Origin of the sequence: Mannheimia kashgarensis (assembly GCF_041807705.1) — a bacterium.
Classification (GTDB): domain Bacteria; phylum Pseudomonadota; class Gammaproteobacteria; order Enterobacterales; family Pasteurellaceae; genus Mannheimia.
Window position 1 is genome coordinate 1 of record NZ_JBGTYY010000006.1, and the last position, 57,671, is coordinate 57,671.

Genomic DNA, 57,671 nt, shown 5'->3' on the forward strand with positions numbered 1-57,671 from the left:
TTGAGCTATATTTGAAAGAATGCGAATGGCGTTTTAATCACAGTGACTTAAAATCTCAAATATTCCTTTTAAAACAATTGGTTAAAGGGGGTTTAGGTTAGTTATCTAGGACAGCCCCAAAAATTTACTAATTTCAACCGCTTGCAGCTAGCTTGATTATCGTCTATTTTGCTTCTGCTTTAATAGAAATAATGCAAGCAACCCTAATGCAGAATAACCCACTCCTTTGGTTTTCAAGAATTTTTTCAGCATAAACTCTAACACAGCTGTTGTTGCAACGGGAGATGAAATAAGTGATAAACCCGTGTTTCTCGCTTGTTTAAAGGGTTGAATAATATCATTTCTGGTTTTATTCGTTTCCGCTTTAAAACGCATTCTCAGGGCGTTGCCTTTCATAATCAAAAGCTCTTTTTCTGATAGTTTTAAATCTTCCATTTATTACTTCCCACTATTATCCTTAAAATTATCTTTAAAGGTTAATGCATTTTTAAATGCAGCAATATCTAATTTCAGCTCATCTAAGGTACTTTGCATAAAAGTCGTTTGTTTCTTCAATGAAGCTAAAATACCCCAAACAAAGAGTAATACTAATATTAAGCTTATTCCTGAAATAGCAAAAAATACAACCACTCTATATTCAGGTAATAAATAATTATCTAGAGCAAATAATAAGCTCATAAATGAAAATAATAAAAATATAAAGGCTAATAATGCTAAAACTAAAACAGAAACCAATTGATTTTTTTGTTCGTTAATCTCCAGCCTTGCCATTTCACCACGAACTTGTATTATTTCTAATAAAGTAACAAGGCTATTTCTAAATCCAGATTTAATATTATCTAACATACCACATTCCTTGTATTAAACAATAAGCCACACCTAATAGGCGTGGCTTAATTATCTAATTAAAATATTTTAATTAATTTAAAGAAATTATTATCTTCTAGCAACTAAAACACCTAATAATAATCCAACCACACCAGCTACAGTAATTGCTTTATATGGGTTATCGTGTACTAGGGTATCTGTTTGTTTTGCAACTTGTTTAGCACTATCAATAGTATCATCTTTTAAATTAGCAAAACGGTATTTTACATCATCAAACTGTTCAGATAATCTGTGTTTTAGTTTTTTATATTCTTCTGTAGATGAATCTGATGTTTCGTTAAATAATTCTTCTGCATTTTTTAAAATTTCACGAATTTCATTCGTTAATTCTTCACGTTTTGCATCTAAGCTCTTAGCCATAATTACTCTCCTTATATTTAGTGAATATGACATAAAACATAATTCATTTATGCTTCACTTAATAAAATACAGACCCTATACACATATGTCAATCTTTATTTTTCAACTTTATTTAATTTAATTTGGAAATTAAATAAACAACAAGTAATCACAAAAAGCATTGCTTTTTATGCATTGGTCTTGCCAGTGACAACGAAGCTGTGAACAATCTTTGCAAGGATTGTGAATGATATTTTGCAAATTTTTTACCAGATATGACCGCTTGTAAAATCAGTTAATGCTGTTAAATCATTGTCTTCAGAGCCTCTGTCAGCTTTTGATAACGCTGATATTTTGCCTGATATGCTGCATAGTTTTCTGCATTTGGCTCGAATACTTGCATTTCTGCGTTGAGGGCTTGTACTTGGCTAATATCTACCCCAACACCTTGCATTGCCATTAATGCAGCACCTAAGCAGCCTGTTTCTTCCACTTGTGGTACTTCTAGCCTCATTCCTGTTAGATCTGCCAACATTTGCATCCAGACTTTCGATTTCACAGGTCCGCCTGTCACTCGTAACACATTCGTTTGTGGGAAGCGAATAAACATACGGTTTAAGTGTGTCATTAAGCTAAACAACACCCCTTCATAAATCGCCTGTAGCAAGTGCATTTGGGTGTGGTAAGACTGCATTCCGTAGAAGCTCGCCTGCATTCCTAAACCTGCATTTGAACCATAGAGGAACGGCACAAACAGTACCGAACTTTGAGCTGGTGGCAATGCCGCAATACCTTCGTTGATCTCTTGGTAGCTTAAATTACTCCACTGCTTCACAAACCACTCTAAATTACCTGCCGAAGTCGGGCTTGCTTCGTGGACAATAAATTTACCTGCCTCCGCATAACGCCCGTAAACAAAGGGGAGTTCTTGGTTCGGATCAAGATAATCCGTAATGCCACTTACCACCGACCAAGTGCCTAACACGACATTGAGTTTGGTTTCATCATCTAAACCTGCACAGCGAGCGGTTGAAACCACATCAAACAAGCCGCCAACAACAGGCGTACCTACAGCTAAACCGGTTAGTTTTGCCGCATCCTCAGTAACATAACCTGCTACTTTATTAGGCTCAATCACAGGCGGTAACTTTTCCAATACATCAGGCATATCGAGCAAATCCGCTAAATCTTGATCGTACTCTCCCTTCGCCATATTGTAGAGATTGCTTTCGGAGATATTCGTTTCTTCACAATACAGCTCTCCAGTTAAGCAAAAACGTAGATAATCGTGCGACATCAACACCGCTCCGATTTGTGCATAACGCTCAGGCTCATTTTGCTGTAACCATTTCAAAATCGAAACAGGGTGACCTGTCCAAAGCGTTTGACGAGTAATCGGGTAAAGTTTTTGCGGAATACCTTCTGCTTGCCACTGTTTGACAATTTCCAGCGAACGTTGGTCTGAAGATAAAATTGCTCGCCCTAACGGCTGATTTTGTTTATCTAAGAAAAATGCGCCTTTGCCTTGAGCGGAAATACCAACACATTTAATATTTGTTGGATTTACGCCACTTTTTTCAACTGTTAAACGCACCACTTCCGCACAGACTGCCCACAACTGTGACATATCTCTTTCCGCATAACCTGCTGTGTCACTAATTACCGAGACACTTTCTCGATGAAGTGCTTGAATATTGCCGTGGTTGTCAAAAAGTGCGGCTTTGATAAAAGTACCGCCGCAATCAATGCCGAGAGTGTATTGCATAAAATTATTCCATTGCTGTAGGGACGCACTGAGTGTGTCCTTTATATGTAAAATATATTGAAAAAGAAACCGCTTGTCATATTAAAACGGACGCACGCAGTGCGTCCCTACGGTTTGCATATTACTTCGCTAATTCATCAATCGCTTTCACCAGCTCATCGCCGTTTTTCTCGATAAACGCTTTGCGTGTTTCTGCCGATACTGCTTCTTTAAATGGCGTAGTATCTAGGTTATCCACAAATTCAATGCCTTCTTTCTTGAGTGAGTCGATAATTTTCTCCTCATTTTCAAGGTTAAGTTGGCGTTGATATTTTCCTGCTTCTTGTGCGGCTTCAATTAACGCAGTTTGTTGTTCAGCAGGGAGTGCCTCAAATTTCGCTTTGTTAATGGCAACAATCAGTGGTGTGTAGCCGTGATTAGTGAAGCTGAAATATTTTTGTACTTCATATAATTTTGCAGACCAGAAAATGCCGATCGGGTGTTCTTGAGCATCTACCGCTTTGGTTTCTAATGCGGTGTAAAGCTCAGAAAGCGGCATTGGTACAGGGTTCGCTCCTAAAATAGAGAAGGCTTGAATATACATCGGGTTTTGGTTGGTGCGGATTTTTAACCCTTTGATGTCTTCCGGTTTGTTAATTGGGTGTTTAGAGTTAGAGAAAGCACGGAAACCCACTTCCCAAAACGCTAAGCCTTTTAAGCCTTGTGCTTCAAGGGATTTCAATAAGTCTTGCCCGATTTCGCCGTCTAACGCCTTATAAGCGTGTTCACGATCTTTAAAGATGAACGGAATATCAATCACATTTAGCTGTGGCACTAAGCCTGTGAAGTTGGACGAGCTAGACATCGCAATATCAATAGTTCCGCCACGCACTCCGCTGATTGCGGTTTGTGCATTGCCTAGTGTGCTATCTGGGAAAAGCGTTAATTTCAGCTCTTTTTTCGATTTTTCTTGGAGCAAATCGTTAAATTTCTTTGCTGCAATGTGTTGTGTGTCGGAACGAGGGGCTTCATAAGCAAAGCGGAAAGAAGTTTCAGCTTGTGCGGTTGAGAAAATAGATAATCCTGCAACAAGGGCTGCAAGAGTTTTGAGATTGAAAAGTTTCATTGTTTTTCTCCTACAAAATGTAGAGTCTATACAACAACTCCCCCCGTTAGGAGGGAGTTTTAGACTTATTAAATTAAGTCAAATTAGTTCGCTAACGCATCCACTTTTTTCAATAATTCATCGCCGTGTTTTTCGATGAATGCTTTACGCACTTCGGCTTCAATCGCCGCTTTAAACGGTGCGTTATCCACTTGTTCGATCACTTCAATGCCTTTTTTGCGTAATTTTTCGATGATCTCTTTTTCGTTTTTCACATTGAGATCACGTTGGAATTGACCCGCTTCTCTCGCAGCTTCAACTAATGCAGTTTGAAGTTCCGGGCTTAAGCCATCGAATTTCGCTTTGTTCATTACCACGATTAACGGAGTGTAGCCGTGATTGGTTAAACTTAGGTGTTTTTGTACTTCAAATAATTTTGCTGACCAGAAAATACCGATTGGGTGTTCTTGAGCATCAACCGCTTTGGTTTCTAATGCAGTGTAAAGCTCAGATAATGGCATTGGCACCGGGTTACCGCCTAATAAGTTAAACGCTTGAATGTACATTGGGTTTTGGTTGGTACGCACTTTTAACCCTTTGATATCTTCAGGTTTGTTTACAGCGTGTTTAGAGTTAGAGAATGCACGGAAACCAACGTCCCAGAATGCCAAGCCTTTTAAGCCTTGTGCTTCTAAATCTTTTAATAAACCTTGACCGATTTCACCGTCTAACACTTTGTAAACGTGCTCACGATCTTTGAAGATAAACGGAATATCGATCACGTTTAATTTTGGCTCTAAACCGGTGAAGTTTGGCGAACCTGACATTTCGATATCAATGGTACCGCCACGCACACTGCTGATCATCGTTTGTGCGTTACCTAAGGTGCTGTCCGGGAATAATTTTAATTTGATTTCGCCTTTGGTTTTTTCTTTAAGGAGATCATCAAATTTTTTCGCTGCGATATGTTGGCTGTCGGAGCGTGGAGCTTCATAACCGAAACGTAATGAGACTTCCGCCATTGCTGATGAGCTCATTACCGCCACACCTGCTACTAACGCTGCCAAAGTTTTTAAGTTAAAAAGTTTCATAGGGTTCTCCTGTGATAAACAAATAGTGAGGTGCAAGCGGTCAGCTTTGCAACTTTTTTGCCATTTTTAACCACTTGCAAGGTTAAATTTAATTACTGCATCCATTCCAACGGCACTAAAATCAGTGACGGGAAGAATACAAATAAGAGTAACAAGAAAATCATCATCATCAAGTAAGGGAATACACCCTTAGCGGCTTGGTCAAACGGTAATTTTGACACGCCTGTGATCACGTTTAACACGTTGCCCACCGGTGGGGTAATTAAGCCGATTGACGTATTTAAGATGAACAACACACCGAAGTAAACCGGGTCGATACTGGCTTCTTCCACTAACGGCATCAATACCGGCGTTAAGATCAATACGGTTGGGGTTAAGTCCATCACCATACCGATAATAAATACCGCAAGTATAATCACCAATAACAGGGTGGTTGGGCTTTCAATTAACGGCTCTAACAGCTCGGTCAGCATCATTGGTAACTCTGCCACCGTAATTAACCAGCCTGTTACATTTGCGGCTGCCACTAAGAACATTACTACTGCGGTGGTTTTGGCGGCTGCTAATACCACTTTGTATAAATCTTTGAATTTCATTTCACGATAAACAAAGAGTGAAACAATTAACGCATAAGCTGTTGCCACCGCACCTGCTTCGGTTGGGGTAAACATACCAGAGCGGAATCCGCCGATAATGATTACAGGCAATAACAACGCCCAAATACTGTTTTTAAATGAAATACAAAGTTCTTCTTTGGTTGCTTTTGAGAAGGTCATTAAATCTAAGCGTTTTGCCTGCCACCACCAAAGTGCTGCTAAACAAATACCCATCATAATGCCCGGGAAAATCCCTGCTAAGAAGAGCTTGGTAATCGATACACCACTTGCCACACCAAACACGATAAATGGAATGCTCGGTGGAATAATTGGGGCAATAATCCCTGCTGTACCAATCAAACCTGCGGATTTATCAATCGGATAGCCTGTGGTTTTCATCATTGGCAATAACATTGCGGCAACTGCTGCGGTATCTGCCACCGCTGAACCTGAAAGGCTTGCCATAATCATTGCCGCAAGAATCGCCACAAAACCTAAACCGCCTCGTTTATGACCGACTAATTTCATCGGTAAGTCGATAATGCGTTTAGATAATCCACCCTCATTCATTATTTCACCTGCAAGAATGAAGAACGGAATTGCCATTAGCGAGAAACTGTCTGCACCGCTGACAATTTGTTGAGCCAAAATTTGAGCATCAAACAGATCTAAGTGGAACATTAACGCTACACCACACACCAACAGGGCGAATGCAACAGGAATGCCTAATAAAATCGAGCCTAGTAATACGGAAAGAAAGATTACAACTGTCATTTACTTTCTCCTTTCGCAATTACACCAATGGTTGCAATAATGCGTGCAATAATTAAGATACCGATCAATACGCCTGCCACCGTGCTGGCAAGGAAAGTAATGCCTTGCGGTAAGCCTGAAATTGGGGCAAGGTTATTGAGGTTAAGATTAAATTGAATCCAGCTGCCATCTACAATTAAGTAGCAGCAGAACAACATCGCCAAATCTGTGAATACACTTAAAATGCTTCTGCCAACGGGCGATAATTTGTCTGTCAGCATTGTGACTCTAACATGTTGGTTTTCGCTAAACGCCAACACCGCTCCTAAGAACGCCAGCCAAACAAACATATAACGAGAAACTTCTTCGGTTACATTAATACTGCTGTTAAAACCGTAACGCAACACCACATTGAGGAAAACCAAAATCGACATTGCGGATAAAATAATGACCACTAATGCCTCTAAGGCTTTTCCAACTAATTGAGCAAAGGCTTTCATACACTACCTCAAATTTCACTCATTTTAATTTTTACTACCACTTTGCGGATTTTCGCTTCGCCTGCAAAAATCGCCGTACGGTGGGTATCTTCGGGGAAGAATACGGCAAAATTTCCTGCTTCACAGCGGAACTCGTTTTCGTTTTGCACCGCTGAGTAGAATTTAATATCTCGTTCAGGGTTATATTCCACCGCCACAGGGTTATTGCCGGTATCAATAGATGCTGCCATCAACTCCACACCTTTATGCAAATACTGCACATCTAAATAATTTTCGTGAACTTCCGGCTGAAACGCAGATTTCTCTTTGGTATCAAGATCAAGCACTTGAACATAAATATCACGCTCTTTTAGCTCGTACACACCTGCTTCCATCGCATCAAAATCGGTATTTTTTAAATACTCCAAAGCAAACTGAATGGCTTTTGGATACTGCTTAGGGTTGTAATTTGAAATATGACCGAAAAACATTTTTTGCTCCGTTTTTGCAAAAATTTGGGGAAATTTAACCGCTTGTATTGTTTTAAAATGATGGCGCAAGCGTCTTCGCTTGTGCCAAATTCTTAGCACCAACGTGGACGCTGGCGCTATCAACAATACCTATAACGCCTGCAATTTCGCCCAAACTGTGTCGTCCACAGGAATGCCGTTAGCTTTATTGTCGGCAAGAATTTGTGTGAACTCGTGTCCCGGTAAACGCACCGCCACATCTGGGTCTGCACGCTCCGCGGTTTTCACATAATCAATGATACGGTTCAGTTTTTCGTCTTTAGTTTTGCCATCAATTAAGCGATCCACTTCAATCGCAATATAAACTTGCGATACACAGTATTCATCATCTTTATCTTCGGTTACTGCTGCGGTTGATTCACCGTTAGAAAGCAGGGTTGCAATCATATCTAACACGATAGATAAACCTGAACCTTTCCAGAAGCCCATTGGCATTAAGCGGCGGTTTTTCTCCACAGTTGCTGGATCACGAGTTGGGTTGCCGTCATCATCAAAACCCGCATCAACAAAGGTTTGGCGACCAGCTAAGCGGTGAACTTCCAACATACCGTAAGAGTACATTGAGCAAGACATATCCACCATTGTGATTGGGTTAGTTGGCACGGCAATAATTAACGGGTTCGTCCCGATACGGCACTCTTTCGCCCCCCAAGGTGGCATAACCGCTAAGGCGTTTGTCCAGCAGATACCGATATAGCCTTTCTCCGCCGCTTGCCAGCCGTAAGAACCGCCACGCATCCAGTGGTTTGCATTACGCAGAGCCACCACACCGATACCGTTTTGGGAAGCTAGCTCCATTGCTCTATCCATCATTTTTTTCGCCGTTAAGTTACCGATGGCCTGATGAGCGTCCCACTGTTCAATCGCCCCTAATGAAAGCACTTTGGTTGGCACGGCTTCTGGCACAATGTCGCCATTCTCTAATTGTTGAATAAAGCGAGGGAAGCGGTTTACCCCGTGTGAATAAGCACCTGCTTGGGTTGTATCTGCAAACACCGTTGCACACTCTTCTGCGATCTCTTCACGCACATTGCGAGCAAGTAATACACGTTTAAATTGGGCTTTTAAGTCATCATAGGAAACTCGAATAGTCATTTTGAATACCTCAAGATTTAAGATTTAAAATTTCAAATAGTAAAATTACGTTTCATAAGGTACTCCTAAGACACTTCAAAGTCAATGAAAGCAAAAAGATAAAAATCATTAATAATCAATAGGTTATAAAAAATTTTGTAAATTTGAGAGGTAGATCACACTTTTAAGGAGATAAACAAGCGGCTATTTTTTTGTAAATTTTTACTAAAAAATAGCCGCTTGTATCTCAATGAACTTAATAACCCTTGTAATTTATAGAGGGAAAAGCATCGGAATCACAAACACCGAAACTAGCATTACTAATACCGTAAATGGCACGCCGACTTTGACGAAATCCACAAATTTATAGCCTGCTGGGGCAAGCACCATTGTGTTTACTGGCGAGGAAACAGGGGTTATAAAGGCGGCTGAGGCAGAAACTGCCACAATCATCGCAAATGGTGCGGCTGAGTAGCCTAATTGGTTGGCGATAGCAATCGCAATAGGCATCACCAAAATTGCTGTAGCGGTGTTAGAAATAAAAGCACTTAGAATTGCCGTAAATACAAATAATACGATCAAGACAAAATGCACGTCTAAGCCTTGCATCACATCAAGTAAAAGGCGAACAGTTAAATCCACCCCGCCTGTTTTTTGTAGGGCGATAGAAAACGGCATCATACCGACAATTAAAATAATGCTTGGCATATGAATGGAATCATAGGCGCTCTTCATATCCACACAGCGGAATTTTCCTAACATCAAACAAGCAATCAATGCCGCCATTACATTCGGCACAATGCCTGTAATCATCAGCACCACCATTGTGAATACAGAAAAGAGAGCGTGAGGTGCTTGGCTTAACGCAGGCGGTGCTTTTTTGCTTTCTTCTGGCGAACGTAACAGGAAGAAATCTCGGTTATCGTTATCCATTTGGCGAATTTGCTGCCAAACGCCCATCACGAGCAGAATATCCCCAAATTTTAATGGAGTATCAATCAAATCTTGTTGAATAATCTCATCGCCTCGCTTTAGCCCCACGATACTTAAATGATATTTTGAGCGGAATTTTAGCTCTTTAATCGTTTTACCAATACACTCCGCCTCAGGCATTACCGAGATTTCCGCCATTCCCACTGATTTAGAATGAGAAGAAAAATATTCACCTTTTAAGGTAATCGGGCGAAGTCCAAGTTCTTCACAGCGTTGTTGGTAAAATTCATTATCTAAAGCCGTATCCAACAATAAAATATCTTTTGCTTGAAACACCTCATTTACGGAAGCACTTACGGTAATTTTTCTGAAATGTTTATTACGCTGAATTGCAACAATATTTAAACCGTGTTCAACCCGCAAGTTAAGCTGACCAATAGTTTTACCCACGCAGATAGAATCAGGCTCAACCAAAAGCATTTTTGCTCTGCCCTGTAGCTGATATTCTTCTATTAAGTGTGTCATTGAAAACTTTTGGGGCGAAATTTGGGAAGTATTTTGCTCGCTATTATCTAGCCAACGGCGAGCAACTAGCATATAACCGATTCCCATCACAAGAATAATCAAACCAATCGGCGTAAAGCTAAAGAAATTAAAGCCTTCAAAACCTGCTTTTACTAATTCGGAATGAGCTACAAGGTTTGGAGGTGTGGCAATTAAGGTCATCATACCGCTGATCAAGCCTGCAACGCTCAATGGCATCATTAAACGGCGGGGGGAAATGCCCATTCCGGAGCAAATGGCTAATACCACAGGAATAAAAATCGCCACAATGCCGGTGGAACTCATAAAAGAGCCAAGCCCTGTAATCGAAAGCATTAATAGCACTAAGACTTTGGTTTCACTCGCTCCTGATACACGCATTAGCCAATCACTGACTTGATTTGCTACCCCTGTCCGCACTAAACCTTCGCCCACAATAAAAAGCAGAGCAATCAGTACCACGTTTGGATCGCTTAACCCTGCCAGCACTTCTTTTACCGATAAAATACCCGTTAAGCTAAAAAAGAGCATCACGATTAGGGCGACAACGTCCATACGCAGCTTGTTTTGAATAAATTGCCAAATAGCAAACACCAATAACGCCATTACCCAAAAGAGCGGCTGCTGTAGAAAATCAAGCACAAAAGCAAGAAGCGATTGCATAGTCATATCCTCCAAAATAGTTAGAGATAGATTACACCGCTTTAGGGAAATAAAAAAGCTGAGAAGATCAAAAAGAGAGAAATTCGTTAACAATTGCAACTATGTTACCACAATGAAAACCAACTTAATTTTAGGCAATTTTTTATATTACTCTTTAAAATGTGATATAGATCACATTTTAAAATAACGCCAAAAAAAATTAATGTGATCTAGTTCACATTTCTGAGAGAAACATTTTTGTAACTTTTTAAAATGGTGCTATTTTGCACAGGATTTTATTCAACCCTTATTTTCTCTCCTTTTCGAGGTTCTTATGTCTAATTTAAAAGTGAAAGTCCAAGGTTTTGGGCGTTTCTTATCAAATATGGTGATGCCGAATATTGGTGCCTTCATTGCGTGGGGCTTTATTACGGCTCTGTTTATTCCAACCGGTTGGTTGCCGAACGAGACTTTTGCCAAGCTGGTCGGCCCGATGATTACTTACTTGCTGCCACTGTTAATCGGTTACAGCGGTGGTAAATTAGTCGGTGGCGAGCGTGGTGCAGTTGTGGGGGCAATTACCACAATGGGTATCATCGTGGGTTCTGAAATCCCGATGTTCTTAGGTGCGATGATTGTCGGCCCTCTTGGTGGCTGGGCGATCAAAACGTTCGATAAAGCGATTGACGGCAAAGTAAAAAGCGGTTTTGAGATGTTGGTAAACAACTTCTCGGTCGGGATCATCGGTATGATTTTGGCAATGCTTTCATTTGCCTTCATCGGCGGTATCGTCACCCAAATTTCTGCGGCATTAGGTGCAGGCGTGGGAGCATTAGTTGAAGCAGGTCTTCTGCCATTAACTTCAATTATTGTTGAGCCGGCGAAAATTCTGTTCTTAAACAACGCCATCAACCACGGTGTATTCACGCCACTTGGTACAGCACAAGCACAAGAAGTGGGCAAATCTATCTTATTCTTGATTGAAGCAAACCCGGGCCCGGGCTTTGGTATCTTGCTTGCCTATATGTTCTTTGGTCGTGGCACCGCAAAACAAACCGCAGGTAGTGCGTCAATCATTCACTTCTTAGGTGGTATTCACGAAATCTACTTCCCGTATGTGTTAATGAGCCCACGTTTAATTTTGGCTGTTATCGCAGGTGGTGCGGCAGGTGTTTTAACTAACTCGCTATTAGGTGGTGGCTTAATTGCACCGGCTTCTCCGGGTTCTATCTTCGCCATTCTTGCGATGACAGCACCGGGTGCACATTTTGCGGTAATTGCTTCTGTCGTGGTTTCTTGTGCGGTAACCTTTGCGATTGCTTCAGTATTACTTAAAACACAAAAAACCGATGCTTCATTAGAAGATGCCCAAGCTCAAACTCAAGCAATGAAAGCAGAGAGCAAAGGTGTGGCAACGGCTGCAGTGAATGGTAACATCAATAAAATCTATGTTGCTTGTGATGCAGGTATGGGTTCAAGTGCGATGGGTGCAAGTATGCTGCGTAAAAAAGTCCAATCGGCAGGTTTAAATATTGAAGTGCAAAACTTAGCGATTAACGATTTACCACAAGATGCACAGTTAGTGATTACCCACAAAGACTTAACGCCTCGTGCTCAACAGCGTGTGGCAACGGCTCAGCACTTATCATTAACGAACTTCTTAGACAGCGCATTCTATGACAGCTTAGTAGCAAAATTAGGAAATGACGTTGCTCCGCAAGCGGTTCAAAATGCACAAAATGTTGCAAATTCGGTTGTAGTTGAAGAAGCACAAGAAGAAGGCTTAAAATTACAGGCTTCGCAAGTGTTCTTAGGTTTAACAGCAAATAGCAAAGAAGAAGCTATCCGTTTTGCGGGTGAACAATTAGTGAAAGCTGGCTTTGTACAACCAAGCTATGTTGATGCAATGTTCGCCCGTGAAGAGTTAGTTTCCACTTACTTAGGCGAAGGCTTGGCGGTTCCGCACGGCACAAGTGATGCGAAAGACAGCGTGCTGAAAACCGGTATCGTAGTCTGCCAATATCCGAACGGCGTTCGTTTCACCGATGAAGAAGACGGCGTAGCGAAATTAGTCGTAGGTATTGCAGCCAAAGGCAACGACCACATTCAGATTTTAAGTGCGATTACCAATGCACTGGATGATGAAGAGGCGATGAAGACCTTAACACAAACCACCAATGTGGAAGAAGTGTTGGCGTTGTTGAGCAAATAGTCTCCTTATTTGTAGGGGCGGGTCCTGTGCCCGCCCTGAATTTTCATTAAACAAACGGGCGGGCACAGGACCCGCCCCTACGATTTTNAAGTGTTGGCGTTGTTGAGCAAATAGTCTCCTTATTTGTAGGGGCGGGTCCTGTGCCCGCCCTGAATTTTCATTAAACAAACGGGCGGGCACAGGACCCGCCCCTACGATTTTCTATAAAGGAAAGTAATTATGAACGCACTCCATTTCGGTGCAGGCAATATCGGACGTGGTTTTATCGGCAAATTATTGGCAGATAGTGGCGTGTTCGTGACTTTTGCCGACATTAACCAAACTCAAATTGACCAAATCAACCAAAACAAACAATATGGCGTGAAAATTGTCGGCGATGCTAGCCGTGTTGAGATTGTGAAAAATATCGCCGCCATCAACTCAAAAGACGAAAATGCGGTGATCGAGCAGGTGAAAACCACCGACCTTATCACGACTGCCGTTGGACCGAATGTGCTAGGCTTTATCGCCCCGTTATTCGCTAAAGCCTTAGTGGCTCGTGTCGAAAGTGGCAATACTCAGCCGTTAAATATCATCGCCTGTGAAAATATGGTGCGTGGCACAACCTTCTTTAAAGGCAAAATTTTTGAAAACCTGACTGCCGAGCAACAAGCTGAAATTGAAAAAACGGTCGGCTTTGTGGACTCTGCTGTAGATAGAATTGTGCCACCTGCAGAGCTAAACGAGAACGATCCGCTTGAAGTAACGGTTGAAGAATTTAGTGAATGGATTGTGGATAAAACCCAGTTCAAAGGCTCAATTCCTGACATCAAAGGAATGGAATTAACCGATAACTTGATGGCGTTTGTGGAACGCAAACTATTCACCCTGAACACCGGTCATTTAATCTGTGCCTACTTAGGCAAACAAGCAGGCGTGCAGTGGATTAAAGAAGCGATTGCGATTGACGAAATAAAATCAGCCGTAAAAGCGACAATGGAAGAAAGCGGTGCTGTGTTAATTCAACGTTATGGCTTTGACGAACAAGCTCACGCCGCTTATATCGAGAAAATCCTCAAACGCTTTGCCAACCCGTATTTAAACGATGATGTAAACCGTGTTGGCCGTGAGCCAATTCGCAAGCTCAGCCCGAATGATCGTTTAATCAAGCCGCTTTCAGGCACATTGGAGTATGGATTACCGCACACTCATTTAGTTAATGGTGTGGTAATGGCGTTGCAATATCGTAATGAAGAAGACCCACAAGCGGTCGAATTGAGCCAATTTATTGCAAATCACGGTGTAGCTGCTGCAGTTGAGAAATACACTGGTTTAACCAACCAAGCGGTGATTGAGAAGATTGTTGAACTGTATCAGTAAATCTGGCAAACATCGTGGACTACATAGACCAACTCAGTGAGGAAGCCACGTTACGAGGCTTTTTCACTACCGTAAATCAACTGTTTGCCAATGGGGTGGAACAGCTGATTGAGCGTGTGTTTCGCAAAACGGATTTTGCATTAAAATCGGTGGTGGATTCCTTGTTTGAACATCAAGGTCCACTAGCCGATCTCTCTGTTCGCTTAAAAGTTTTACTCGGTTTAGGGGTAATTTCGCCGAAAGTGTTTGAAGATATTTCGCTTTTTCTTGAGGTAAAATCCCATTTAAGCGATGAGGACGATGATTTCCCTTTCTCTCACCCTGCGGTGGTACAATTTGCCAAAGATTTAAACCACGTGGATTTTTTGCCGATTAATGAATTGCTGAATGTAAAGGCTACAAAGGGCGATAAAGATTCAATGCTGTTCCAAATGCAGCAAATGCGGTTAGAAAAAATGGTGCGTTCCAGCCTTATTTTGGCGGTAACTGAAATTGATGAACAGCTGAATGTGGAAAGCCCGTTGTAGGTACGGTTGTTTGCACCTATTTACAAGCGGCCGTTTTATTAAAAAGCAATTAGGGAGAAAATTAACAATTTCATAAAATATAACCTTTTGCTTATTCCAAAAAAGCATATCACTTTCCTTTCTTTTATTTCATCGCAATAAAAAAGCACTTTAAGATAGCCTCAGTTAAACAATAATATAATGTCTGTTCTTTCCGCATCTTTTGTTGAGTGGTTGCAAGCACACGCTGAGAGCTTAGATCAGTCTAACGATCACGCAGATTTATTAATCCGTAAGATTGCGGAGGAAAATATATTCAAAATTGGCGTGCCGACTGAATTAGGTGGCATTGGTGGCACTATAGTTGATGCGATTAAAGCGATTACGGAATTAGGCAAATATTCAATGGCGGCTGCTTTTGTTTCGTGGGGGCATCGTACCTTTATCGAGCATATTATCGCCTCAAAAAATCCTATTCCCCGCCAAAGCTATTTGGCGGATCTGCTAAATGGCAATTTAACCGCAGGAACAGGTTTATCGAATGCAATGAAATTTCTCTCCGGCATTGAAGAGTTGAATGTGAATATTCGTGAAGAAAACGGTAAACGCTATTTAAATGGCCGCCTGCCTTGGGTAACAAATTTACGTTCAGACCGCTTTGTTGCCAGTTTTGTTGCCGGCTTCCAAGATGAACGCAAACCGCTGGTGATTGCCGTTCCCTCAACTGCCGAAGGCTTAACCCGCACTAAAGAGCTGGAATTTATCTCGTTACAAGGCACAAATACCACCGCCCTTGTGTTTGAAGATGTGGAGTTACAAGATGAATGGATCCTTGCCGATAATGCCCCAGAGTTTTTAGCGGCAACCCGCCCGGCATTCTTAGGTTTTCAATTTGGTATGCCGTTTGGATTAGTTGAACATAGCTTAGCCGAAACGGAAAAATCACTCCCATTCCGTCCCATTTTAACGTCTGAATGGCAAAACCAAGTTAATGCGTTAAATGACATCAAAAACCGTTTATTCAGCGGTTTAAATGAGGAAGGTTATTTTATTCGCAATCCGAAAGAACTATTTCAGGTTAGAATTGATATTGTCGATGTAGTCGCACAAACTATTCTGTTAGAACTCCAAGCCAGCGGTGGGCGTGGTTATCTCAAAAGTGATACATCAGGCTTCAGCCGGCGTTGGAAAGAAGCCGCATTCTTACCTATTGTTACCCCAAGTGCGGTGCAGTTAAGAACGGTGCTGGCAAATTGTTAAGAAATAGAGAGGCAACTATTGCCTCTTTTTTATTTGCAAAAAATTGAATAAAAATAACCGCTTGTAAATATAAAAAAGGACGCATTAAGCGCCCTAACTTTTATTATTTTCGATTACGCAAAAGGCTGCAATTCAGGGTTGATTGGCGTTTCGGCAATGTTGTTCACATAGTTACATAAGGTTGCGAGGCTCACGCCTAAAATCACATCAATCGCATTTTGTTGGTTGTAACCTGTGGCAAAAAATTCGTTTAATTGTGCTTCGCTTAATTTGGCTTTTTGTAGCATTACTGCAAGGGTGAAACGAGCCAGTGTGTCTAATTTATCATCAGAATCAATGCGAGCAGTAGCACGCAAAGCATTTACCACTTCTTCAGGCATTTTTAATGCTTTTAAGGCGATTTTAGTATGACCAGCCACGCAGAAGCCACAGCCATTTACTACTGCAGCTGTAATTTGCACTACTTCACGCTCTTCGGCAGTTAAGCTGTTGCGACCGTTAATGCCACCTACTGTGCGGTAAGTTTCTAATGCTGTTGGAGCATTGGCTAATACACCGATAAGATTTGGGATAAAACCATTTGCTTGTTGTACCGCTTTTAAGGCTTCTTGTGCAGCTTCAGGGGCAGATTCAATAGTATGAATTTGAAATTGAGACATAAATATTCCTTATCAGGTTGTTTATTGATGTAGTCCATCATAAATAAAAGGCTAATTCAGAACAAATCAAAATCACTATTTGATATAACTAAAAGATCTTAAAAGGGAGTATAGTTGCCTATACTCCCTTCCTGTATCAGCTAGAAATTACTCTTCAGCGTCTTCTTTCGCCCATTCTAATGAACGGCGAACCGCTTTTTTCCAGCCTTTATAGCGTTTCGCTCGTTTTTCTTGATCGCCATCTGGTGTGAAGGTTTTTTCAACTTCGGCTTTGTCTTTCAGCTCTTCCAAATCTTTCCAGAAGCCAACTGCAATACCTGCAAGATAAGCCGCACCTAACGCTGTTACTTCTTTGACTTTCGGGCGTTCAACTTTGGTATCTAAAATATCGGCTTGGAATTGCATTAAGAAGTTATTCGCTGTTGCACCACCATCAACACGCAATGCTTGAAGTTTTGCTTTTGAATCAGACTGCATTGCTTCTAACACATCACGGGTTTGGTAAGCGATAGATTCTAAGGTTGCACGCACAATATGATTTCGGTTTGAGCCACGAGTTAAGCCGAAGATTGCACCTCGTGCATACGGATCCCAATATGGTGCTCCTAAGCCAGTGAATGCTGGCACAACGTAAACACCATTTGAGCTATCTTCTTTCGTTGCAAAATATTCGCTATCGAAACTGTCGTGAACAATTTTCAGCTCATCACGCAACCATTGAATTGAAGCCCCTGCAATAAAGACAGAGCCTTCTAACGCATATTCAGGTTCGCCTTTTGCGTTACAAGCAATGGTGGTTAATAAGCCGTTTTCGGACTGAATAGCGGTGTTCCCTGTGTGCATTAGCATAAAACAGCCCGTGCCGTAGGTATTTTTCGCTTGTCCCTCTTTCACGCATAAATGGCCGTAAAGAGCCGCTTGCTGGTCGCCTGCGATACCTGCAATTGGAATACGCACACCGCCTTGTCCGCCGATATTGGTTTTGCCGTAAATTTCGGAGGAGTTTTTCACTTCAGGTAGCATTGAGCGTGGAATGTTGAGCAATTCCAACATTTTGTCGTCCCATTGTTTGGTGTGAATGTTAAATAACATTGTACGAGAAGCGTTGGTATAATCGGTAATATGCACACGCCCTTGTGTTAATTTCCACACAAGCCAAGTATCGACGGTACCGAATAATAACTCACCACGTTCCGCTTTTTCTCTTGCACCTTCCACGTTATCTAAAATCCATTTTACTTTTGTGCCAGAGAAGTAGGGATCAACCACCAAACCTGTGGTTTTACGGATATATTCCTCGTGTCCGTCCGCTTTTAATTTATCGGTAATATCCGATGTGCGACGACATTGCCACACAATCGCATTATAAACAGGTTTACCGCTTTCCTTTTCCCACACAATCGTGGTTTCACGCTGGTTGGTAATCCCTATTGCAGCAATGCTATCAGGGCTAATGCCTGCTTTTGCCACCACTTCATTTAAAGTAGAGCTTTGGCTAGACCAAATCTCCATCGGATTATGTTCTACCCAACCTGCTTGTGGATAAATCTGGGTAAATTCACGTTGTGCCACTTCAACAACATTGGCATTTTTATCTAATAATACCGCACGGGAGCTGGTTGTACCTTGATCAAGGGCGATGATGTATTGTTTGTCCATAGATTACTCCTGATTATTTGCTGGAAGATTTTTATGAATAAGATTTTTATAGCCCCAAGCACCGAATAACGCACCGCAGATTGGAGCAACAATTGGAATAATGAAATAAGGGATTTCTTTACCACCTGTGAGTGCAACTTCACCCCAACCGGCAAGGAAAGCAAAGAGTTTCGGGCCGAAATCACGGGCAGGGTTCATCGCAAAGCCGGTTAATGGGCCTGTTGCCCCACCAATTACCGCAATCAATAAACCGACGAGTAATGCCGCTAAGGCTTTATTCGGCAAGCCGTTTTTATCATCACCAATGGCTAAAATGGTGGACATCAACACGGCTGTAATCACAAATTCAACAATAAAGGCAGTAACTAACGTGATACTTGGATTTGGATAAGTTGAGAATACGCCTGCAAGACCAACTGTTTCTCCTCGAACCAGACTTTGAGCGGCTTCGGTTGCAATAAAGAGATCGCTATACATAAAGTAGATAAGTGCAACTGAGCAGAAAGCCCCTGCTACTTGAGCGATGATGTAAGGTAAAATTTTGTGTTTTTCAAAACCGTAAAATGTAGCAAGAGCAATCGTTACAGCGGGGTTCAAGTGTGCGCCAGAAATACCGGCAGAAATATAAATTGCCATTGAAACACCAAGCCCCCAAACAATCGCAATTTCCCATAAACCAAAACTAGCTCCAGCCACTTGTGCCGCAGCTACACAGCCTGCACCAAAGAAAAGAATGAAAGCTGTACCGATAAATTCACCGATACAAGCATTGCGTAAGGTTCTGTCCATAACGTTCCCCTTAAGAAGAAATGATTGAAAACCAATGAAAAATGTTTGAAAATGAAAATATTTTCGAGCTGATATTGCCAAAACGCCATTTTTTAAGCAAATAGGAAATGTTAAATTTGTGAAATCCATCACATTATTTTTTTAAATCAACTATTTCTAGGTATAATTTTATAAACTATTTTTTAGGACAAAATATGTACTCGGTTTTTATACTTTCACTTGGTGCAGTACTTGGGGCATTGTCTCGCTGGCAATTAGGGGTGTGGCTTAATCCATTACTGAATCAGTTTGCATTAGGCACATTATTAGCGAATTGGATAGGTTGCTTTCTGATTGGCATTGCGATGGGCTTTAATTTAGACGATAGCCAAAGATTGCTTTTTATCACAGGCTTTCTTGGTAGTTTCACCACCTTTTCGAGCTTTTCGCTTGAGCTGAGCGAAAAATTGCTGGCAGGTAAATTATCGCAATTTGGGATAGTGCTAAGTTTACATTTAGTCGGCGGAATTTTACTTACATTGCTAGGTATTCTCATTGTTCGCTACATTACAAGCGGTTATTTTTCTTAGAAATTTTGCAAATAAAAACCTCCCATTTGGGAGGCTTTATTGAACTTAAAGCAGGATATTTGAGAGTAATAAACCAAATCCAATGCTGAAAATCATACTGAGTAAACCTGGCAACATAAAGCTATGGTTGAAAATATATTTACCAATGCGAGTTGTGCCTGTTGTATCAAAGTCGATTGAAGCAATAATCGGACCGTAGTTTGGAATGAAGAAGTAACCGTTTACCGCCACAAACACCCCGATTAGAACAGGTGCTGGGATACCGATAGCAATCGCCACAGGGAATAGTGTAGCAACGGTTGCACCTTGACTGTTTACCAATATAGAAAGCACGAATAATGCGAAAGCGAACGCCCAAGGTGCAGTTTCAACTAAGCCTGATACCATTGATTTCACTTCATCCATATGACCTTGCATTAGTGTATCACCTAACCACGCAATACCGAAGATTGCAATTACTGCACGCATACCAGCGTGGAAAACTGAGCCTTTGGTAATTTCATTGCTATCTGGTTTGCAAAGTAAAATAATTAATGCACCTACGCTTAACATTACGATTTCAATGGTGTGAGCCATACCCATTGGTTTACCATCAAACACAGGGCGAAGTGCCGGCATTGCACCCATTAATACTACTAACAATGCACCGAATAGGAATAAGCCAACGGATAATTTTGCAGTTGGTTTTAACGGTAATTCAGTTGGATTGGTAACCGCATTATTGGCTTTCACATATTCAGGATCTTGTAATAAACGTTGGTAATTCGGGTCATCTTTTAACTCTTTGCCCATTTTGTTTACGAATACGCAAGCTAAACCTAAACCTAATAATGTTGAAGGAATGGTTACACTTAATACATCGCCTAAATGAATGCCTTGTGGCTCAAGGAATGCAACTACCGCAACCACCGCTGCGGCAATCGGGCTTGCTACAATAGCAAATTGTGAAGCAATTACCGCCATTGAGAGCGGACGCTCAGGGCGAATACCGTTATGACGGCTTACCTCTGCAATTACAGGCAATACAGAATACGCAACGTGCCCTGTACCTGCCAGCACGGTAAATGTCCAAGTTACAAGTGGTGCAATAAAGGTAATGTGTTTTGGATTTTTACGCAAAATGCGAGTTGCGATTTTGATCATATAATCCAAACCACCAGCGGCTTGCATTGCGGCGGCAGCTGCAACGACAGCCATAATCATAAACATTACATCAATAGGTAATCCTGCCGGTTTTAAGCCAAAGCCAAATGACAAAATAGCTAAACCTAAACCACCAAATACCCCTAAACCGATACCACCAACACGGGCACCGACCAAGATACATAGTAACACTATGGCAAATTGGATAAAAAACATAGCAGACATAATTTTGCTCCTAGTAAGATTGTAAAAATACATTTTTGAAGAAATTAAATTCCTCAAATTCATTGAGATTTACTATATCAATAACTATTTTTAATCTCTATAATCTAAATCAATAAATGGTTCGATAATTAGGAAAAAATATGCAATTCTCAAAAATGCACGGATTGGGCAACGATTTTATGGTAGTAGACGGTGTAACTCAAAATGTTTATTTAACGAAGGAGATGATTCGCACACTTTCTGACCGTCATCGTGGTATTGGTTTTGACCAACTTTTATTGGTTGAGCCGCCTTACGATCCTGACTTAGATTTCCACTACCGCATTTTTAATGCAGACGGCAGTGAGGTTTCACAATGTGGCAATGGAGCGAGATGTTTTGCTCGCTTTGTTACGCTCAAAGGGCTTACTAATAAAAAAGATATTCACGTTAGTACCGCCAAAGGAAAAATGGTGTTAAGTTTGCAAGAGGACGGCAAAGTGCGAGTGAATATGGGAGAGCCAATTTGGGAACCTGTACAAATCCCATTTACAGCGAATAAGTTTGAGAAAAATTACATTCTGAGAACTGATTTACAAACCGTATTATGCGGTGTGGTTTCAATGGGTAATCCGCACTGTGTGTTACAAGTTGATGATGTAAAAAACGCTCCTGTGAATGAACTCGGGCCTCTGCTTGAAAGCCACGAGCGTTTCCCTGAACGAGCGAACATTAGCTTTATGCAAGTGGTTGATCGCAATCACGTTAAACTGCGTGTGTATGAGCGTGGAGCAGGGGAAACCCAAGCCTGCGGCAGTGGTGCGTGTGGCACAGTAGCGGTGGGGATTATGCAAGGTCTGCTCGATAATAAAGTACAGGTTGATTTACCCGGCGGTTCGCTGATTATTGAATGGCAAGGCATCGGACACCCACTTTATATGACTGGCGATGCAACCCATATTTATGATGGGTTTATTAAGCTGTAATTACAAAACGTAGGGGCGAATCACATTCGTCCCAACAATTCTATACAGATTACCATTAAACAGATTTTGACTAAACCAATTTCTTCACCAACTCCAACACCACAGGCAATTCCGTTACCCCTTCTCTATCTAAGAAATGCCCGCCTTGATTAAGGCGAATGTAGTCCGCTTGCAAATGTTGAGCGAGAGCATCGCTATATTTATGGTTTACCACTTTATCGTCTAACGTGCTGACCACATAGCTTGGAAAATGCGATACGCTCGGCAAAATCGCATAATAATTTGTAAAGGCAGAAAGTTCGGGTAAATTCTCGACAGGTTGATAGAAGCCTGACACAAACACCGCTCCTTTAATTTTGGCGAAATTTTTCGCTAAAAAATTCAAAATAGCGATACAGCCTAAACTATGCCCCACAAAAATGGTTTGATCAGTAAGTTCCACATTTTGTGCAAGATGATTTAACCAGCCGTCTAATGATGGATTTTCCGAATTTGGCATATTCAGCCGCTCGCAACTTACGCCACATTTTTCAAGCTCTTGCTCTAGCCAAGGAAACCAATGTTTATCGGCATTTGCCGTATAACCGTGTACAATATAAACCTGTGCCATTTTTTCCTCCTAATTTGATTAAAGTGATTGTAGCAAAAAATGTAGTAATAGCTACAAATACCACTTACAAGGAACTCAATGAACGTTTGGATTTTATTAGCGATTTCAATTTGTTTGGAAATTGCCGCCACCAACTTATTAAAATTAAGTAACGGATTTACCAAAGCCGTACCAACCATCAGCTCACTCGCTCTGTATGGTTTATCATTTTACTTTCTCTCGATTATTTTCCGCACGCTCCCTGTCGGTATTGTGTATGCGGTTTGGTCTGGCGTAGGCATTGTGCTTACCGCCATTGTGGCTTATTTTGCATTTGGACAGAAAATCGACTTGGCAGGTTTGATTGGCATTACGTTGATTTTAGCTGGTGTGTTGGTAATTAATTTGTTTTCAAAGGCGTGATACAAGCGGTCATTTTTTGCTAAAAATTTGCAAATTTCTAGCAAAAAATGACCGCTTGTGATGATTAGAAAGATAAATTATAACCCTTTCAACCGCTGATAAATTTCAGCAAATTTCTGGCGTTTTTCTTGATATTCGGCATAGCGTACAGGGTTTGGTTGATAAACCTGTTCTAACGGCAACGGCTGGCAGAACGTGGCGATATCCTGATTTGGATTTAACGCAATTTGAGCCAGTTTCGCAGCCCCTAATGCCGGGCCAACATCGCCACCTGTGCGGTATTCAAAGGTTTTGCCGCTAATATCGGCAAGCAGTTGTCGCCAGTAGGCACTTTTTGCCCCACCACCGATGAGGGCTATGTTTTCCGCTTTTACGCCTGTTTCGTGTAACACATCAATACCTTCAGCTAAGGCGAAACTTACGCCCTCAATCACCGCTTTTGCCATTGTGGCTTGGTTGTCGTTATGGCTTAAGCCCCAGAATACGCCTTTGGCGTATGGGTCATTATGTGGTGTGCGCTCGCCTGATAAATAAGGTAAGAAAATTGCATCAGAGGCAGTTTGATTCTCCTCAACTTGTTGGAACAAGGTTGGCACATCTTTAACACCTAGCGATTTTACTGCCCAATCCACCGAAGAAGCCGCACTTAAAATCACCGACATCAAATGCCATCTATCGGGTAAAGCGTGGCAGAAACTATGCACTGCCTTTTGCGGATTTGCGTGGAATTTATCGCTCACGACAAAATAAACGCCTGATGTGCCGAGCGAGAGCATTGCTTGCCCTGTTTGGTATAAGCCAATACCGATTGCCCCAGCGGCATTATCGCCACCGCCTGCTACAATCGGCACGGATTTCATTTTCCATTGCTCGGCAAGGGTTGGGCGTAAATAGCTTGTGATTTGATTACCTTCAAATAATTTAGGCATATTTTCAATATCTAATCCGCAAGCGTTCAGTAGCGATTTGTTCCAATCTCGTTTACCTACATCAAGCCACATTGTGCCAGAGGCATCAGACATATCGGAGGCGTATTCACCACTCATTACTAAGCGGAGATAATCTTTTGGCAACAATACTTTGCTGACTTTTTCGGCAATGTCTGGCTGGTGCTTATCAACCCAACGCAATTTCGGAGCGGTAAAGCCCGGCATCATCAGATTACCTGTAATTTCACGGCTGTTTGGCACAAGTTGTTCTAACTCTTCACATTCCGCAAAACTGCGACCATCGTTCCATAAAATGGCAGGGGAAAGCACATTGTCCGCATTGTTTAACAAGGTTGCTCCGTGCATTTGCCCTGTTAAGCCAATGGCTTTTACACCGCTTAAATCTTGTTGATGAGCTAATTCAAGCATTGCTTCATTGGTGGCATTCCACCAATCTTGCGGATTTTGTTCAGACCACAATGGCTTCGGGCGAGAAATCGGGAGTGATTTTTGGGTAATGGCAATAATGTGTTGATTTTCATCGAGTAACACGACTTTCACACCCGATGTGCCGAGATCGATTCCAATGTACATAAATATTCCTTTGTTATTGAATACAAGCGGTCATTTTATTCGGAACATTTGCAATTTTAAGTTTTGGAGATCTATCACCCCTCTTTGCTAAAGAGGGGGATCAGATCGAGCTTAACTTTGCAAAAAATTGATAAAAAACAACCGCTTGTAGATTAACGATAAATATAGCTATTTACCAAGTTTTCCAAGTATTCTTGCTGACCTGAAACAGGTTTCGGATCTAACGCTTGGTTTTCCACGATTTTCGCCAAATCTTCTAAACTTGCTTTGCCGTTTAGAATTTGCTGACCTAAATCTTTATCCCAGCCTGCGTAGCGATTATCCACCACTTTTTGTAATGCTTGATCTTCAATCATTTTCGCTGCACGTTTGAGTGAAAGGGCTAACACATCAATCGATCCAATGTGTGCGTGGAATAGATCATAAGGGTCGGTACTTTGGCGGCGGATTTTTGCATCAAAGTTGAAGCCACCTGTAGTGAAACCGCCTGCTTTTAAGATTTCATACATCACAAGGGTGTTTTCTTCCACGCTGTTCGGGAATTGGTCGGTATCCCAGCCTAATTGTGGATCGCCACGGTTTGCATCAATTGAGCCGAAAATATCTAACGCTGTTGCAGTGGCGATTTCGTGTTGGAAAGTGTGTCCTGCAAGGGTGGCGTGGTTGGCTTCAATGTTTACTTTGATCTCTTTTTCTAGACCAAACTGTTTTAAGAAACCGTAAACGGTGGCAACATCGTAGTCATATTGATGTTTGGTTGGTTCTTGTGGTTTTGGCTCAATTAATAAAGTGCCGTTAAAACCGATTTTGTGTTTATGTTCCACCACTAACTGCATAAAGCGACCGATTTGTTCACGCTCACGTTTTAAGTCAGTGTTGAGTAGGGTTTCATAACCTTCACGTCCGCCCCATAATACATAATTTTCGCCGCCTAAGCGTTTGGTTGCGTTCATTGCGGTAAAGACTTGTGCTGCCGCCCATGCAAAGACTTCCGGATTCGGATTGGTTGAAGCACCCGACATATAGCGAGGATTGGTAAAGCAGTTCGCCGTACCCCATAATAATTTCACGCCTGTTTCAGCTTGTTTTTGCTCTAAAATATCCACAATAGTGTTGAAATTGTGTTGATATTCTTTGAAGTTATTGCCTTCTGGGGCAATATCCACATCGTGGAAACAGTAGTAAGGAATGCCTAATTTTTGGAAAAATTCAAAGGCAATTTCCGCTTTTTGCTTCGCACCTTGCAATAAATCGCCTGTTTTTTGCCAGCTTCTGTCAAGTGAACCCACACCAAACATATCATTACCTGTCCAGCAGAATGTGTGCCAATAGCAAACCGCTAAACGCAGATGTTCTGCCATTGTTTTTCCTAAAATTACTTCATTTGGGTTGTAATGTTTGAATGCAAACGGATTGGTTGAGTTTGCTCCTTCAAATTGGACTTTCGAGATTTTGTCAAAATAGTTAGACATAATAATGCTCCTCTGAATTGGAAAATAATCTTTCGGCGACATCATCGGAAAATTACGCAAAACCTTCAATTACGATATTTCGTTTTTTGATTTAGATTATTGGTTAATGTGGCGTAGATCACAAAAGTGAAAAATCATAATGATATTAATAAATATGATAATTGAACTTCATTTGAAATCAGCCCAGACTGCTTACGGGCGAAACAGATGCTCACACATTTTCATAACCAATGAGGTGAACTATGAAACTTAAGTCTAAATTATTAGCCGTTGCTGCGGCGACTTTAATGGCATTCAGCAATGCTTCTGTTGCTAAAGATCTAAAAATCGGTATGTCAATTGATGATTTACGCTTAGAGCGTTGGCAAAAAGACCGAGACATTTTTGTGAATAAAGCGGAAAGCTTAGGGGCAAAAGTCTTCGTTCAATCCGCAAATGGCGATGCAACCGCTCAAATTTCTCAAATTGAGAATATGTTAAACAAAGATATTGATGTGTTAGTGATTATTCCGTTTAACGGTGAAGTGTTATCCAATGTGATTGCTGAGGCAAAAAAAGATGGCGTTAAAGTACTTGCTTATGACCGCTTAATTAACAATGCAGATATTGATTTCTATGTTTCATTCGATAATGAAAAAGTAGGTGAACTGCAGGCTAAAAGTATTATTGAGAAAAAGCCGGAGGGGAATTATTTCCTAATGGGTGGTTCACCTGTAGATAATAACGCGAAGCTGTTCCGTAAAGGTCAAATGAAGGTGCTACAACCGTTAATTGACAGTGGAAAAATTAAAGTGGTAGGCGATCAATGGGTAGATTCTTGGCTTGCTGAAAAAGCATTACAGATTATGGAAAATGCACTGACTGCTAATAAAAATAATATTGATGCAGTTGTAGCTTCAAACGATGCAACCGCAGGCGGTGCAATTCAAGCGTTAAGTGCTCAAGGGTTATCCGGCAAGGTTGCAATTTCCGGACAAGATGCAGATTTAGCCGCAATTAAACGTATTATTGCCGGTACGCAAACGATGACAGTGTATAAACCAATTACCAATTTAGCCGACAAAGCTGCCGAAATTGCTGTTGCATTAGGTAAAGATGAGAAAGTAGAAACGAATGCTCAATTAAATAACGGTATGAAAGAAGTACCGGCATATTTATTAGAGCCGGTTGTTGTGACTAAAGAAAATGTTGATGACACAGTAATTAAAGACGGCTTCCATACCAAAGATGCAGTATATAAATAAATCACTTTAATTTTTCTAGATGGCGAGGCTTCCTCGCCATTTTTGAAAATAAGGGGCTAACTAAGTATGGCGAAATTATTAGAAATGAAGAACATCACTAAAAACTTCGGTGAGGTTGTGGCATTAAATAATATTTCAATTTCCCTTGAAACCGGCGAAATACTTTCTTTATGTGGTGAAAATGGTTCAGGCAAATCAACCTTAATGAAAGTATTGTGTGGCATTTATCCTGCCGGTGAGTATGAAGGGGAAATCTATTTTTCCGGCGAAAAACTAATTGCCAAAAATATTAAAGATACCGAAGAAAAAGGTATTTCCATCATTCACCAAGAATTGACCTTAGTGAAAAATATGTCGATTTTGGAGAATATGTTTTTAGGGAATGAAATTACCAAATCAGGCATTACAGATGACAATGAAATGTATCTGCGTTGCAAAACCTTACTTGAACAAGTGCAGTTGGATATTGACCCAAATACCAAAGTTGGAGAGCTAGGCTTAGGGCAACAACAGTTGGTTGAAATTGCCAAAGCATTGAATAAACAGGTACGGTTGTTGATTTTAGACGAGCCTACCGCCTCGTTAACCGAAAAAGAAACCGAGATTCTGCTGAGTTTAATTAAAGATTTACAAGCTCACAATATTACTTGTGTTTATATTTCACACAAATTGAATGAAGTGAAAGCCATTTCCGACAAAATCTGTGTCATTCGAGACGGCGAACATATCGGTACTCGCAGTGCAGAGGGAATGAGTGAAGACGATATTATTACGATGATGGTTGGGCGTGAAATTACCTCGCTCTACCCACACGAGCCACATAATATTGGCGAAGAAGTTCTTCGAGTTGAAAACTTAACTGCTTGGCATCTAACCAATACACATATCAAACGGGTTGATAATGCTAATTTTGTGCTATGCCAAGGTGAAATTTTAGGTATTGCCGGTTTGGTCGGTTCAGGGCGAACCGAGATGGCACAATGTATTTTTGGCTCTTACCAAGGCAAATATCAAGGTGATATTTTTCTGCATAAGCAACCGATTAAAATCAAAAATTGTGCACAAGCGATTGAAAACCATATTGTGATGGTGCCGGAAGATCGTAAAAAACACGGCATTATTCCGATTATGGGTGTAGGTAAAAACATTACTCTTTCTTCATTGCCACAATTTTGTTTTGGCAAGAAAGTGATTAATGAGCCGCTTGAAGAAACCATTATCAACCAGTCTATTGCGAAGCTAAAAGTAAAAACATCTTCGCCTGAATTAGCGATTGGGCGGTTAAGTGGTGGTAATCAGCAAAAAGCGATTTTGGCAAAATGTTTGCTACTCAACCCAAAAATCTTAATTTTAGATGAGCCGACACGAGGCATTGATGTGGGGGCAAAATATGAAATTTATAAACTCATCAATCAATTAGCCCAAGAAGGAATGGCGATTATTGTGATCTCGTCCGAATTGCCAGAAGTATTAGGGATTAGCGACCGTGTATTAGTTATGCACGAAGGAAAAATTAAAGCATATCTCATCAACCAGAATTTAACCCAAGAAAAAGTGATGGAAGCGGCACTCAAGGAGTAATCTATGAACAAGTTAAAATCCATTAATTTACAAGTTTATATTATGCTGATTGCAATCATCGTAATTATGAGCTTTTTCTCTATTGCAACTGATGGTGCTTATTTAAGTGCCAGAAACATTTCTAACCTACTACGCCAAACTTCCATTACAGGTATTCTCGCCATTGGTATGGTATTTGTGATTATCTCGGCAGAAATTGACCTCTCTGTTGGCTCACTAATGGGTTTACTTGGCGGATTTGCTGCAATCAGTAATGTGTGGTGGGGCTGGCCGTTGCCTGTAACTATTCTAGTTACTGTTGTGTTAGGTTTGATGATTGGTGCTTGGAATGGTTGGTGGGTCGCTTATCAAAAAGTGCCGTCCTTTATTGTAACCCTTGCAGGTATGTTAGCATTTCGTGGTATTTTAGTGGGGATTACAAACGGCACAACCGTTTCGCCTATCAGCCAAGAGATGACGACTATCGGTCAAGGCTACTTGCCTGATATTGTAGGTATGATGTTAGGCACAATCGGTATTCTTTGCTTTATTGCGTGGGGAAGTTATCAACGCAAAGCAAGACAAAAACTCAATTTAACCGTGCCGTCTATGCCGAAAGACACCATCAAATACGGCATTGTCGCAATCACTGTGTTAGGGGCGATTTACTTACTCAATGACTATCGTGGTGTGCCATTCCCAGTATTAGTGTTAGTTGTATTAGCCATTGCAGGCACATTCTTAGCCCGCAAAACTGCCTTTGGTCGCCACGTTTATGCGATTGGTGGCAACATTGACGCAGCACGTCTTTCAGGGATTGCAGTTGAAAAAGTCAAACTTTCTATTTTTGCTCTAAACGGATTATTAGTCGCGATCGCTGGCTTAATTTTAAGCTCCCGACTTGGGGCAGGTGCTCCATCAGCAGGACAAAATGCGGAACTTGATGCAATCGCTGCCTGTGTAATTGGTGGAGCAAGTTTAGCAGGTGGTATCGGTACAATTTACGGTGTGGTTATCGGGGCATTTATCATCGCTTTACTCGATAACGGAATGAGTATGCTTGATGTTCCAACTTTCTGGCAATATATCGTAAAAGGTGCAATTCTACTCCTTGCGGTTTGGGTAGATACCATCAGCAAGAAAAAAGCCTAAGTATTGAAGTTACAAGCGGTCGAATTTGTAAATTTTTCTGCAAATCTGACCGCTTGCGATTATGTTAATGAAGTGAATAGCTTACATCTTGGGAGGCAGCGATGAAACAACGCAGATTTGGTAAAACCAACAAAATGGTGTCAGAAATTGGGTTAGGCACTTGGCAACTTGGAACGAAATGGGGCGATCCGTTCAATCATCAAGAGGCGATGGCAATTTTAGAAACCGCTTATGAGTAAGGCATCAATTTTATTGATACCGCCGATGTGTATAACAACGGGCAAAGCGAGAAAGCGATTGGCGAAATCTTGAAAAAATACCCAGACTTTTTCTATGTGGTTACCAAGTGTGGGCGTGCGTTAAATCCGCATACCGCTGAAATGTACACGCCACAGGCAATCGAAAAATTTGTTGATGCCAGCTTAAGCCGTCTTGGCACAGAAAAGCTGGATATGATTTTGCTTCATTGTCCGCCAACGTCGGTTTATCGTAATGATGAGATTTTTGCTAAATTAGAACAGCTCAAAGCCAGCGGAAAACTCATTGACTACGGTGTGAGTATCGAAACTGTAGAAGAAGGCTTGCTGGCAATGGAGTATGACATTGCGGCAATGGAAGTTATCTTCAATATGTTCCGCCTCAAACCATTGGAGCAACTCTTCCCAACGGCTCAACAAAAAGATGTGGGTATTATCGCCCGAGTGCCACTTGCAAGCGGCTTACTTACAGGTAGATACAACGCCAACACCCAATTTGGCAAAGATGACCACCGCACATTTAACCGTCAAGGCGAAGCCTTCGATAAAGGCGAAACCTTTTCGGGTGTGGATTATCAGCTCGGCTTACAAGCAGTGGAGGAACTGAAAACTCTATTCGGCACGGAAGATTTAATTCCTCACGCCCTACGTTGGGTATTGATGAATGAAGCCGTCAGCACAGTAATTCCGGGAGCAAGTAAAGTTTTACAAGTAATTACTAACGCAGCGGTGGATAACTTCCCACCATTAACTGAAGCTGAAATGCAAAAAGTAGAAGAGATTTACAACCACTTAATCCGCCCAAGTGTGCATCATTTGTGGTAAATTTTAAAATCGGGCTAGATAATTAAGTATCTAGCCCGATTTTTACCTCTGCCAATCTTCGTAACGCAAATTTGGTACACGTTGAAATTCTTTCACATTATGGGTAATTAATGTGAGATTTTGTGCGATGGCTTGTCCTGCAATTTGCACATCATAAGTGCCAATAGGCGTACCTTGTTTTGCAAGTTTTGCCCGAATTTCACCCGCTTGTTGAGCATCTTGTTCATTAAAGACTAATACTTCAAAGGGTAATAACGCAATTTTTGCCAAGTTTTTCTCTATATTTTGGCTTTTATAAGCTCCATAAAATAGCTCAAACATCACAATAGAAGAAACAGCAAAATCGCTTGGTTTATATTGCTTCATTGTGGTAATAAATTGGTTGTTACCGTTTAAAATCGCAATGACTGCGTTGGTATCTAATAAAAATGTCATTCAAAGCAGCTCCAATCTCGTTCTTGTGTATTTTCAGATTGGCGAGCTTCTAAGATAGCTTCTTCCATTGTGGGATCGGCTGTATCTAATAAATCAAGCCATTCCCAATCTTCCACAATTGGCTCAATAATCATCTTATTGCCCACTTTTTCAATGCGTACTTTATCAGCATTAAAGCGAAAAGATTTAGGCAAGCGCAATGCTTGGGAATTTCCGCTCCAAAAAAGTTTTGCAACCGCCATAGCTTCTCCTTAATATATACAAAAAATATATATTAAATTAAGTTTAAAAACTTCGCTTGTCAATTTCTTTTCATCTGCTTTGATCGAAAAATCATTTTATTTTATAGTGCTACTTAAAGGAGATGTGGGAGGGAACAATGACCGAGCAGTATCACAAAATCGCCCTGCTTTTTAATGCAAATAAAATTTACGATCGTGGCGTAATGCGAGGGATTGGGCAGTTTATTCAGGCTTCTCAATGCTCTTGGGATATTTTTGTTGAAGATGATTTTGTCTATCATAAAAATACCATTGAAAGCCTTTCTATTGATGGCATTATTGCCGATTTTGACGATCCTGAAACCGTTGAGCTGCTAAAAGGCATTGATGTGCCGATTGTCGGTGTGGGTGGTTCTTATCAAAACCCTGATTTTTACCCGAAAGTGCCTTATGTTGCCACCGATAACTATGCGTTGGTGGAAGCGGCATTTTTACACCTAAAGCAGAAAGGCATTAACCAATTTGCTTTTTACGGCTACCCAGCAGACACCGAAAAACATTGGGCGGTAGAACGCCAAAATGCCTTTATTCAGTTGATGGAAAAATATGAACATCAACCGAACTGTTACATTGGTGACCAAACTCATTCCGATAACTGGCTCGAACTACAAACCAAACTCGGTGAATGGTTGCAAACTTTACCGCCCCATACAGGGATTATTGCAGTAACAGATGCGAGGGCCAGACATCTGCTACAAACCTGCGAGCATCTTAAAATTGCCGTGCCAGAACAGCTCTGCGTGATTGGGATTGATAACGAAGAACTCATTCAATACCTCTCCCGTGTGTCGCTTTCCTCCGTTACACAAGGCACAACGCAAATTGGCTATCACGCCGCGAAATTGCTTTATCGCAAATTAAACGATCTGCCCGTTTCATTTAAACCGATTTTAATTCCTCCGTTGAAAGTGGAAGAACGCCGTTCGACCGATTACCGTTCTTTGCAAGATCCGTTAGTTATTCAGGCGATGCACTATATTCGCCATCGGGCTTGTCAAGGGATCAAAGTAGAACAGGTGTTGGATCATCTTAAAATTTCTCGCTCCAACCTCGAACAGCGTTTTAAAGAAGAGATGAACAAAACCATTCATCAAGCAATCCACGAGGAAAAACTGGCACGAGCAAGATATATGCTCAAATTTACCGATATTTCTACCCAAGAGATTGCCAATGTGTGTGGATATCCTTCATTGCAATATTTCTATGCGGTGTTTAAAAAAGAATTCGGCAAAACCCCAAAAGAGTTTCGGGAAGAGTAGTTACAAGCGGTCGTTTTTAGGCAAAATTTTGCATATAATGAACCATATTTGATTTATTACTCAACGCATTCCAATGACCAAACACAAACGCCCTACTTTGCAAGATATTGCTTCCCATCTCGGCATTACTAAAATGACCGTCAGCCGCTTTTTGCGTGACCCGAACACGGTGGCGAAAGAGACGGGAGAACGCATTGCTCAAGCGATAGAGCAGTTTGGTTATATTCCGAACCGAGCCCCCGATATTCTCTCGAATGCGAAAAGCAGAGCGATTGGCGTGCTTGTTCCCTCGCTGACTAACCAAGTTTTTGCTGATGTGATTAAAGGCATTGAGCAGATTACCGACCAAGCGGGCTATCAGACAATGCTAGCTCACTACGGTTATAGCGAAGAAAAGGAAGAAAAGCGGATTGAGTCGCTGCTCTCTTACAACATTGACGGAATTATTCTCTCGGAAAATCATCACTCCGCCCGCACCCTAAAAATGCTGGAAGTGGCTCGCATTCCTGTGATTGAGATAATGGAATGCGAAGGAGGTATTCAACAAGCGGTCGGATTTGACAATATTTCTGCAGCACAAGCGATGGTGGAAACGATGATCAATCGAGGCAGCCATCATATCGCCTATTTCGGGGCGAGAATGGACAAACGCTCTCAGCTTAAAATGCAGGGCTACGAGCAGGCGATGCAAAAACACGGTTTGACACCATTGAATATCACGACCGAAGAGCATTCCTCTTTTACGCTCGGAGCAGAACAACTCCGCAAAGCCCTCGCCCAACAACCCCAGCTGGACGGTGTGTTCTGCACCAATGACGACTTAGCCATCGGGGCATTATTTGAATGCCAACGCTTAGGGATTAACGTGCCTGAGCAGATCAAAATTGCTGGCTTTCACGGGCACGATGTCGGGCAATCTCTCACCCCACAACTCGCCAGCGTGATTACCCCACGCCTACAAATGGGCAGAGTCGCCGCCCAAGAACTACTCAACCGTATTCACGGCATACCGCAACAAAGCCCGATTATCAATTTGGGGTATCAGATCCATTTGGGGGAGAGTGTTTGAACCGACAACCACGCTGTGGCAATCGGTTATGACAGATTTAGGGGCGTTGCCCCTATGATTGAATTGCTCGCAATAAGACTTTTTCTTCCCCCTTTGGGGGAAGTACCGCCAAAGGCGGGGTAGGGGGAGTACAAGTATGCCGTTTTGTATTTTTCTGTAAAATCTTGACCGGTTCACCCACTTCCCCCAAAGGGGCCAGAAAGATCTAGTTATGTGCTTAAAAATGGCTCTACCGCCGCCACACATCTTTCCACCACCTCTTCAAAACTGCCGTCAATATCAATAAAGATCACATCAGGCTCGTCTGCTTGGGGGATTTCGAGGGTGTTGAACTGGCTTTGCAGCATTTCAGGCTTCATAAAATGCCCTTTGCGTTGTTGCATTCGCTCTAATACCAGCTCAAATGAGCCGTTTAGGAACAGAAATTTGACATCGGCATTGCCTTCACGGATTTGATCACGGTATTTTTTCTTTAATGCCGAGCAGACAATAATCCCTTTTTCGCTTTTCTGTTCAAGGCTAAATGCCGCATCGTTAATGCGTTCCAACCACGGGCGGCGATCGTCATCGTTTAGCGGTGTGCCACCAGCCATTTTGACGATATTTGCACGGGGGTGGAGATCGTCCCCGTCAATCAATTTCATACCTAATTTTTGTGCAATAGCCGTGCCAACAGAGGTTTTCCCTGTGCTAGATACCCCCATTAAGATAAATGCTTTTCCTTGAGACATTTGTCTACTCCTATGTTATCGGTAACTTTTATTTGAGCTTAATTTAGCAGGTTAAAACGAAAAATCATCTGCTATTTCTGAAAAATTTGAAGTAGATCACAAATTTAAAATAAAAAATAACGAATTATTTACAAGTTTAGTTTTTATCGTTATGTTACCGATAACAATTTATTGTGGAGAAAATAGTATGTTACTTTTCATTATGTTTGCCGCAATTTTATTATTGCTGGTATTAATTATTAAATTTAAGGTTCACGCCTTTATAGCCTTAATTATTGTGAGTTTGCTCACAGCGTTAGCTGCAGGTATTCCTGTAGATAAAATCTTACCAACGTTATTAAACGGCTTTGGCGGTACGCTTGCTTCTGTTGCATTGCTAGTAGGTTTGGGAGCGATGATTGGTCGTCTGCTTGAAATCACAGGCGGAGCAAAAGTGTTAGCGGATACACTGATCAACAAATTTGGTAAAGAGAAAGCACCATTTGCATTGGGTGTAGCATCATTGTTATTCGGCTTCCCAATCTTCTTTGATGCTGGTTTAGTGGTAATGTTGCCGATTATTTTTAGTGTAGCGAAACAGTTTGGCGGTTCAGTATTGCGTTATGCATTCCCATCTGCAGGGGCATTTGCGGTAATGCACGCTTTCCTTCCTCCACATCCTGGCCCGGTTGCTTCGGGCGATTTACTTGGCGTAAATATGGGCTTATTGGTGTTAGTTGGCTTGGTTTGTGCAATTCCAACTTGGTACATCGGTACTTATATGTTCAGCCAATTTATCAGCAAACGTATTCATGTTGATATACCAAAAGCATTTTTGAACGGCTTATCTGCAAATGAAATGGCGGTACAAAATCCACCAAGTTTCGGTAAAGTGCTGACGGTGCTATTACTACCGATTATCTTAATTTTATTCGATACAGGTTTAAACACGCTCTCTGTTGCGAAAGTAGTGGACGGCAACGAACTTTGGGTGCAAAGCCTACGTTTAATTGGAAAAACGCCAGTAGCATTATTGATTACCCTGATTGTGGCAATTATTCTTCTGCGTGATAATCGTAGCTTAGACCAAATCGAAAAAATTTGTAACAACGCACTTGGTCCAATTTGTTCTATCGTGTTAGTAACGGGTGCTGGCGGTATGTTTGGTGGTGTGTTGCGTGCAAGTGGTATTGGCGATGTCTTGTCTGAAATGATGGCAGATACGGGAATGCCGATTGTCGTTGCAGCCTTTATTATCGCAACAGTTTTCCGTGTTGCACAGGGTTCAGCAACGGTGGCTTTAACCACAACGGCGGCGTTAATTGCTCCAATGGTGGCAGCTGCAACAGATTTAAGTCAGTTTGACCTTTGCTTTATTGTGATCTCAATCGCTTCAGGTGCAACTGTGCTATCTCACGTGAACGATTCAGGCTTCTGGCTTATTAGCCGCTTCCTTGAAATGGACGAAAAAACTACGCTGAAAACGTGGACAATGTTAGAAACCTCCATCGGTTTAACAGGCTTTGCTTGTGCATTGATTGGTAGCTGGTTACTTTAATCTCATTCTTACAAGCGGTCGATTTTCTTCAGAATTTTGCAAATTTTCAGGAAAATCGACCGCTTGTTTTTTTATATAACTATTGAAATTTTCCCTTTAATTGGAGTAGATTATAGGAATTCCGTTCTATTTTTAATCATTTAACAGGAGTGATTATGTCAAACACCCAATTTTCTTTACTGGATTTTAGAGCTTATATCAACGGCGAATTTATAGAAGGCAAGAAAACCTTTGAGGTTACGAATCCAACTACTGGCGAGGTAATCGGCAAGGTTGCAGATTTAGAGGCAGAAGACGCTCGTTTAGCGATTGAAAAAGCGGTTATCGCACAGAAAAAATGGCAGACATTGTTACCGAAAGAGAGAGCAACAATTTTACGCAAATGGTTTGATCTCATTAATCAAAACAAAGAGGAACTGGCTCAAATTTTGAGTTTAGAGCAAGGTAAACCCATTACTGAAAGCTGTACTGAAATTACCTACGGAGCAAGTTTTATTGAATTTTATGCGGAAGAGTGCAAACGGATTTATGGGGATGTGTTGCCACAAGATAAACCTGATCATCGTTTAATGGTTATCAAGCAGCCGATTGGCGTGGTCGCAGCAATTACTCCGTGGAACTTCCCAAATGCGATGATTACTCGCAAAGCAGCTCCTGCCTTAGCTGCCGGTTGTGCCATTGTGTTCAAACCTGCGGTAGAAACGCCACTTTCTGCTATCGCGTTAGCTAAATTAGCCGAGCAGGCGGGCATTCCAGCAGGTGTGTTTAACATTGTTACTGCGGAGCAATCAGAAGATATTGGCAAGGAATTAACCACTAATCCAAGTGTAAGAAAAGTAACCTTCACGGGTTCGACTCGTGTTGGTAAGATTTTGATGGGACAATCAGCAAGCACGGTTAAAAAATTAGCCTTAGAACTAGGCGGCAATGCTCCAGCAATCGTGTTTGATGATGCAGATTTAGACAAAGCGGTTGAAGGCGTGTTTGCCTCAAAATTCCGCAATGCAGGGCAGACCTGTGTTTGTGCTAACCGTATTTATGTACAAGCGGGCATTTATGAGCAATTTATTGCAAAATTCAAACAAAAAGTTGAACAGATTAAACTCGGAGCACCAACAGAACCAGATGTTACAATGGGGGCGTTAATCAGCCTGAAAGCGGTAGAAAAAGTGGAAGACCACATCAAAAATGCTCTTTCTTTGGGAGCAGAATTGGTGTTAGGTGGTAAACGCCACGAACTCGGTGGCACATTCTTCCAACCCACTATTTTAAAAAATGTTACCCAAGAGATGAAAGTCGCCCGTGAGGAAACCTTTGCACCACTTGCTCCAATTTTCAAATTTGAAACAGAAGAGGAAGTTATCCAATGGGCAAATGACACCGAGTTTGGCTTAGCTTCTTATCTCTTTAGTGAAAATCTTTCACGCATTTGGCGAGTATCTGAGCAGTTGGAATACGGCATTGTTGGTATAAATGAAGGGCTGATCAGCAACGAATTCGCCCCATTCGGCGGTGTGAAAGAGTCTGGCATCGGGCGAGAAGGCTCAAAATATGGCTTAGATGAGTTTTTAGAGATGAAATATCTTTGTATGAAGATTTAGTAGAAAGGGACGCAATGCGTCCCTTTTTTGTAATATTTCTCAGAAATATGACCGCTTGTGTTATTCAAATTTTGTTTTATAGGCTTCACTATTTACCCATAAATGATCTTGCTCCCAAGTGAATTTCCACTTGCGAACAGGGCCTGCCATTACATTCAGATAATAGTTGTTATAACCGGCAATAGTGGCAACGGGGTGGTAGCCTTTTGGTACTTTTACCACGTTCTTATCATAAACTGCCATACATTCGTCTAGGGTGCGATCATCGGTATAAACTCGCTGTAAAGCAAAACCTTGTGGTGGATCGAAGCGGTGGTAATAAGTCTCTTCTAAATAGGTTTCTTGTTCGGAATTTTTGTCATCGTGTTTATGGCTTGGGTAAGAGCTGGTATTGCCTTCATCAGTAAATACTTCTACAACTAATAAGCTATCTGCAGGTTCAGTTTCTGGCAGAATATTATGCACTAAGCGTTGATTGTTACCGAAGCCTCGTTTTTCAACCCCGACATCTTCTGGGCTAATCAGTCGTACAGGATAATTCCCCTGACTTGGTGCTTTGCAAACCGCAAGTTCTAATTGACTGCTTGTTTCCACTTTCACTTGCTTGTGTGGCGGAATATAGACGGAATAAGGTGGGATTTTTTCAAATGGGCTGGCTCGGTTGCCGATATTTTCAAAACGATATTCATCAACAAACACCGATCCTTTGCCTGCAACGAAAACAAGACAAAGTTCATCTTCGCCACTCTCTAAGGTAATAGATTGATTGTCTAACTGATAAGCAGCAAAGCCAACATATTCCCAATTAGCATTTTGCGAGGTAATGTCTTGAATTAAACCGTTTGGCTGAGTCTGTGGTTTAGAAAGTAAGAAGCTCATAATATCTCCTGTATAAATTCATAATAATGACAACCTTACTATAACGCAGATCATTTCTTTTGGGGATAAGCAATCTTCAAAGTTGTTATCAAGATCACAAAAATGAAATAAATTTTTCATTCTTGTTCTATTTGTATTGATATTTTCTATTTTTAAGAGTAGTTTATGGAGTGTCTTTTGTCTATCCTCAATTCATAATTTGATAAGGAGTTTTCGATGAGCCAATTTGTGCAAAACTTTATTAATGGCGTAGCGGTTGAAAGCCAAAGCCAACGCTTTACCTCCGTATTTAACCCGGCAACCGGCGAAGAAACTAAAAAAGTGAAGTTAAGTACTGCTACTGAAGTAGATTCAGCGATTGTTGCAGCTGATACTGCATTTAAAAGCTGGTCGCAGCAATCTCCACTTCGTCGTGCTAGAATTTTATTTAAATTCAAAGAGTTACTAGAAGCAAACTTTGATGAGTTAGCTCGTCTTATTAGCTCTGAACACGGTAAAGTTTATTCAGATGCAATTGGAGAATTAACGCGTGGTTTAGAAGTGGTTGAGTTTGCAACGGGTATTCCACATTTACAAAAAGGCGAATTTTCTGCCAATGCAGGACGTGGTATTGATATCCACTCTATCCAACAGCCACTAGGGGTTGTAGCAGGCATTACACCTTTTAACTTCCCTGCAATGGTGCCGATGTGGATGTTCCCTGTTGCACTGGCTTGTGGTAATACCTTTGTGTTAAAACCTTCTGAAAAAGATCCGAGTGTCTCAATTCGTTTAGCCGAATTATTAAAAGAAGCAGGCTTGCCTGATGGCGTATTCAATGTAGTGCAAGGTGATAAAGAAGCGGTTGATATTCTTTTAACCGACCCACGTATTCAAGCAGTAAGTTTTGTAGGCTCAACAGCGATTGCTCAATATATTTATGAAAAAGGCTCTGCAAATGGTAAACGAGTTCAAGCCTTAGGTGGTGCGAAAAACCACGCATTAATTATGCCAGATGCTGATGTTCAAAACACAGTAAATGCACTGCTTGGTGCTGCATTTGGTGCAGCAGGTGAGCGTTGTATGGCGTTATCTGTTGCAGTGGTGGTTGGTGATGAACTGGCAGATAAAATCGTAGAAGAGTTAATTCCAAAAGTGAAAGCACTGAAAATCGGTACAGGTTTATTGCCGGAAGGCGAAACAGAAAACGATATGGGGCCGGTCATTTCCAAAGAGCATAAAGCGAAAATTGAAAGCTATATTGACCAAGGTGTTGCACAAGGTGCGAAACTCTGTGTGGACGGTCGTGGTTATAAAGTGGCTGGACACGAGAATGGCTATTTTGTTGGTGGAACGCTATTTGATAATGTCACCCCTGAAATGACGATCTGGCAAGATGAGATCTTTGGGCCGGTACTGTCGGTAGTGCGTGTAAAAGATTATGCAGAAGGCATTGATTTGATTAACAGCCATCAATACGGTAATGGTAGTGCGATCTTCACGGCAGATGGCGACTCTGCTCGTCAATTTACCCAAGATGTTCAGGTTGGTATGGTGGGGGTGAATATTCCTATTCCAGTGCCGATGGCATTCCACTGCTTTGGTGGTTGGAAAGCCTCTATCTTCGGGCCATTAAATGTCTATGGTACAGATGGTGTGCGTTTCTATACTCGTATGAAAACCATTACAACTCGTTGGCCAGACAGCTCTGTGCGTAGCCAAGCGGCATTTAACTTCCCAACGTTATAATTATAATTCTTCCTTTTTTGAGTGTTTAGCGGTGAGTAATCACCGCTTTTTTTATAATTGCAGTGGTACTGTTTTTTTAGATGTTGATTTCAGCAACGATTGCAAAAAATTCTCGAATTCTGACCGCTTGTTTTTATTCTTATTATTTTTCTCTTAAAAATGTGATCTGCGTAACAAATTTGAAACAAAGTATTTGGAGTGAAATTTTTAGAGTGCTATATTTCTTTTTGAAAAATTTATTTCATTTAATTTTATTTTTGAAATAAGACTTCATTTTTTCTTCGAAGTTTGAAGTAAGGCTGGCAGTAATGCTGTTAATTCCAATCTCACAAGAGGATTTTGTATGAAAATGCGTATTAAATTTGCGTTAAGTGCTTTAACACTGGGCTTAGCAATGAATAGCTTTGCAAAAGATGAACTTGTTGTATTTAGTTTACCAAACCTATCTAGCCCGTTTGAAGTTCAGCTACAAAAAGTAGCAGTAGAAACCAGTAAGAAGTTAGAGATTAAATTGCAAGTATTAGATGGGCAAAGTTCATCAACCAAGCAGGCTTCTGATTTAGAAAATGCGATTACGCGTGGAGCGAAAGGTATCATTATTTCCCCAAATGATGTGAATGCGATTTCAGGAGCGGTGGAAGAAATTATTCAAGAGAAAATTCCTGCTGCAACATTAGACCGCAAAGTTGAAAGTAGTAAACCAGTTCCACACTTTGGTGCAAATAACTACACTGGCGGTCAAGAAGTGGCAAAAGCAGTGAAAGCGAAATATCCAGAGGGTGCAAGAATTATTTTATTAACTGGTCAGCCGGGTTCAACGTCGAATATTGAGCGTACTAAAGGTATTCGTGATGAATTAGCTGCCGGTGGCGATAAATATAAAATTGTGGTTGATCAAACCGGTAACTGGCTACGTTCTGAGGGCTTACGCATTATTGAAAGTGTGTTACCAACCTTAAAAGAGAAACCGGAAGTAATTATTTCCGCCAATGACGATATGGCACTTGGTGCGATTGAAGCATTGCGTAGTCAAGGTTTAAAAGCAGGTGATATTTTAGTGACCGGCTTTGACTCAACCCCTGAAGCACTTGCTCGTGTGAAAGACGGCTGGTTGTATCTCACTGCTGACCAACGCCCAAGTTTTGCGGTAAGCACCGCATTAGAGCAAGTGGTTGGCAATATCCGTGAGAGCAAAGAAGTGAGCGGTGCGGACTATCCGCCAAAAATTATCCTGAAAGATAATCTGCAAGAAGCAGAACGTTTTGCAGAAATCAGTGAATAATTTATCTGCCTTCCGGCTGAGGCCGGAGGGCGTTTTTTTACGGAGGTTGTATGTCTACTCCCTTACTTGAAGTGAAAGATCTGACAAAAAGTTTCTCTGGTGTAATGGCACTCAATGGCGTGAAACTGACTGTGGGAAAAGGCGAGGTTCACGCACTGTTGGGTGAAAACGGTGCAGGAAAATCGACCTTATTAAAGGCACTTTCAGGCGCTCAGCCACAAACAAGTGGCGAAATTATCTTTAACGGTGAAACCTTAAGTTTGAGCGATTCACCGTTTGATCGCCAACTCAAAGGCATCGTAACGATTTATCAAGAATTTAACTTACTACCGAATATGACGGTTGCTGAAAATTTCTTTTTGGGCAGAGAACCGGTGAAAGGTTTATTCGTTAATGAAAAAGCCGTTAATGATGAAGCACAGATGGTGCTAGATAATCTAGGCTTAAATATCAAACCAGATACCCAAGTCTCCTGTTTAAGTGTTGCTCAACAACAGATGGTTGAGATTGCCAGAGCGATGACCTTAAACGCGAAATTGATCATTATGGACGAGCCGTCTGCGGCATTAAGTGATAAAGAGGTTGAGAAACTTCATCAAATTGTAAGAGATCTTAAAAGTCGTGGTGTGAGTGTTATCTATGTTACCCATCGCTTAAATGAAGTGTTTGCCTTATGCGATCGCTTTACCGTTTTCCAAGATGGTCGTTATTCCGGCGAAAGCGAGGTAAAAAATGTTACGGTTGATGGCATCATTCGAATGATGGTAGGTCGTGAAGTTGCCTTTACACGTCGTCCACCTGAGGAAACCCATCATACTCATCGTCCTGTGCGTTTAGCAGTAAAAAATTTACATCGTGAAAAACCGGCACTTGATCCTCACGGCATTGCATTACACGGTGTGTCTTTCAACATTCACGAAGGCGAAGTGTTAGGTATTGCAGGCTTAGTCGGTGCTGGTCGAACTGAAATTGCTCGCTGTTTATTTGGAGTGGAAAACTATACTGCTGATGAAATCAGCCTAGATGGCAAACCTTATGCAGCAACTTCCCCATTAGATGCTTTAGAAAAAGGGGTGGCATTAGTGCCAGAAGATCGTAAAAAAGAAGGTCTGGTGTTAGGCTTACCGATTAAAACTAATATGACATTGCCGATTTTGAGTAAATTGCTTAAAGGCAATCTGTTTGTCGATAATCAAAAAGAAGATGCTTTAATTGAAACTTATCGCCAAGCACTGCGAATTAAAATGGCAAGTAGCGAGTTAGAAGCTCGTAAATTGTCAGGTGGTAATCAGCAGAAAGTGATTTTGGCACGCTGTATGGCGTTAAATCCAAAGGTGCTAATCGTTGATGAACCGACACGAGGTATTGATGTGGGGGCGAAATCGGAAGTTCACCAAGTGTTGTTTGATATGGCAAAACAAGGTGTAGCAGTATTGGTTATTTCCTCCGACTTGCCTGAAATTATGGCAATTTCAGACCGTATTATTACGTTATCTGAGGGAAGGGTAACAGGTGAAATTCACGGCGATGATGCGACCGAAGAAAAATTAATGTCAATGATGGCTGTTGGTGTTCAACGTGGGCACGCAGCGTAAGAGAGGTTTGTATGGCAACACAATTTTTAAAAAATCTGGGAATGGTCGATGACAAAGGCAAAATCGATTTTATCGCTTTCTTTGAACGCTTTGGGGTACTGATTTTCTTAATTTTGTTAGTGATTTTCTTCACTTCACAAAACAGTGCCTTCCTATCTCAACGCAATATTTATAATGTTTTAACCGAAGTATCGATCTTCGGCATTATGGCAGTGGGTATGACCTTTGTGATTTTAACCGCAGGGATTGACCTTTCTGTCGGCTCAATTTTAGCGGTAACAGCAATGTTTGCTGCTTATGTCATCAAAGGCGATAATACAGTTACGGTTGAGCCGGGGGCTTGGGGCGGTATGAGCTGGTTACTGGGCTTAGGTATCTGCTTAGCACTTGGTACATTTATTGGCTGGTTACACGGACTAGGTGTTACCAAACTTAAATTACCTCCTTTCATTGTTACTCTTGGTGGTATGACTATTTGGCGTGGTGTTACTTTAGTATTAAATAACGGCTCACCAATTGCTGGTTTTGATGAAGGCTACCGCTGGTGGGGACGTGGTGATATTTTAGGTGTACCAGTGCCGGTAGTGATTTTTGCCGTAGTCGCCATTATCGGTTACTTCGCATTGCATAAAACCCGCTGGGGACGCTATGTGTACTCGGTAGGCGGCAACCCGGAAGCAGCCCGTTTAGCGGGTGTTAATATTAACCGTACCTTAGTCAGTGTTTATGTGGTGATCGGAGCATTGGCGGGACTTGCCGGTTTCATTCTCTCCGCCCGTTTAGGCAGTGCCGAATCTGTTGCTGGTGTTTCTTTTGAGTTACGTGTAATTGCCTCAGTGGTTATCGGCGGAACTTCCCTAATGGGAGGATACGGACGAGTCACAGGCACCATCATCGGCTCAATTATTATGGGCGTATTGATAAACGGTTTAGTGCTGATGGACGTTTCCGCTTACTACCAACAAATCATTATGGGCTTAATCATCATCCTTGCCGTTGCCTTCGATACCTATGCGAAGAGCAGACGAGGAGCGTTATAGATAGCTAACACAAGCGGTCTGATTTTGTAAAAATTTTGCAAAACCAGACCGCTTGTTTATTACCCCCCTCTTTAGAAAAGAGGGGGTGGGGGAGATTTGACAGGAGAGATTAGCGTAGAAAATAATCCAAAAATTCAATGTATTATTCTCTTTCGCTATCCGTCACTACTGCCAAATTTCTCTTACCCTCGAGCCGTTCAAAGAAAGGATATTACATATTCTTAAAGATTAAGGATACTTTATGAAAACCATCAAAATCGGCTTAGTTGGCACCGGCTATATTGGTCGCTGCCACGCCATTGCCTACGCTCAAGCCCCTACCCTCTTTCCACTTAAAGGCAAAATCCAACTGGAATACCTTGCCGAAATCAACCAAGCATTAGCCGATCAAAAAGCCCAAGAATTTGGCTTTCAGCGTGCTACTGACGATTGGCGAAAATTGGTTGCTGATCCGAATGTCGATGTGGTTGACATTTGCACACCAAATTTTCTGCACAAAGAAATTGCCTTAGAAGCGATTAAACACGGCAAACACGTCTATTCAGAAAAACCGCTTGCACTCACCGCCCAAGATGCCAAAGAAATGGTGATTGCCGCTCAACAAGTAGGAGTTAAAACCTTGGTCGGTTTCAACTATATCAAAAATCCAACCACCCAACTGGCTCGCCAAATTATTCAAAACGGCGAAATCGGCGAGGTGGTGCATTTCTACGGCACGCATAACGAAGATTATCTCGCCAACCCTAATACCCCGATTGATTGGCACTGCTACAAAGCCAAAGCCGGGCTTGGTACGTTGGGGGATTTAGCCGCACATATTGTCAGTATCGCACACTATTTGGTTGGTTCAGACATTGAGCGTGTTATCGGCGATATGCAAACAGTGATTGAAGAACGCCCGAATCCGCACAATCCGGCAGAAAAAATCAGAGTAGAAAACGAAGATTAGGCAAGTAGTCTTGTGCGATTTGCTAATGGGGTAATGGGCACGCTCGAAAGCTCACGCATTGCCTGCGGGCGTAAAATGGGGCTGACCTATGTCGTAACCGGCACCAAAGGCTCGCTCAGCTACACCCAAGAACGAATGGCAGAACTCAAACTTTATCTGCACGATGATGACAAATCCCGCCAAGGATTTAAAACGATTTTAGTCGGTCCTGATCACCCCGATTATACCGCATTCTGCGTGAGTGCCGGACACGGTATCGGCTTTAACGGCCAAAAATCGGTTGAAATCCGTGATCTGATTAACGGTATCGCCGTAGACGAACCAATGTATCCCGATTTTGAAGAGGGCTATAAAATCTCCCGTGTATTGGAAGCGATAGCAAAATCGGCGGAGGAGAGAAGGTGGGTATCTATAAGAGAAATCTAGATGAAAGATCCCATTTTGCTTTTTCAAATACGAAACTATAGAATACCTTTCATTCTAAAATAAAAGGTATTTGTCATTTAGTTTGTAGTAGGCATTAAAGGAATCAAACTATGATGTAAATAAGTTATACGAGAAAATTTTTAAAAAAATTAAAAAGTTACCTAATCTTACATTCTTAGGTTAGGGATATTCATAGCAGTATGGTTTTCTGTATGTAATTACATGGGTTATATATAAAAATAGTAGTTATGGATCATAATATGATAAAAGAAACAAAAAATTCAGCTTTAGCTACAGTACGATCATTTCATTACCAAGTACTTATTGGATTAATGAAATGTTATGATATGAATGAGGGGGATACAGTTTATATTGAAAAAGATGGAGATGTGAGTCTGATAGCTCAGAATTGCCAAGGAATACAAATAGAAGCTAAAGACTTTTCTGATAATCTAACCGATCATCATACTAATTTTTGGAAAACATTGAAAAACTGGTTATTGCCTGAATTTAATCATAAACAATATAGCTCTTTAATTTTACATACTACTCAACCTTTTGGGGCTAGATCTAAATTGAAGCAGTGGAATAATCTTTCTGCAGAAGAGAAGTTATATTTGCTGAAAGATATTAATCAGTCTAGAATTAATAATGATAGCGATATTTCTAGGTTTGAGGATATGGTTTTAAGTAATAATGAAGAACTTCTAAAAGAAGTTATATCTAAATTCTATATATTTACAGAACAAGAAAAAGAAGATGAATTAATTAGAAGTATATATTTAAGAATAGCGTTATCGGGAATACCTGAGGGAAATATATCAGCTTACAAAGATAGTCTTATTGGGTTTGTTTACAATCAAGGTAATAAAACCAGATGGAGTATATCATATAAAGATTTTCATCTAAAATTAATGAATTTAACTCATCAGTTTTCACGAAGTGTATTTACTTTTCCTCAATTTGAGGTTCGTGAAGCAACAACGGATGAAGTTATAGAAAATTTACAAAAAGACTTTGTTATTAAAATTATAGATATTGATTATTCAGAAGTTGTTCCTACTGCTATAGGAGATTACATTCAATTAATTAGTTCTCTTGATCAGGAATTAGATAATTATCCCAAATATTATGAGTATACAAAGGAGTATCAAGCCCAATTAATAGAACGGTATAAGAGTAAATACAGAATAGCAAAGAGAAATAAAAAAAATCCTCAAGATCTATATGATGATATGATAGGTGAAAGCCCTTCATCAATCGGAGAGATTACTCCACATTTATCTTATAAAAATGGCCTAATTCATGATGCTATGAATAGTGACATTGATCTAAAATGGGAGGTAAAATAATGAATACGATAGATGCTCTATATTTAATAAAGTATAATCCATTTAAATGCAGTAATTACATTTATTCTTTTTATAATAACCTAAAAATAAAAGAAAATAACCTTCTGTTGTTACCCTTAATAATACCATTATGTACTCACCCAGTACTATCTTATAAAATAGAGAAATCGAATAAAAGAAGCTCTATTTATACAATTTTCTTTAATAATCATAAAGAAATGTATGATCTTCAAGATAGAGTTAACCATTTTAGGACATTGTCATTAAATAGTTTAGAATATTGTTTGATTAATGAATGGCTAGAGATATCTAATAAGAATCTATATTGTTATAAGACAACAGAAAGCAATATGGTGAAACATGTTAAAATAGCAGAAAAACTCTCTAACTTATTTAATCCTTACTCAATCATTGAGATATATACTATCCTTGGAGTAAAACCATGAAAACAATAATATATGAAATCGGCGTTTTAGATAAAGAAGGATCTATACATAAGATAATGCTCAAAGAAGGGCTAAATATTATCACTGGAAAATCATCTACTGGGAGAAGCGCAATAATAGAAATTTTTGATTATTGCTTTGCTAGTAGTGAATATACTGTGCCTAGTGGAGTAATTACTGAAGCTGCAGAATTATATTATTTATACATTCAAATTAATGAAGAGTTCTTTGTACTAGGTAGGAAAGCAAATAATAATAGAAGATGCTTCTTTAGTAGGGAAAATAGTTATATTTTTAATAAGATAAATATTGATTATTTTGATGATAGAAAGTTTATAGATATTAATAACTATAAAGAACAGTTAAATAAACTATTTATGGATTTTTCGGATGTTGATGAATCTATAATAGCTAAAGAGCATAGAGGTAAACCCCAAGGAAAACCTTCTATTCGTGATTTTATATCTTTTAATCTACAACATCAGAATCTTATTGCAAATAAACATGCTATTTTCTACAGATTTGATGAAAAGGATAAAAGGGATAGAATAATTTACTTTATTAAAATATTCTTAGGGTTTGTCGATCAGCGATTCTATATTTTATCTCAACAAAAAGAAGAGTTGGAATATAATATAAAATATATAAAAAAGGAAAAGACACTCCACGAAAAATATATAGTTAAAAATTCACCATTAATTAAATATAAATTAGATATAATCTCTTCTTTAATGGGAGCTGATAAACTACCAGTAACACAAGAAGATGTTTTAACAAATCCAGATGATGCAAAATTTTTATTAGATGAATTCATTACATTAGAAAAAATTAATCATAATTCAGATAGAATATCGAAGCATTATCAAGAATTATACGTAGAGTTGAATAAATACAATTCTGTATTAAGAAATATGTATATAAAGAGAGATAGTATAAAAGCAAGTTTAAAAACTGAAATATCGCTATCCAGTCATTTAGCTAATATGGATATACCTAGTGAAGTAGTTATTGGTCATGTAGAGTGCCCTTTCTGCCATTCTAAGAATGATTCATTGACAGATAGTGCAAAAGCATTAAATGATGCTATTGAACACTTATCAGATAGATTAACTCTAAATTCCAAACTAAAATCGCAGTTAGAAACTTCTTTAGAAGAAGTCAAGAATGATATTAAAAACATTAAATCAAAGATTCAAAATATCACTCAATCATTAGAGCTTATTAAAACTCAGAGTCAAAACATATCAAAATTGAATAATGTTATTGAAGCACTTGGAATGGCTAAAGGAGAATTGTTCTTCATGATAGATAATCTATCAAGTTGGAAAAATAATCCTGTCTATGATGAGGATATAGATAAATTAAAGAAAAAAATTGAAGAAATAAACTTTATTTTAGGAAAATACAATATAGAGCATGAGATCAAGAGAGCTGAAAATAGAATAAACAACATTATGGCTGAGTTAGGGAATCATTTTGACTTCGAAGATAAATATAAGCCAATCAAATTAAAATTCTCGTTAGAGAATTTTAATTTATATCATGAATCTACCAATGAACGAATCTATCTAAGAACAATGGGTAGTGGAGCAAATTGGTTATATAGTCATCTTACTTTGTTTTTAGCTTTACACCAATATTTTATTGAGAATAAAAATTGTATTATTCCATCAATATTATTCTTAGACCAACCTACACAAGTGTATTTTCCTAACTTTAAAAAAGATAATTATGACACATTTAACAAAGAACTTATTAAAGAGCTAGAAAATAATCAGGAACATTATGATGACGATATTAAATCAGTTGAAAATCTATTTATACAATTAGCTCGATATTGCAAGATTCTAAAAGAAAAACATGGATATTCTCCGCAAATTATAGTTACTGATCATGCAGATGACCTAGAATTAGGTGATGAATTCAGATTTCAGGATTTTGTAAATAATAATAGATGGAGGAAACGAGGTTTTATTGATATTGGTTACTAAAATCTTGGTGTAGTAGATAAAAGCGTTGGTTTTAATTATTTTTTAGTGATTACTACCAACTCTTTCTATTTAAAAATACCTTTAAGACTAAATTGAAGAAAAGGATAATAAGTAAAACGGCATATAGGACAAAATAGTTGGTCTTTTTACATTTTATGTGCCAGTAAAACACATGATCTATCCCCAAAAACCTGGACACCTAATTTGAGGTGCAGATTATGTCCTATTCTTACCAATTTCGTTTAAACATTATCAAACTCGTCACTGAACAGGATTTTGGTATCCGTGAAGTCGCTAAACTTCATCAGATTTCTCATTCCCTTGTCATTAATTGGCTAAAAGAATTTTACGAACGGGGCTTAGAGGGCGTAAAATCTCCCTGCACTAAACCTAAATCCCTCAAAATAGCGAAGCCTAAAATGAAGAAGAAAGACATTGAAATCCCCGAGCCAACCGACCTTTCGCCCCAAGCGTTTAAAAAGTTACAACGCGAGTTAGCCTTAGCTAGTGCGGAGATTGCCTACCTAAAAAAGTTGGAGGAGCTCGACCTTCAAAAACGACGGCAGAAAAAAGGACTGTCATTGAAGAACTAAGGTCAGCACACGGTTTAAATGACCTACTTCGAGTTGCCCAAATGTCTCGTTCTACCTTTTATTATCAACAGGTTAAGCGAGACTATACACAAGCTAAAGAGGCGATTTTATCGTTGTATCACGAGAGTAAACAGCGTGACGGCTATCGTCCTTTAACCTTAAAACTACGGCAAATCGGCTTGGGTTTAAATCACAAAACGGTGTTGAAATTAATGAAAGCCTTATGCATTCGTTTGATTTTACGCAAGAAAAGGCACGGAAAACGGGGAAAACCTCACATATTGCACCGAATGTGCTGAATCGTGATTTTACGGCAACAGCTCTCAATCAAAAATGGGTAACCGATGTGACGGAATTTCACATTGGGCAAGAAAAACTCTACTTTTCGCCGTTAATGGATTTAGCCAATCGGGAAATTATTGCGTATCATTTTGCTACACGCCCGAAGTTCCCCTTAGTCAAAAGGATGTTAGAACAAGAACTTAGCCGACTTAAACCGACAGACTGCCCGATTATTCACAGTGACCAAGGGGTATCATAGGGTACAGAAGAATGGATAAAGGTGTTGGAAGGCAGGGCAATAATACGCAGTATGAGTCGCAGAGGAAACTGCCACGACAATGCGGTCATTGAGAGTTTCTTTGCTATATTAAAATCGGAGTGCTTTTACTCACGCACTTATACTTCAATCGCTGAATGACAGACAGAAATTGAAGAATATGTGGTGTATTATAACCAAAAACAAGTTAAACTTGATTTAAACGGATTGAGCCCAGTACAATACCGAACTCAATATTTAAGTTAATAAACTGTCCAACTTTTGGGGGGGCAGATCAACAAGTGGTCGATTTTGCAAATTTTTTTGCAAAACCGACCGCTTGTCTATTTACTTATTAAGCTACTTCATTCAATTTCACAGGGCGATTTTCTTCCAGTGATTTTTTCGCAGCGAGAGCAATTAGCACAGGCTGTAAGCCGTCATTGCCGTTTACCGGTGTTGGTTTGTCGTTTACGACAGAATCCACGAAGCAGCTGATTTCGTCAGCGAAAGATTGCATATAGCGTTCTAAGAAGAAGTATTTTGGTTTTTCTGCAATCACGCCATTTTCGCCAGAGAACACCGCTGTTGAACCTGTGTCGTTAGTGATGTGGATTGCTCCTTTTGAGCCAAATACTTCTGCTCGTTGGTCATAACCGTAAGCAGCTTTACGGCTGTTGTCGATCACGCCGATTGCTCCATTTGCTAATTTGAGCGTAATTACCGCAGTATCGATGTCGCCTGCTTTGCCAATTTCAGGGTTTACCAGAACGGTACCCACCGCAAACACTTCTTCCACTTCGCTGCCAGAGAGGTAACGAATCATATCGAAGTCGTGAATGGTCATATCGAAGAACATTCCACCAGAGACTTTCACATATTCAATTGGCGGGGCTTCCGGGTCACGGGAAGTGACTCGGATAACGTGCGGTTCACCAATATCACCTGCCGCCACACGGTCTTTAATCGCTTTGAAGTTATGGTCGAAGCGACGGTTAAAGCCCACTTGGAATTTTACACCGGCTTTTTCGACTGCACTCAATACTTCACGGATTTTAGCTGGGTCTGAATCTACCGGTTTTTCACAGAAAACGTGTTTGCCAGCCTGTGCTGCCTCAATCGAAATCGGGGCGTGAGTATTGGTGGAAGAGCAGACCAATACCGCATCAATTTCCGGATCTTGCAGGATTTTTTTATAGTCATCATAGACTTCCGGAATACCCATCGATTTTGCCCAAGCGGTCAATTCTTCGGTAATTTTTACATCAGAGATTGCTTTGATTTCAGTACCTTTAACATATTTGCTAATACTTTCAGAATGCACACGACCAATACGGCCTGCACCAATAATACCTACTTTTAACATATTAAACTCCTGCGGTTTCACGGATATAGTTTCTGCCTTTTAAGGCGTATTCAAATGGGTTTGCGATTGCTGGATCTTGTTCTGCTTCTACCACCATCCAGCCTTTGTAATCGTGTTTTTCGAGAATGTCGAAGATTGGTTTGAAATCAATCACACCATCGCCCGGCACGGTAAATGTGCCTTTTTTCACACCTTCTAAGAAGCTCAAATCTTTCGCTTTCACTTCTGCAACAACTTCATCTCGCACATCTTTTAAGTGCACGTGGATAATACGGTCGATATATTTTTCCAGCACGCCGAGCATCGCTTTTTGGCAACCCTCTGAGTAGTACAGATGACCTGAATCGAACAGCAAGTAAACATCATCATTCACTTCTGCCATATAACGATCCACTTCTTCAGGCGTTTGAATACCCGTTCCCATATGGTGATGCAGGCAGACTTTCATTCCTTTTTCGGCGGCAAGTTTCGCCAATTCGTTATAGCCTTCTGCCATACGTTTCCAATCTTCATCGTTGAAAATCGGTTTTTCTTTGAACACAGATTTGGTTGTGCCTTGAATACTACGACTCTGTTCGGAACAGCCGATCACTTTTGCACCCATTGCGTGCAGGAAATCACGGTGTTTGATGAACTCGGCAATGGTCTCTTCCCGCTTACCGTCCACAAAGAAGGTGCTGAACCACGCATTACAGATTTGAATGCCACGCACGTCCAGCTTATGTTTTAACACGGCAACATCACGCGGATATTTATTACCCACTTCACAGCCCGTGTAGCCGGCAAGTGCCATCTCACTCACACACTGCTCGAAAGTGTTTTCTGCACCCAGTTCAGGCAAGTCATCGTTTGTCCAGCCGATAGGGGCGATACCTAATTGAATGTTTTCTGCTTTCATAGAGAAACCTCGTTTGATTGAGTTAATTTATTTTCCGTAGGGGCGAATTGCAACTCGCCCCTACAAGCGGTGATTTTTCGTCAATTTTTTGCAAAATTAGTATTTTCTCGCTTTTGCTAACTGCTCTTGCGATCTCGTTCTGGCTTGTTGAATACGTTCGCTTTCCGATACTTCTGCCACACCAACGTGCCACCAGCAGCCGTAGCCGTGAGCCATCGTTTTCGGCAACACTTTAATATCAATCAGCGTTGAAACAGTTTGCTGTTTCGCGTCTTGAAGAGCTGAACGCAGTTCGGCTTCGTTGGTCACACGGTAAGTTTTGCAGCCGTATGCTTCGGCGTTTTTAGCAAAATCAATCGGCACTAAACCGCCGTTGAGCTGGTTGCTTTGCACATTACGGAAGCGGAATTCCGTGCCGAAGCTGTCCATTCCGTTGCCGATTTGCAGGTTGTTGATACAGCCGTTTGCCATATTGTCGAACAGCACCACGTTGATTTTTTTACCTTCTTGGATAGAAGTCACTAACTCGGTGTGCGCCATTAAGTAAGAGCCGTCGCCAAGTAAGGCGTAAACTTCTTGCTCAGGGCGAGCGATTTTCACGCCGACCGCCGCACTGACTTCGTAACCCATACAGGAGTAGCCGTATTCAAGGTGATAGGTCTCTTCGCCTTTGCTCAACCAAGTACGTTGTAAATCGCCTGGTAAGCTACCAGCAGCAGCGACGATAATGCCATCGTTTTCAATGGTTTCGTTCACGATACCGAGTACTTGGGATTGGGTTAATTGTGAGCCGGTGAGCTTGATAAATTCGTTATGAACCGCTTTGTGATCCAAGTTATCGTTGATTTCAGGGGTGAAATCCGGGCTGTATTGCACCGCGCGCAGGCGTTTGATTTCTTCGGCAAAGTCCGCTTTGGCGGTGGCAATTTCATTACCCCATTGTGCTTGGTAGCTGCTTGGGAGCTTAGCCAGCAATGCTTCAAGCGTTGCTTTGGCATCAGCCACAATTTGCACGCCGTCTAATTTGTAGGCATCGAAACGTGCCACGTTGATATTTAAGAACTGCACGTCCGGATTTTGGAATATCCATTTCGAAGAAGTGGTGAAGTCGGTGTAGCGTGTGCCGATACCGATGACTAAATCGGCTTCTTTCGCCAAGCGGTTTGCCGCTAAACAGCCAGTTTCGCCGACACCGCCCACGTTCAATTCGTAGTCGGAAACCACCGCACTTTTACCCGCTTGGGTTTCTGCAAATGGAATACCAAACTGTTTTGCAAATTTTTGCAGGATTTGACCCGCTTGTGAGTAGCGTACACCTCCCCCGCAGACGATCAGCGGTTTTTTCTTGGCAGTAATTAGTTTCACCGCATCATTCAGCATCGCTTCGGTTGGCAGATTGCGCTCCAAACGGTGAACGCGTTTTTGTAGGAAGCTGTTCGGGAAGTCAAAGCTTTCTGCTTGCACGTCTTGCGGAAGTGCAATGGTCACAGCCCCAGTTTCTGCCGGATCAGTCAGTACGCGGAAGGCATTGATACAGGCACTCATCAACTGCTCTGGACGTTGCACACGATCCCAGTATTTGCTGACCGCACGGAATGCATCGTTGGTGCTGATACTTAAATCGTAAGATTGCTCAATTTGTTGTAGTACAGGGTCTGGTTGGCGGGTGGCAAACACATCGCCCGGTAATAACAGAAGTGGAATGCGGTTGGCGGTTGCGGTTGCCGCAGCGGTAAGCATATTGGCAGCACCCGGTCCAACAGAGGAAGTGCAAGCAATAATTCTTTGGCGTAAGTTCTGTTTTGCAAAACCCATCGCCAAGTGTGCCATACCTTGCTCATTTCTGCCTTGGTAGAGCGTTAGGCTGCCTGCATCTTGTGCCAGTGCTTGCCCGATGCCCAGTACGTTGCCGTGGCCGAAAATGGCGGCAACGCCGTGAACAAATTTGATTTCCTTGCCATCGACTTCCAAATATTGATTATCTAAAAATTTAACCAATGCTTGAGCGACTGTCAGTCTGGTTGTTTGCATAGTGCATTCTCCATAATGTGCGTGTCGCCAGCCGAGCAGAACGCTACAAGCGGGCGATTATTCAGAAAAGTTTGCAAATGAAAAATTTATTTCATTTATCATAACAGGTAAATCGAGAAAAAGATGTGATCTACCTCGCATTTCTTCAAATTAATCTGCATTTGATGTTATATAGTACAAAGATGAGAACTACATCACAGAAATGATAATTTAAATAGAATAAAATTGAAATAAATGTTTCGTTTTTGTATGATGATAAAAATTCAATCCATTTTTGTTGAAAGGAGCAGGTTATGGCTACGGTAAATCATCAAGATCGACCTCTCGATCTTATCTGTCTAGGACGTGTTGCGGTCGATCTCTACGGGCAACAGATCGGTTCTCGTTTGGAAGAGATGACTACATTCTCAAAATATCTTGGCGGTTCATCCGGCAACGTGGCATATGGTACGGCGGTGCAAGGTTTACGTTCATCGATGTTGGCGCGTGTGGGTGACGAACATATGGGGCGTTTCCTGCGTGAAGAGCTACAAAGTGTTGGCGTGGATACCAGCCACTTGATTACCGATAAAGAGCGTTTAACGGCGCTGGTGATTTTAGGGATTAAAGATAAAGAGACTTTCCCACTGATTTTCTATCGCGACAACTGTGCGGATATGGCGATCACCAAAGACGACTTCAGCGAAGCCTATATTGCTTCCAGCCGTGCGCTGGCGATTACCGGCACGCACCTTTCTAACCCGAAAACCCGTGAAGCGGTGCTGACCGCCTTAGAATATGCGGGCAGAAATGACGTAAAACGCGCGTTGGATATTGACTATCGTCCGGTGCTTTGGGGGCTGACTTCACTTGGCGATGGTGAAACCCGTTATATCGACAGTGCGGAAGTGACCAAATCTCTACAAGAAGTGCTACACCATTTTGACGTGATTGTGGGCACAGAAGAAGAGTTCCATATTGCAGGCGGTTCTACCGACACGCTCACTGCACTGAAAAATGTGCGTAAAGTGTCGAATGCGGTGTTAGTGTGCAAACGCGGTGCATTAGGTTGCTCCGTGTTTGAAGGCGAACTACCGAACGATTTAGACGGCGGTTTGAATGTGTACGGCGTGCGTGTGGAAGTGCTGAACGTACTGGGTGCAGGCGATGCGTTTATGTCCGGCTTACTGCGTGGTTACTTAAATAATGAAGGTTGGGAACAAGCGTGTCGTTATGCGAATGCGTGCGGGGCGTTAGTGGTTTCCCGCCACGGCTGCTCGCCGGCAATGCCGACCAAACGTGAGTTGGATGACTACTTAACCCGTGCGGCCAGCGTGCCACGTCCGGATTTAGACGAGTGTTTAAACCATTTACACCGTGTGACAACCCGCAAAAAATCGTGGGAAAATCTCTGCATTTTTGCGTTCGATCACCGTAAACAGTTGGTCGATATGGCAAACAAAGTCGGCGCAGATGTGGCGCGTTTACCGAAGCTCAAACAGCTTCTGTTAAAAGCGATGGAGCAGACCGCCGCAGCGGCAGGGCTTCCACAAAATCAAGCAGGGATTTTGGCGGATACCACTTTCGGACAAGATGCACTGAATGAAATTACCGGTAAAAACTACTGGATTGCTCGCCCGATTGAAGAGCCATCTTCTCGCCCGCTTGAATTGGAATACGGCGATTTAGGCACACAGCTTTCTGCTTTCCCACGCGATCACGTCATCAAATGCTTGGCGTTCTACCACCCAACCGATGAAAGCGGTTTAAAAGCACGCCAAGATCGCAAATTAAAAGAAGTGTACCAAGCGTGCTGCCGCACCGGCCACGAGTTGCTGTTAGAGATCATCTTACCGGCCGGTATGCCACAAGATGAACACTACTACAATGAAGCGATCACCCATTTCTACCAACTCGGCATCAAACCGGAATGGTGGAAATTACCGGGCGTATCCACCGCACAATGGAAAGCGATTTCCGCCACCATTGATGCGAATGACCCAGATTGCCGTGGTATTCTGATCTTAGGTTTAGATGCACCGCTCGATGTGTTTAAAGCGACCTTTGAACAGGCGAAAGGCTGCGAAAAAGTCAAAGGCTTTGCGGTGGGCAGAACCATTTTCGGAAGCCCGTCCGAACAGTGGCTCGCCGGTCAGCTTGACGACAACGGCTTGATTGCGGCGGTATCTGAAAAATACCGTACCTTGATTGACTTATGGCAACAGCGTTAATTGCTTGATTAGACTTAACCCCTCGTAAAATGCGAGGGGTTTTCTTTTGCAAAAAATTGACAAAATCTGACCGCTTGATGCCCGAATTTTCCTCAAAATGGAAATATCGGGCAAATTTTTATCCTCAAAAAGCGAAATAAGTGTGATGAGCCTCACATTTTATTAACAATTTAGGGTGGTTTTTATGGAATAAATGGTTTTGTTTTTAAATAAGTGGAAAATATATTTCAATTTATTCCATCAGAAAAATAGGAGTCTGTCTATGAGTACGAAACCGTCACCAACTCGCTTCCACGCTAGTTGGGAATCGATCAAGCAGCACCAAG

The 57,671-nt window shown here is 41.2% G+C and carries 54 protein-coding genes and 2 pseudogenes (1 of these 56 running past the window's edge); 31 read left to right on the top strand and 25 right to left on the bottom strand.

Features of this window, described 5'->3' with window-relative positions; genetic code table 11:
- Positions 1-101: pseudogene (locus ACERCF_RS04225) on the top strand (IS1595 family transposase); the annotation flags it as partial.
- Positions 102-156: 55 nt separating this feature from the next.
- Here the strand turns inward: ACERCF_RS04225 and ACERCF_RS04230 are convergent.
- From ACERCF_RS04230 to ACERCF_RS04280, 11 genes are all read right to left on the bottom strand, one after another.
- A complete protein-coding gene (locus tag ACERCF_RS04230) occupies positions 157-435 on the bottom strand; it encodes a hypothetical protein (protein WP_373610151.1) in 279 nt (92 codons plus the stop codon).
- A gap of 3 nt (positions 436-438) precedes the next feature.
- Entirely contained in the window at positions 439-846 is a 408-nt protein-coding gene (locus ACERCF_RS04235; RefSeq protein WP_373624718.1) for a phage holin family protein, read from the bottom strand.
- Between the two features lie 90 nt (positions 847-936).
- Positions 937-1,248: an ElaB/YgaM/YqjD family protein gene (locus ACERCF_RS04240; protein WP_373610149.1), complete on the bottom strand. Its 312-nt coding sequence runs from the start codon at positions 1,246-1,248 to the stop codon at positions 937-939.
- 283 nt (positions 1,249-1,531) lie between these two features.
- Complete coding sequence (locus ACERCF_RS04245) at positions 1,532-2,992, bottom strand: FGGY-family carbohydrate kinase (protein WP_373624719.1); 1,461 nt, start codon at positions 2,990-2,992, stop codon at positions 1,532-1,534.
- A gap of 121 nt (positions 2,993-3,113) precedes the next feature.
- Entirely contained in the window at positions 3,114-4,097 is a 984-nt protein-coding gene (locus tag ACERCF_RS04250; protein ID WP_373624720.1) for a TRAP transporter substrate-binding protein, read from the bottom strand.
- Positions 4,098-4,180: 83 nt separating this feature from the next.
- Positions 4,181-5,167 carry a TRAP transporter substrate-binding protein gene (locus tag ACERCF_RS04255; protein ID WP_373624721.1) on the bottom strand — a complete coding sequence of 329 codons (987 nt, stop codon included), beginning with the start codon at positions 5,165-5,167 and terminating at the stop codon, positions 4,181-4,183.
- 92 nt (positions 5,168-5,259) lie between these two features.
- The gene (locus tag ACERCF_RS04260) at positions 5,260-6,537 is read right to left on the bottom strand and encodes a TRAP transporter large permease subunit (protein ID WP_373624722.1); all 1,278 of its coding nucleotides are present in this window, start codon (positions 6,535-6,537) and stop codon (positions 5,260-5,262) included.
- Positions 6,534-7,016, bottom strand: a complete 483-nt coding sequence (locus ACERCF_RS04265) for a TRAP transporter small permease (RefSeq protein ID WP_373624723.1) — start codon at positions 7,014-7,016, stop codon at positions 6,534-6,536. The genes ACERCF_RS04260 and ACERCF_RS04265 overlap by 4 nt, the downstream gene beginning before the upstream one ends.
- Positions 7,017-7,024: 8 nt before the next feature.
- The gene (locus ACERCF_RS04270) at positions 7,025-7,486 is read right to left on the bottom strand and encodes a NanQ anomerase/TabA/YiaL family protein (protein WP_373624724.1); all 462 of its coding nucleotides are present in this window, start codon (positions 7,484-7,486) and stop codon (positions 7,025-7,027) included.
- A gap of 129 nt (positions 7,487-7,615) precedes the next feature.
- On the bottom strand, positions 7,616-8,614 hold the full coding sequence (gene yiaK / locus ACERCF_RS04275; RefSeq protein ID WP_373610284.1) for a 3-dehydro-L-gulonate 2-dehydrogenase: 999 nt from the start codon (positions 8,612-8,614) through the stop codon (positions 7,616-7,618).
- 258 nt (positions 8,615-8,872) lie between these two features.
- The gene (locus tag ACERCF_RS04280) at positions 8,873-10,738 is read right to left on the bottom strand and encodes an SLC13 family permease (RefSeq protein ID WP_373624725.1); all 1,866 of its coding nucleotides are present in this window, start codon (positions 10,736-10,738) and stop codon (positions 8,873-8,875) included.
- Between the two features lie 313 nt (positions 10,739-11,051).
- Between ACERCF_RS04280 and ACERCF_RS04285 the strand changes: the two genes are divergently transcribed.
- The 4 genes from ACERCF_RS04285 (at position 11,052) to ACERCF_RS04300 (ending at position 16,054) form a co-directional block, all read left to right on the top strand.
- Positions 11,052-12,929 carry a PTS mannitol transporter subunit IICBA gene (locus tag ACERCF_RS04285; protein ID WP_373624726.1) on the top strand — a complete coding sequence of 626 codons (1,878 nt, stop codon included), beginning with the start codon at positions 11,052-11,054 and terminating at the stop codon, positions 12,927-12,929.
- A gap of 219 nt (positions 12,930-13,148) precedes the next feature.
- Complete coding sequence (locus ACERCF_RS04290; RefSeq protein ID WP_373610137.1) at positions 13,149-14,288, top strand: mannitol-1-phosphate 5-dehydrogenase; 1,140 nt, start codon at positions 13,149-13,151, stop codon at positions 14,286-14,288.
- A gap of 11 nt (positions 14,289-14,299) precedes the next feature.
- On the top strand, positions 14,300-14,815 hold the full coding sequence (locus ACERCF_RS04295; protein WP_373624785.1) for an MltR family transcriptional regulator: 516 nt from the start codon (positions 14,300-14,302) through the stop codon (positions 14,813-14,815).
- 180 nt (positions 14,816-14,995) lie between these two features.
- A complete protein-coding gene (locus ACERCF_RS04300; protein ID WP_373624727.1) occupies positions 14,996-16,054 on the top strand; it encodes an acyl-CoA dehydrogenase family protein in 1,059 nt (352 codons plus the stop codon).
- Positions 16,055-16,167: 113 nt separating this feature from the next.
- On the opposite strand, the gene ACERCF_RS04305 is transcribed toward ACERCF_RS04300, so the two are convergent.
- The 3 genes from ACERCF_RS04305 to ACERCF_RS04315 all read right to left on the bottom strand — a co-directional run bounded on the left by ACERCF_RS04305 (position 16,168) and on the right by ACERCF_RS04315 (position 19,161).
- Positions 16,168-16,713, bottom strand: coding sequence for a carboxymuconolactone decarboxylase family protein (locus ACERCF_RS04305; protein WP_373610136.1), 546 nt, complete (start codon positions 16,711-16,713; stop codon positions 16,168-16,170).
- Positions 16,714-16,860: 147 nt separating this feature from the next.
- Positions 16,861-18,372 (bottom strand): glycerol kinase GlpK, encoded by a 1,512-nt coding sequence (gene glpK / locus ACERCF_RS04310; protein ID WP_373610135.1) that lies wholly within the window; start codon positions 18,370-18,372, stop codon positions 16,861-16,863.
- A 3-nt stretch (positions 18,373-18,375) separates the two neighbouring features.
- Entirely contained in the window at positions 18,376-19,161 is a 786-nt protein-coding gene (locus ACERCF_RS04315; protein WP_373624728.1) for an MIP/aquaporin family protein, read from the bottom strand.
- Between the two features lie 194 nt (positions 19,162-19,355).
- On the opposite strand from ACERCF_RS04315, the gene ACERCF_RS04320 reads away from it, so the two are divergent.
- Positions 19,356-19,730 (top strand): CrcB family protein, encoded by a 375-nt coding sequence (locus ACERCF_RS04320; protein ID WP_373624729.1) that lies wholly within the window; start codon positions 19,356-19,358, stop codon positions 19,728-19,730.
- Between the two features lie 45 nt (positions 19,731-19,775).
- Here the strand turns inward: ACERCF_RS04320 and ACERCF_RS04325 are convergent, their stop codons facing one another.
- The gene (locus tag ACERCF_RS04325) at positions 19,776-21,098 is read right to left on the bottom strand and encodes an anaerobic C4-dicarboxylate transporter (protein ID WP_373624730.1); all 1,323 of its coding nucleotides are present in this window, start codon (positions 21,096-21,098) and stop codon (positions 19,776-19,778) included.
- A gap of 140 nt (positions 21,099-21,238) precedes the next feature.
- On the opposite strand from ACERCF_RS04325, the gene dapF reads away from it, so the two are divergent.
- The gene (gene dapF, locus ACERCF_RS04330) at positions 21,239-22,063 is read left to right on the top strand and encodes a diaminopimelate epimerase (RefSeq protein WP_373624731.1); all 825 of its coding nucleotides are present in this window, start codon (positions 21,239-21,241) and stop codon (positions 22,061-22,063) included.
- Between the two features lie 70 nt (positions 22,064-22,133).
- Here the strand turns inward: dapF and ACERCF_RS04335 are convergent, their stop codons facing one another.
- Complete coding sequence (locus ACERCF_RS04335) at positions 22,134-22,673, bottom strand: RBBP9/YdeN family alpha/beta hydrolase (RefSeq protein WP_373624732.1); 540 nt, start codon at positions 22,671-22,673, stop codon at positions 22,134-22,136.
- Between the two features lie 78 nt (positions 22,674-22,751).
- Between ACERCF_RS04335 and ACERCF_RS04340 the strand changes: the two genes are divergently transcribed.
- Entirely contained in the window at positions 22,752-23,075 is a 324-nt protein-coding gene (locus tag ACERCF_RS04340) for a DMT family transporter (RefSeq protein WP_373624733.1), read from the top strand.
- Positions 23,076-23,152: 77 nt separating this feature from the next.
- On the opposite strand, the gene xylB is transcribed toward ACERCF_RS04340, so the two are convergent.
- Positions 23,153-24,598: a xylulokinase gene (gene xylB, locus ACERCF_RS04345; protein WP_373624735.1), complete on the bottom strand. Its 1,446-nt coding sequence runs from the start codon at positions 24,596-24,598 to the stop codon at positions 23,153-23,155.
- Positions 24,599-24,750: 152 nt separating this feature from the next.
- On the bottom strand, positions 24,751-26,070 hold the full coding sequence (gene xylA / locus ACERCF_RS04350) for a xylose isomerase (RefSeq protein ID WP_373624736.1): 1,320 nt from the start codon (positions 26,068-26,070) through the stop codon (positions 24,751-24,753).
- Positions 26,071-26,312: 242 nt separating this feature from the next.
- On the opposite strand from xylA, the gene xylF reads away from it, so the two are divergent.
- From xylF to ACERCF_RS04375, 5 genes are all read left to right on the top strand, one after another.
- Positions 26,313-27,314, top strand: coding sequence for a D-xylose ABC transporter substrate-binding protein (xylF, locus tag ACERCF_RS04355; protein ID WP_373624737.1), 1,002 nt, complete (start codon positions 26,313-26,315; stop codon positions 27,312-27,314).
- 66 nt (positions 27,315-27,380) lie between these two features.
- A complete protein-coding gene (xylG, locus tag ACERCF_RS04360; protein WP_373624739.1) occupies positions 27,381-28,895 on the top strand; it encodes a D-xylose ABC transporter ATP-binding protein in 1,515 nt (504 codons plus the stop codon).
- 3 nt (positions 28,896-28,898) lie between these two features.
- Positions 28,899-30,026: a sugar ABC transporter permease gene (locus tag ACERCF_RS04365; protein ID WP_373610124.1), complete on the top strand. Its 1,128-nt coding sequence runs from the start codon at positions 28,899-28,901 to the stop codon at positions 30,024-30,026.
- 101 nt (positions 30,027-30,127) lie between these two features.
- On the top strand, positions 30,128-30,265 hold the full coding sequence (locus ACERCF_RS04370; protein ID WP_373624740.1) for a hypothetical protein: 138 nt from the start codon (positions 30,128-30,130) through the stop codon (positions 30,263-30,265).
- 12 nt (positions 30,266-30,277) lie between these two features.
- Entirely contained in the window at positions 30,278-31,108 is an 831-nt protein-coding gene (locus ACERCF_RS04375) for an aldo/keto reductase (RefSeq protein ID WP_373624786.1), read from the top strand.
- Positions 31,109-31,150: 42 nt separating this feature from the next.
- Here the strand turns inward: ACERCF_RS04375 and ACERCF_RS04380 are convergent, their stop codons facing one another.
- Together ACERCF_RS04380 and ACERCF_RS04385 are read right to left on the bottom strand one after the other, a co-directional pair.
- Positions 31,151-31,543, bottom strand: coding sequence for a type II toxin-antitoxin system VapC family toxin (locus tag ACERCF_RS04380; RefSeq protein ID WP_373610122.1), 393 nt, complete (start codon positions 31,541-31,543; stop codon positions 31,151-31,153).
- Positions 31,540-31,785, bottom strand: a complete 246-nt coding sequence (locus tag ACERCF_RS04385) for an antitoxin (protein ID WP_373624741.1) — start codon at positions 31,783-31,785, stop codon at positions 31,540-31,542. The genes ACERCF_RS04380 and ACERCF_RS04385 overlap by 4 nt, the downstream gene beginning before the upstream one ends.
- Positions 31,786-31,922: 137 nt before the next feature.
- Here ACERCF_RS04385 and ACERCF_RS04390 point away from each other — a divergent pair, with 137 nt between their 5' ends.
- Together ACERCF_RS04390 and gntR are read left to right on the top strand one after the other, a co-directional pair.
- Positions 31,923-33,083, top strand: coding sequence for a XylR family transcriptional regulator (locus ACERCF_RS04390; protein WP_373624742.1), 1,161 nt, complete (start codon positions 31,923-31,925; stop codon positions 33,081-33,083).
- Between the two features lie 73 nt (positions 33,084-33,156).
- The gene (gene gntR / locus ACERCF_RS04395) at positions 33,157-34,152 is read left to right on the top strand and encodes a gluconate operon transcriptional repressor GntR (RefSeq protein WP_373624743.1); all 996 of its coding nucleotides are present in this window, start codon (positions 33,157-33,159) and stop codon (positions 34,150-34,152) included.
- A 209-nt stretch (positions 34,153-34,361) separates the two neighbouring features.
- On the opposite strand, the gene ACERCF_RS04400 is transcribed toward gntR, so the two are convergent.
- Positions 34,362-34,883 carry a gluconokinase gene (locus ACERCF_RS04400; protein WP_373624744.1) on the bottom strand — a complete coding sequence of 174 codons (522 nt, stop codon included), beginning with the start codon at positions 34,881-34,883 and terminating at the stop codon, positions 34,362-34,364.
- Between the two features lie 187 nt (positions 34,884-35,070).
- On the opposite strand from ACERCF_RS04400, the gene ACERCF_RS04405 reads away from it, so the two are divergent.
- Both ACERCF_RS04405 and ACERCF_RS04410 read left to right on the top strand, forming a co-directional pair.
- Entirely contained in the window at positions 35,071-36,420 is a 1,350-nt protein-coding gene (locus tag ACERCF_RS04405; protein WP_373624745.1) for a GntP family permease, read from the top strand.
- 155 nt (positions 36,421-36,575) lie between these two features.
- The gene (locus tag ACERCF_RS04410; RefSeq protein ID WP_373624746.1) at positions 36,576-38,021 is read left to right on the top strand and encodes an NAD-dependent succinate-semialdehyde dehydrogenase; all 1,446 of its coding nucleotides are present in this window, start codon (positions 36,576-36,578) and stop codon (positions 38,019-38,021) included.
- Positions 38,022-38,081: 60 nt separating this feature from the next.
- Here the strand turns inward: ACERCF_RS04410 and iolB are convergent, their stop codons facing one another.
- On the bottom strand, positions 38,082-38,900 hold the full coding sequence (iolB, locus tag ACERCF_RS04415) for a 5-deoxy-glucuronate isomerase (RefSeq protein ID WP_373610113.1): 819 nt from the start codon (positions 38,898-38,900) through the stop codon (positions 38,082-38,084).
- 216 nt (positions 38,901-39,116) lie between these two features.
- Here iolB and ACERCF_RS04420 point away from each other — a divergent pair, with 216 nt between their 5' ends.
- The 12 genes and pseudogenes from ACERCF_RS04420 to ACERCF_RS04475 all read left to right on the top strand — a co-directional run bounded on the left by ACERCF_RS04420 (position 39,117) and on the right by ACERCF_RS04475 (position 51,107).
- The gene (locus tag ACERCF_RS04420; RefSeq protein WP_373610112.1) at positions 39,117-40,628 is read left to right on the top strand and encodes a CoA-acylating methylmalonate-semialdehyde dehydrogenase; all 1,512 of its coding nucleotides are present in this window, start codon (positions 39,117-39,119) and stop codon (positions 40,626-40,628) included.
- A gap of 343 nt (positions 40,629-40,971) precedes the next feature.
- Complete coding sequence (locus ACERCF_RS04425) at positions 40,972-41,910, top strand: sugar ABC transporter substrate-binding protein (protein ID WP_373624747.1); 939 nt, start codon at positions 40,972-40,974, stop codon at positions 41,908-41,910.
- A 50-nt stretch (positions 41,911-41,960) separates the two neighbouring features.
- Positions 41,961-43,505, top strand: coding sequence for a sugar ABC transporter ATP-binding protein (locus tag ACERCF_RS04430; protein WP_373610110.1), 1,545 nt, complete (start codon positions 41,961-41,963; stop codon positions 43,503-43,505).
- Between the two features lie 11 nt (positions 43,506-43,516).
- On the top strand, positions 43,517-44,545 hold the full coding sequence (locus ACERCF_RS04435; RefSeq protein WP_373610109.1) for an ABC transporter permease: 1,029 nt from the start codon (positions 43,517-43,519) through the stop codon (positions 44,543-44,545).
- A 241-nt stretch (positions 44,546-44,786) separates the two neighbouring features.
- A pseudogene (locus ACERCF_RS04440) lies at positions 44,787-45,920 on the top strand (Gfo/Idh/MocA family protein).
- Positions 45,921-46,180: 260 nt separating this feature from the next.
- Positions 46,181-47,272, top strand: coding sequence for a hypothetical protein (locus tag ACERCF_RS04445; RefSeq protein WP_373624748.1), 1,092 nt, complete (start codon positions 46,181-46,183; stop codon positions 47,270-47,272).
- Positions 47,272-47,718 carry a three component ABC system middle component gene (locus ACERCF_RS04450; RefSeq protein WP_373624749.1) on the top strand — a complete coding sequence of 149 codons (447 nt, stop codon included), beginning with the start codon at positions 47,272-47,274 and terminating at the stop codon, positions 47,716-47,718. The genes ACERCF_RS04445 and ACERCF_RS04450 overlap by 1 nt, the downstream gene beginning before the upstream one ends.
- Positions 47,715-49,709, top strand: a complete 1,995-nt coding sequence (locus tag ACERCF_RS04455) for a DUF3732 domain-containing protein (RefSeq protein WP_373624750.1) — start codon at positions 47,715-47,717, stop codon at positions 49,707-49,709. The genes ACERCF_RS04450 and ACERCF_RS04455 overlap by 4 nt, the downstream gene beginning before the upstream one ends.
- 218 nt (positions 49,710-49,927) lie before the next feature.
- Positions 49,928-50,302 (top strand): transposase, encoded by a 375-nt coding sequence (locus tag ACERCF_RS04460; protein WP_373624751.1) that lies wholly within the window; start codon positions 49,928-49,930, stop codon positions 50,300-50,302.
- A gap of 41 nt (positions 50,303-50,343) precedes the next feature.
- Complete coding sequence (locus ACERCF_RS04465; RefSeq protein WP_373624752.1) at positions 50,344-50,601, top strand: IS3 family transposase; 258 nt, start codon at positions 50,344-50,346, stop codon at positions 50,599-50,601.
- Positions 50,526-50,843, top strand: a complete 318-nt coding sequence (locus tag ACERCF_RS04470) for a DDE-type integrase/transposase/recombinase (protein ID WP_373624754.1) — start codon at positions 50,526-50,528, stop codon at positions 50,841-50,843. Before ACERCF_RS04465 ends, ACERCF_RS04470 begins: the two co-directional genes overlap by 76 nt.
- A 168-nt stretch (positions 50,844-51,011) precedes the next feature.
- A complete protein-coding gene (locus ACERCF_RS04475; RefSeq protein WP_373624787.1) occupies positions 51,012-51,107 on the top strand; it encodes an IS3 family transposase in 96 nt (31 codons plus the stop codon).
- An 88-nt stretch (positions 51,108-51,195) separates the two neighbouring features.
- On the opposite strand, the gene iolG is transcribed toward ACERCF_RS04475, so the two are convergent.
- The 3 genes from iolG to iolD form a co-directional block, all read right to left on the bottom strand.
- Positions 51,196-52,206, bottom strand: coding sequence for an inositol 2-dehydrogenase (gene iolG, locus ACERCF_RS04480; RefSeq protein WP_373624755.1), 1,011 nt, complete (start codon positions 52,204-52,206; stop codon positions 51,196-51,198).
- A 1-nt stretch (position 52,207) separates the two neighbouring features.
- Complete coding sequence (gene iolE, locus ACERCF_RS04485) at positions 52,208-53,104, bottom strand: myo-inosose-2 dehydratase (protein WP_373624756.1); 897 nt, start codon at positions 53,102-53,104, stop codon at positions 52,208-52,210.
- Between the two features lie 96 nt (positions 53,105-53,200).
- A complete protein-coding gene (gene iolD, locus ACERCF_RS04490) occupies positions 53,201-55,135 on the bottom strand; it encodes a 3D-(3,5/4)-trihydroxycyclohexane-1,2-dione acylhydrolase (decyclizing) (RefSeq protein ID WP_373624757.1) in 1,935 nt (644 codons plus the stop codon).
- Between the two features lie 293 nt (positions 55,136-55,428).
- Between iolD and ACERCF_RS04495 the strand changes: the two genes are divergently transcribed.
- A complete protein-coding gene (locus ACERCF_RS04495; protein WP_373624758.1) occupies positions 55,429-57,345 on the top strand; it encodes a bifunctional 5-dehydro-2-deoxygluconokinase/5-dehydro-2-deoxyphosphogluconate aldolase in 1,917 nt (638 codons plus the stop codon).
- A 262-nt stretch (positions 57,346-57,607) separates the two neighbouring features.
- On the top strand, positions 57,608-57,671 hold the 5' end (the start) of the coding sequence (locus ACERCF_RS04500) for an alpha-L-fucosidase (RefSeq protein WP_373624759.1). It continues 1,277 nt past the right edge of the window; only the first 64 of its 1,341 coding nucleotides appear in the window; it begins with the start codon at positions 57,608-57,610; the stop codon falls past the right edge of the window.

Bases quoted from the DNA above. Each gene is read 5' to 3' on its own strand.
- ACERCF_RS04230 (WP_373610151.1), bottom strand. From the start codon at position 435: ATGGAAGATTTAAAACTATCAGAAAAAGAGCTTTTGATTATGAAAGGC.
- ACERCF_RS04235 (WP_373624718.1), bottom strand. From the start codon at position 846: ATGTTAGATAATATTAAATCTGGATTTAGAAATAGCCTTGTTACTTTA.
- ACERCF_RS04240 (WP_373610149.1), bottom strand. From the start codon at position 1,248: ATGGCTAAGAGCTTAGATGCAAAACGTGAAGAATTAACGAATGAAATT.
- ACERCF_RS04245 (WP_373624719.1), bottom strand. From the start codon at position 2,992: ATGCAATACACTCTCGGCATTGATTGCGGCGGTACTTTTATCAAAGCC.
- ACERCF_RS04250 (WP_373624720.1), bottom strand. From the start codon at position 4,097: ATGAAACTTTTCAATCTCAAAACTCTTGCAGCCCTTGTTGCAGGATTA.
- ACERCF_RS04255 (WP_373624721.1), bottom strand. From the start codon at position 5,167: ATGAAACTTTTTAACTTAAAAACTTTGGCAGCGTTAGTAGCAGGTGTG.
- ACERCF_RS04260 (WP_373624722.1), bottom strand. From the start codon at position 6,537: ATGACAGTTGTAATCTTTCTTTCCGTATTACTAGGCTCGATTTTATTA.
- ACERCF_RS04265 (WP_373624723.1), bottom strand. From the start codon at position 7,016: ATGAAAGCCTTTGCTCAATTAGTTGGAAAAGCCTTAGAGGCATTAGTG.
- ACERCF_RS04270 (WP_373624724.1), bottom strand. From the start codon at position 7,486: ATGTTTTTCGGTCATATTTCAAATTACAACCCTAAGCAGTATCCAAAA.
- ACERCF_RS04280 (WP_373624725.1), bottom strand. From the start codon at position 10,738: ATGCAATCGCTTCTTGCTTTTGTGCTTGATTTTCTACAGCAGCCGCTC.
- ACERCF_RS04285 (WP_373624726.1), top strand. From the start codon at position 11,052: ATGTCTAATTTAAAAGTGAAAGTCCAAGGTTTTGGGCGTTTCTTATCA.
- ACERCF_RS04290 (WP_373610137.1), top strand. From the start codon at position 13,149: ATGAACGCACTCCATTTCGGTGCAGGCAATATCGGACGTGGTTTTATC.
- ACERCF_RS04300 (WP_373624727.1), top strand. From the start codon at position 14,996: ATGTCTGTTCTTTCCGCATCTTTTGTTGAGTGGTTGCAAGCACACGCT.
- ACERCF_RS04305 (WP_373610136.1), bottom strand. From the start codon at position 16,713: ATGTCTCAATTTCAAATTCATACTATTGAATCTGCCCCTGAAGCTGCA.
- glpK (WP_373610135.1), bottom strand. From the start codon at position 18,372: ATGGACAAACAATACATCATCGCCCTTGATCAAGGTACAACCAGCTCC.
- ACERCF_RS04315 (WP_373624728.1), bottom strand. From the start codon at position 19,161: ATGGACAGAACCTTACGCAATGCTTGTATCGGTGAATTTATCGGTACA.
- ACERCF_RS04320 (WP_373624729.1), top strand. From the start codon at position 19,356: ATGTACTCGGTTTTTATACTTTCACTTGGTGCAGTACTTGGGGCATTG.
- ACERCF_RS04325 (WP_373624730.1), bottom strand. From the start codon at position 21,098: ATGTCTGCTATGTTTTTTATCCAATTTGCCATAGTGTTACTATGTATC.
- dapF (WP_373624731.1), top strand. From the start codon at position 21,239: ATGCAATTCTCAAAAATGCACGGATTGGGCAACGATTTTATGGTAGTA.
- ACERCF_RS04335 (WP_373624732.1), bottom strand. From the start codon at position 22,673: ATGGCACAGGTTTATATTGTACACGGTTATACGGCAAATGCCGATAAA.
- ACERCF_RS04340 (WP_373624733.1), top strand. From the start codon at position 22,752: ATGAACGTTTGGATTTTATTAGCGATTTCAATTTGTTTGGAAATTGCC.
- xylB (WP_373624735.1), bottom strand. From the start codon at position 24,598: ATGTACATTGGAATCGATCTCGGCACATCGGGTGTGAAAGTCGTGTTA.
- xylA (WP_373624736.1), bottom strand. From the start codon at position 26,070: ATGTCTAACTATTTTGACAAAATCTCGAAAGTCCAATTTGAAGGAGCA.
- xylF (WP_373624737.1), top strand. From the start codon at position 26,313: ATGAAACTTAAGTCTAAATTATTAGCCGTTGCTGCGGCGACTTTAATG.
- xylG (WP_373624739.1), top strand. From the start codon at position 27,381: ATGGCGAAATTATTAGAAATGAAGAACATCACTAAAAACTTCGGTGAG.
- ACERCF_RS04365 (WP_373610124.1), top strand. From the start codon at position 28,899: ATGAACAAGTTAAAATCCATTAATTTACAAGTTTATATTATGCTGATT.
- ACERCF_RS04370 (WP_373624740.1), top strand. From the start codon at position 30,128: ATGAAACAACGCAGATTTGGTAAAACCAACAAAATGGTGTCAGAAATT.
- ACERCF_RS04380 (WP_373610122.1), bottom strand. From the start codon at position 31,543: ATGACATTTTTATTAGATACCAACGCAGTCATTGCGATTTTAAACGGT.
- ACERCF_RS04385 (WP_373624741.1), bottom strand. From the start codon at position 31,785: ATGGCGGTTGCAAAACTTTTTTGGAGCGGAAATTCCCAAGCATTGCGC.
- ACERCF_RS04390 (WP_373624742.1), top strand. From the start codon at position 31,923: ATGACCGAGCAGTATCACAAAATCGCCCTGCTTTTTAATGCAAATAAA.
- gntR (WP_373624743.1), top strand. From the start codon at position 33,157: ATGACCAAACACAAACGCCCTACTTTGCAAGATATTGCTTCCCATCTC.
- ACERCF_RS04400 (WP_373624744.1), bottom strand. From the start codon at position 34,883: ATGTCTCAAGGAAAAGCATTTATCTTAATGGGGGTATCTAGCACAGGG.
- ACERCF_RS04405 (WP_373624745.1), top strand. From the start codon at position 35,071: ATGTTACTTTTCATTATGTTTGCCGCAATTTTATTATTGCTGGTATTA.
- ACERCF_RS04410 (WP_373624746.1), top strand. From the start codon at position 36,576: ATGTCAAACACCCAATTTTCTTTACTGGATTTTAGAGCTTATATCAAC.
- iolB (WP_373610113.1), bottom strand. From the start codon at position 38,900: ATGAGCTTCTTACTTTCTAAACCACAGACTCAGCCAAACGGTTTAATT.
- ACERCF_RS04420 (WP_373610112.1), top strand. From the start codon at position 39,117: ATGAGCCAATTTGTGCAAAACTTTATTAATGGCGTAGCGGTTGAAAGC.
- ACERCF_RS04425 (WP_373624747.1), top strand. From the start codon at position 40,972: ATGAAAATGCGTATTAAATTTGCGTTAAGTGCTTTAACACTGGGCTTA.
- ACERCF_RS04430 (WP_373610110.1), top strand. From the start codon at position 41,961: ATGTCTACTCCCTTACTTGAAGTGAAAGATCTGACAAAAAGTTTCTCT.
- ACERCF_RS04435 (WP_373610109.1), top strand. From the start codon at position 43,517: ATGGCAACACAATTTTTAAAAAATCTGGGAATGGTCGATGACAAAGGC.
- ACERCF_RS04445 (WP_373624748.1), top strand. From the start codon at position 46,181: ATGATAAAAGAAACAAAAAATTCAGCTTTAGCTACAGTACGATCATTT.
- ACERCF_RS04450 (WP_373624749.1), top strand. From the start codon at position 47,272: ATGAATACGATAGATGCTCTATATTTAATAAAGTATAATCCATTTAAA.
- ACERCF_RS04455 (WP_373624750.1), top strand. From the start codon at position 47,715: ATGAAAACAATAATATATGAAATCGGCGTTTTAGATAAAGAAGGATCT.
- ACERCF_RS04460 (WP_373624751.1), top strand. From the start codon at position 49,928: ATGTCCTATTCTTACCAATTTCGTTTAAACATTATCAAACTCGTCACT.
- ACERCF_RS04465 (WP_373624752.1), top strand. From the start codon at position 50,344: ATGTCTCGTTCTACCTTTTATTATCAACAGGTTAAGCGAGACTATACA.
- ACERCF_RS04470 (WP_373624754.1), top strand. From the start codon at position 50,526: ATGCATTCGTTTGATTTTACGCAAGAAAAGGCACGGAAAACGGGGAAA.
- iolG (WP_373624755.1), bottom strand. From the start codon at position 52,206: ATGTTAAAAGTAGGTATTATTGGTGCAGGCCGTATTGGTCGTGTGCAT.
- iolE (WP_373624756.1), bottom strand. From the start codon at position 53,104: ATGAAAGCAGAAAACATTCAATTAGGTATCGCCCCTATCGGCTGGACA.
- iolD (WP_373624757.1), bottom strand. From the start codon at position 55,135: ATGCAAACAACCAGACTGACAGTCGCTCAAGCATTGGTTAAATTTTTA.
- ACERCF_RS04495 (WP_373624758.1), top strand. From the start codon at position 55,429: ATGGCTACGGTAAATCATCAAGATCGACCTCTCGATCTTATCTGTCTA.